This window comes from Shinella yambaruensis (assembly GCF_050859155.1).
In the GTDB taxonomy this organism is placed as follows: Bacteria; Pseudomonadota; Alphaproteobacteria; order Rhizobiales; family Rhizobiaceae; genus Shinella; species Shinella yambaruensis.
In genome coordinates, this window is sequence record NZ_CP150638.1 from 1,918,366 (window position 1) to 1,973,360 (window position 54,995).

Consider the following 54,995-nt stretch of genomic DNA (forward strand, 5'->3'; position numbering starts at 1 on the left):
CGAGCGCTTTTCGATCACGCGCACCGGCGCCATCCTCAGCGACATCTCCGCCGCGGCGAATCCGGCGCAGATGGCCGCCGGCATCCTGCGCGCGGCGATGGCGCGCGGCGTGGAGCTCGTCAGCCCGCTGGAGATCACCGACCTGCGCAGCGCCGCGGGCCGGGTGTTCCTGGCGACGGCGGAAGGACGGATCCTGTCGGCCGGCCACGCCGCCTTCTGCTCCGGCTACGAGTTCCTGGAGGCCGTCGCCGACAAGGAGCATGCCATCGTCTCCACCTGGGCCCTCGCCACCCCGCCCGGCACCACGCTGCCGGACTGGCTGAAGACGTGCATCGTCTGGGAGGGCGCCGACCCCTATCTCTATCTCCGCCGCACGCGCGACGGACGGCTGATCGTCGGCGGCGAGGACGAGGACAGCGCCGAGGCCTATGCGTCCGCAAGGAAGCTGCGGCAGAAGGCGGCGACCATCCGCCGCAAGGCCGAAACCCTGCTCGGCCTTGCCCTGCCGGAGCCCGACCACGTCTGGGCGGCCCCCTTCGGCATCACCCGCACCGGCCTGCCGCTGATCGGCCGCGTGCCAGGCCTCGAGAATGTCTTCGCCGTCATGGGCTTCGGCGGCAACGGCATCACCTTCAGCCAGATCGCCGCCGAGATCGTCGCGGCCGGGATCGCCGGCCATGCCGATGCGGATGCCGACCTCTTCGCCTTCCCCAGCCGCCAGACTTGACGAAGCGAAGGCCCGGCCGGCCGATATTCCCCTTCCGTTGAATGGCTGCAGGCGCAAAGCCGGGTTATGCTCGCCCGACGTCGACGAAGCCGGACTGCCATGCTGCTTGCCATTCTCTCCGATATCCACGCCAACCGCGAAGCCTTCGAGGCCGTGCTCGCCGCCGTCGAAGGCGCCGGGGCCGACCGCCTCGTGCTGCTCGGCGACATCGTCGGCTACGGGGCGGATCCGGAATGGTGCGCGGAACGGGCGATGGCGCTTGCCGCAGGCGGCGCCGTCGTGCTGCGCGGCAACCATGACGAGGCGGTCGGCAATCCCGCCGTCTCGATGAACCCGACCGCGACCTTCGCCCTCGAATGGACGCGCCGCCAGCTCGGCGGCGAAAGCCGCGCCTTCCTCGCCGCCCTGCCCTTCGAGGCGCGCGAGGGCGACTGCCTCTTCGTGCATGCCGATGCCAGCGCGCCGCCTGCCTGGAACTATGTGCTCGACGCCAGCGATGCCGGCCGGCACCTAGCGGCCTGCGCGGCGCGCGTCAGCTTCTGCGGCCATGTGCACAAGCCGGCGCTCTATTCGACGGCGCCGGGCGGCAGGGTCACGCATTTCCGCCCCGTCGCCGCCACCCCCGTGCCGCTCCTGCCGCAGCGCCGCTGGCTCGCCGTCATGGGCTCCGTCGGCCAGCCGCGCGACGGCGATCCCGCGGCCGCCTACGCGCTCTACGACACGCAGAGCGCCGAGCTCCGCTTCCAGCGCGCCGCCTATGACGTGGAGCGCGCGGCCGGGAAGATCCGCGCGGCCGGGCTGCCGGCCTCGCTCGCCGACCGGCTCTTGCGGGGGCGCTGATGGTCAAGGCTCGGCTGAAACCCGGCGATGTCGTCGACGGCTTCCTCATCGAGGCCATCGCGCACAATGGCGGCATGGCGCGCATCTGGGCCGTGTCGCGGCCCGACATCGATTTCCCGATCCTGATGAAGGTGCCGGTCATCGGCGAGGGCGACGATCCGGCCGCCATCGTCGGCTTCGAGATGGAGCAGATGATCCTGCCGCGCCTGTCCGGCCCGCATGTGCCGCGCTTCGTCGCCAACGGCGATTTCGCGACGCTGCCCTATATCGTCATGGAGCGCCTGCCCGGCACCTCGCTCTATCCGCTGCTGGAGCGCCTTCCGCTGCCGCCGGAGGAGGTCGCCGCGCTCGGCGCGAAGATCGCCGTCGCGCTCGATTCGCTGCACCGCCAGCATGTCGTGCATCTCGACCTGAAGCCCTCCAACGTCATGTTCCGCGAAAGCGGCGAGGCCGTGCTGATCGACTACGGCCTTGCCCGCCACATCCACCTGCCCGACCTGATGGACGAGCAGTTCCGCCTGCCCTACGGCACCGCGCCCTACATGGCGCCGGAACAGGTTCTCGGCACGCGCAGCGATTTCCGCAGCGATCTCTTCGCCCTCGGCGTCCTCCTGTACTTCTTCGCGACCGGCGAGCGTCCTTTCGGCGATCCGCAGCGCCTGAAGGGCCTGAAGCGGCGCCTGTGGCGCGATCCGCTGCCGCCGCGCACCCGCAACGCCGCCATTCCGCCCGCCCTGCAGGAGGTCATCCTGCGCTGCCTGGAGGTCAACCCCGCCTGGCGCTATCCGAGCGCCGCCCAGCTCGCGCTCGACCTGCAGGACCTTTCCGCCGTCAAGCTGACGGCACGGGCGGAGAAGATGAAGCGGGACCCGCTCGGCATGGTGCTGCGCCGCCGCTTCAACCCGGTGCCTATCGAGACCGTCAAGCCGCAGACCGCCGAGGCCCAGCTCGCCAATGCGCCGATCGTCGCCGTGGCGATCGACCTTGCCGCCAGCACGCCGGACCTTGCCGACGCCATGCACAGGACCGTCGCCCGCATCATCGAGAACACGCCGGACGCCCGCATCGCCTGCATCAACGTCTTGAAGATCAACCGCATCGCCATCGACACCTCGCTGGACGAGGAAGGCCGCAACAAGCATGTGCTGCGCCTGGTCGAGTTGCGCACCTGGTCGACGGGCCTTGCCGTCCCCGGCGGCGGCATCACCTTCCATGTGCTGGAGGCCGTCTCGCCGGCCGACGCCATCCTCGATTATGCGCGGGAAAACTATGTAGACCACATCGTGATGGGCGCGCGCGCCGAATCGGCGATGCGCTCCATGCTCGGCAGCGTCTCCGGCGAGGTCGCCGCCCATGCCCCCTGCACCGTCACCGTGGTGCGCAACCGCCCGCGGCCGGGAGGGGCGCCGGATACGGGGTGAGCCCCTAAGGAGCGGCAGTCGCGAGTGTGGGGTGGAGCGTGCCGCAATCCCCCCTCTGGCCTGCCGGCCATCTCCCCCTCAAGGGGGGGAGATCGGATGGAGCAGCGTTTCGCCTCTCTTCAACGGTGCTGGTCAAACTAGGTTTGCACGTCTTGCCAATCTCCCCCCCCTTGAGGGGGAGATGGCCGGCTGGCCAGAGGGGGGCACCTCGTCAGCCGCGCGCGCTCACGAACGGAACCGCTTGCGATACTCGCCCGGCGTCAGCCCGACGATGCGGGCGAAGACTTTCCGGAAGGCGCCGGGATCGTTGTAGCCGACATCGAGCGCCACGCGGTCGACGGAGCGCGTGGTGAACTGCAGGTGCTCCTGGGCCTTGGCCACCCTCAGGCGCTGGCAATAGTCGGTCGTCGTCAGCCCCGTCGCCTTGCGGAAGCGTCTGAGGAAGGTGCGTTCCTCCAGCCCGGCCTGCGCGGCGAGCAGGTCGAGGCCGATCTCGCGCGCCTCGCTCGCCTGCAGGAAATGCTGCACCTTCAGGATCGCCGCATCGCCATGCAGGAGGCGCGGCGAGAAGGTGCTGTAATAGCGCTGCTCGCGGCCCGGCGGATCGATGACGAACTGCCGGGCGATCTCCAGCATGATCGTCGGCCCGAGGAAGCGGTCGATGAGCTTCAGCCCGAGATCGACCCAGGCCATCACGCCGCCGGCCGTCACGATGTCGCCGTCGTCGGCGAGCAGCCGGTCGGTATCGACGGTGACGTCGGGAAACCGCCGCTCGAACGTCTCGGCGATCACCCAGTTGGTGGTGATGGTGCGGCCGGCGAGAAGCCCCGTCTCGCCCAGGAGGAAGGCGCCGGCGCAGATCGAGGCGAGCTGGATGCCGCCCGCATGGCATTCGCGCAGCCAGGCGGCAAAGGGCGCCGCCTCCTCGCGCCGGATCGGATCGCCGAGCGCCGGCGGCAGGACGAGCACGCAGGGACGCGACGCCGCGTCGCTCTCCGCGTCCACCCGCACCGGCACGCCGTCCTCCAGCCGCCAGTGGCTGACGGTGAGGAGAGGCCCTGCCCGCCCCTTCTTCCGGCCGAGTTCCATCGCCGACCGGAAGAGATCGGTCATGCCGAGCACGGCGGCCATCTGCACGCCGGGATAGAGAACCAGTCCGATCTCGGCTGCACGCGCCATGTCACTTTCACCCCGGATTATGTCGGTCCCGCCAATGGCGAGGGATGGCAGGCCGGGGGCAGAATGTCCACATCGTCCATCGCCTGCAAGAAGGAACCGCCATGAGCAAGCGCGCCATCATCATCGTCGACCTCCAGAAGGACTATCTTTCCTCCGGCAGCTTCGCGCTGGCGGGCATCGATGCCGCCGCCGCCAATGCCGCGCGTATCGTCGAGGCCGGGCGCGGCAGGGGCGACCGGATCATCCATGTCCACCACGTCGCGAAGGAAGCCGCCTCGCCGCTCTTCGCCCCGGGCACGGAGGGCATCGAGCCGATCCCGGCCGTCACGCCGCGCGAAGACGACACGGTCATCGTCAAGAACCATCCGAACTCCTTCCGCGGGACGGCGCTCGACGAGACGCTGCGGGACGGCGGCATCGAGGATGTGGTGGTCGTCGGCGCGATGAGCGACGTCTGCATCGACGCGACGGCGCGCGCCGCCGCCGACCTCGGCTACAACCTCACCGTCGTGCACGACGCCTGCGCCACGCGCGACAAGGCCTTCGGTGATTCGCTCGTCCCGGCCGCCCAAGTCCACGCCACCATCATGTCGGCGCTGGAATTCGGCTACGGCAAGGTCACCACGACCGCCGATTTCCTGTCGTAGTCCCCGCAACCGCCGTCCCTGCCCCGGGCGCAAGGGCTATCGCACAGGCAAGGAAACCGTCGCCACATCCCCTTCTCCCCCGCGGGGAGAAGGTGCCGGCAGGCGGATGAGGGGGATGGCGAAGGCAAGAAAAGCAAAGGATTCGTCCGTATCGCCCCCTCATCCGACCCTTCGGGCCACCTTCTCCCCAGGGGGAGAAGGGAAGAAGACGATGCCGCATATGGCCCGGCCCTGGCAGGCGCGGTCTGTGGAGGCGCGGACAGCCCCCACCAAAGACTGTCGCGCCGCCCGTCATTCCCCTGTCATGGGACGATGGTGTCTCTTCGCGCGTGAATGCACCCCGGCGGCCGCATCGTGATCCGGCGCCCAGCGGAGTACGCGTGAATGGATACGGCTCAGGCCCTGGCCCTTGCCTCGGGCGCCCTCGTCGCCACCAACCTCCTCAGCATCCTTGTCGCCGGTAAACGGCTGAAGCCGACGGGCGCGGCGCCGCCCGAGATCGAGGAAAGACCGCCCGTCTCCATCGTCATTCCCGTGCGCGGCATCGAGAATTTCTCCACGGAGACGCTGGAGCGCGCCTTCCGCCTCACCTGGCCGGACTACGAGCTGCTCTTCTGCGTCGCCCATGCGGGCGATCCCATCGTGCCGCTGATCGAGGCGGCGGCCGCCGCCCATCCGCATGTCGCCGCGCGCATCCTTGTCGGCGATGATCGCATCAGCGCCAATCCGAAGCTCAACAATTGCGTCAAGGGCTGGCAGGCGGCGCGGCACGACTGGGTGATCCTTGCCGATTCGAACGTCCTGATGCCGCCCGACTACATCCGGCACCTGATGGGCGGCTGGCGCAGCGATTCGGGCCTCGTCTGCTCGACGCCGCTCGGCTCGCGGCCGGACGGCTTCTGGGCGGAGGTGGAATGCATGTTCCTCAACACCCAGCAGGCCCGCTGGCAATATGCCGGCGAGGCGCTCGGCCTCGGTTTCGCGCAGGGCAAGAGCATGCTCTGGTACAAGCCGATGCTCGATGCCAATGGCGGCATCCAGGCGCTGAACGCCGAGATCGCCGAGGACGCCGCCTCCACCAAGCTCGTCAGCCGGCTCGGCCTCAAGGTGCACCTCGTCTCCTCGCCCTTCGAGCAGCCGCTGGGGCGGCGCACCGGGCAGGAGGTCTGGTCGCGCCAGTGCCGCTGGTCGCGCCTGCGCCGCGTCACCTTCCCCGCCTTCTTCAGCCCGGAAATCCTGCTCGGCGCCGTCCCGCCGCTGCTTCTCGCGCTCGCCGCGGTGCTCCTCGGCGATGCGCCGGTCCTGCCCGCCGTGCTGCTCGTGCTCGCCGGCCTCTACCTGCCGGAAGCCGCCCTTGCGCTTGCGAAGGGCTGGCGGCTTTCCCTGTGGTCCGTGCCGGCGATGATGGTGCGGGACGCGATGATGCCGGCCATCTGGCTGCGGGCCTGGATCGGCGGCGCCATCGACTGGCGCGGCAACACGATGACGATAGGCACGAATGCCTGCGAATTGAAGGAAGCGCCGGCGGGGCCGTAGGCGGCCCTCAGCCCTTGACGCGCAGCCCCTCCAGCAGTGTCCGGAACCCCTTGACCGCACGCCTGGAGGTTTCCTCCGGATCGTCCGACTTGGCGATCCACAGCGCCGCATGGCTGCTCGCCCCGTTGATCAGCCGGGCGGCTGCCTCCGTGTCGATGTCCCCCATCACGCCATCGGCCTTCAGCTGCTCGATGCTGCGGCTGAGGGCGGCGATGCAGCCATTGTTGGTCGGCCATTGCGAGACGTCGCCGAGCACGGCCGGCCCGTCGCGGAACATGATGCGCTGGATCTCCGGCTCCAGCGCCATCTCGATATAGGCGACGCATTCCGCGACAAAACCCTGCCAGCGGTCGGGCGCCGCGGCCGAGATCCGGTTGAGCCGCAGGGTCATTTCCGCGTCAATCTGCTGGATCACCGCCTGGAGCAGCCCCTTCTTGTCGCCGAAATGGTGGTAGAGCGCGCCGCGCGTCAGCCCGGCCCCGGCGGTGAAATCGTCCATCGAGGCGGCGGCATAGCCCACCGTGCCGAAGGCCTGCCGTCCGGCGGCGATCAGCTTGGCCCGTGTTTCGGCGATCATCTCCTCACGCGGCTTGCGCATGGCGTCTCCTTATTCACATACGCCGCGTATTTTATTTGACATACGCCACGTATGCAACTATCTCTTCAACATACGCCGCGTATGTAATTATCGAACCCGTCCCTTTCCAGGAGCAGGCCATGTCCAACCCCTACAAGGAAATTTTCAGCGTGCCGGGAACGAAGTCGTTCTCCGCCGCCGGCTTCCTCGCCCGCCTTCCCATCGCCATGGCGCCGATCGGCATCGTCGCCATGCTCTCGCAGACGCACGGCGAATACTGGCTCGCCGGCGCGGTCTCCGCCACCTTCGCGCTCACCAATGCGCTCATCGCCCCGCAGGTCTCCCGCCTCGTCGACCGCTTCGGCCAGGCCGCGGTGCTGACGCCCGCCACGATCGTCTCCGTCCTCGCCTTCCTGGCGCTGATAACCGCCACCCACCAGGGCTGGCCGGCCTGGACGCTCTTCGCCGCCGCCTTCCTCGCTGCCGCCATGCCCTCGATGCCCGCCATGCTGCGCGCCCGCTGGACGGAGATTTTTCGCGACAGGCCCGAGCTCAACACGGCCTTCGCCTTCGAATCGGCCGCCGACGAGCTGGTCTACATCGCCGGCGCCTCGCTCTCGGTCGGCCTTGCCGTCGCGCTCTTCCCGGAGGCCGGCATGCTGGTCAGCACCGCCTTCCTCGCCGTCGGCACGCTCGCCTTCGTGCTGCAGCGCGCGACGGAGCCGGCCGTGCAGCATGTCGCCGGCAGCGCGCCGCAGAAATCGGCGATCCGCCTGCGCCCCGTCCAGATCATCACGCTCGCCCTCGTCTTCGTCGGCGCCACCTTCGCGACCGCCGAGGTCTCGGCCGTGGCGATCACCAAGGACCTCGGCCAGCCGAACGCCGCCAGCCTCGTCATCGGCGTCTATGCCATCGGCTCCTTCGTCGTCGGCCTCGTCCTCGGCGCGCTGAACCCGAGGATGGCGCTGCAGAAGCAGCTGATGATCGCCGTCGCCGTGCTGGCGCTCACCGCCCTGCCGCTGCCCTTCGCCGGCACGGTGCCGCTGCTGGCCTTCGCCGTCTTCGTCAGCGGCATCGCCATCTCGCCCACCTTCATCACCGCCTTCGGCCTCGTCGAACGCCGCGTGCCGTCCGCCATGCTGACGGAAGGCGTCACCTGGGTGACGACCGGCATCGGCATCGGCATGGCGCTGGGCGCCTTCGTCGCCGGCTGGGCGGTGGACAATTTCGGCGCCCAGAACGGCTTCTGGGTCTCCGTCGCCGCCGGCCTCGGCGCGGCGCTCACCATCGGCATCGGCCAGCGGGTCCTTGCCGGCCAGGATCCCGACGAGGGGATCGGCGCCCTCGCCCAGGCGGCCGAATGACGAAAGCAGGAAGCCCGGCAGAAATGCCGGCCTCCTTCCATCGCCAAGGCAATCAACCTCTCCGAACCACGGGTGCGTGTGGATCCTCGGGTCGAGCCCGAGGATGGCGGAAAGGTGGTCCTTCCAAAAGCAAGAGCCCGGTGTCGCCACCGGGCTCGATTCTTTGACAAGCCTCTCCCAGCCCTCTGCCGTCATCCTCGGGCTTGACCCGAGGATCCACCGCCGCACCCGCGGCGAGGCCGGTCGGGTCTGGCCCGACAGACGCGAAGGAGGCTTTCCTCAGACGAGGCGGCTCTGTTCCAGCGCCGCTTCCACGAAGCTCGCGAAGAGCGGGTGCGGATCGAGCGGGCGGCTCTTCAGCTCCGGGTGGTACTGCACGCCGATGAACCACGGATGGTCGGGATATTCCACCGTCTCCGGCAGGATGCCATCCGGCGACATGCCGGAGAAGACGAGGCCGCAGCTTTCGAGCCGGTCCTTGTAGTCGACATTCACCTCGTAGCGGTGGCGGTGGCGTTCGGAAATATCCGTCGAGCCGTAGATGTCGGCGATCTTCGTGCCGCCCTTCAGCGCCGCGCGATAGGCGCCGAGGCGCATCGTGCCGCCGAGGTCGCCGGACGCCGAGCGCTTCTCCAGCTCGTTGCCCTTCACCCATTCCGTCATCAGGCCGACGACGGGTTCCGCCGTCTTGCCGAATTCGGTCGAGGAGGCCTTCTCGATGCCGGCGAGGTTGCGCGCCGCTTCCACCACCGCCATCTGCATGCCGAAGCAGATGCCGAAATAGGGCACCTTGCGCTCGCGGGCAAAACGCGCCGCGTTGATCTTGCCCTCCGACCCGCGCTCGCCAAAACCGCCGGGAACGAGGATGCCGTGCACCTTTTCGAGGTACGGCGCCGGATCCTCCTTCTCGAAGACCTCCGACTCGATCCATTCGAGCTTGACCTTGACGTGGTTGGCGATGCCGCCGTGGTAGAGCGCCTCGATCAGCGACTTGTAGGCGTCCTTGAGGCCGGTATACTTGCCGACGATGGCGATCGTCACCTCGCCCTCGGGCGTCTTGATGCGGTCGGAAACGGTCTGCCAGGCTTCGAGGCGCGGCTTGGGCGCCGGCTCGATGCCGAAGGCGGCCAGCACCTCGTCGTCGAGGCCTTCCTTGTGATAGGCGAGCGGCACGTCGTAGATCGACGCGACATCGAGCGCCTGGATGACCGCCGTCGGGCGCACGTTGCAGAACAAGGAGAGCTTCCTGCGCTCGGCTTCCGGGATTTCCCGGTCGGCACGCACGAGCAGGATGTCGGGATGGATACCCATCGCCTGCAGCTCCTTGACGGAGTGCTGCGTCGGCTTGGTCTTCAGTTCGCCCGCCGCCGGAATATAGGGCATCAGCGTCAGGTGCACATAAACCGCGGTGCCGCGCGGCAGGTCGTTGCCGAGCTGGCGGATCGCCTCCATGAAGGGCATGGCCTCGATGTCGCCCACCGTGCCGCCGATCTCGCAGATGACGAAATCGTAGTCCTCGTTGCCTTCGATGACGAAGTTCTTGATCTCGTTGGTGACGTGCGGAATGACCTGCACGGTCGCGCCGAGATAGTCGCCGCGGCGTTCCTTGTCGATGATGTTCTTGTAGATGCGACCGGTGGTGATGTTGTCGGTCTTGGTGGCCGAGCGGCCGGTGAAGCGCTCGTAGTGGCCGAGGTCGAGGTCGGTTTCCGCACCGTCGTCGGTAACGAACACCTCGCCGTGCTGGGTCGGGCTCATCGTGCCCGGGTCGACATTGAGATAGGGGTCCAGCTTCCTGAGGCGGACGCGGTAGCCGCGGGCCTGAAGGAGAGCTCCGAGTGCAGCGGCGGCAATGCCTTTTCCGAGGGAGGAGACCACGCCGCCTGTGATGAATACATATCGCGCCATGGGAGTCACCGGATACCTTTTCAAAATCGATTCCGCCACCGAAAAATCACCTTGGGCGTGATTTCGGAAGTCGCAATCGGCGTTTTACACAAGAAGAAGGCCGGTTGGATTTCGCCAACCGGCCGGTTCGTTTTCGGTCCTTGCGGCTTACTGGCCGCTCGGGACGCCGGAGTTCTGCTCCGTGCCCGTTGCAGCGCCCGTGCCGGTGCCCGTCGCGGGCGTGTCGCCGGTGCCGGTCGCCGTGCCGCCATCGGTCGGAACGGCGTCGGTGCCGGTCGTCGCGGGCGTCTGGTTGGTCGTGTTGTTGTTGTTCTGGGTGCCTTCGCCCTGCGATGCGCCGCCGAGCGCGTCGAGCACGCCGCCGGTGCCGGTCGTGCCGGGGATACGGTCGAGGATGTCGGTTGGCTGCGTCTCGTAGCGGGCGAGGATGCCCATGCCGAGCGCCAGCACGAAGAACAGCGTGGCGAGAATCGCCGTGGTGCGCGTCAGGGCATTGGCCGTGCCGCGCGCCGACATGAAGCCGGAGCCGCCACCGATGCCGAGGCCGCCGCCTTCAGACCGCTGGATCAGCACGACGCCGATCAGCGCGACGACGACCATGAGATAGATGACGAGCAAGATGGTCTGCATGTTTTCGGTATCCCGGCCAGATGGCCCAAATGTCAGGTTTGCGGCTCAATATACCAAGCCGCGCACCATTCCAAGCCCTAGCTGTCGATCCGCCCGCCCTTTTGGCCGAAGCGGGTCAGGGTCCCCCCCTCATCCGGCCCTTCGGGCCACCTTCTCCCCGCGGGGGAGAAGGAAACGGGGCGCTTGCGGCTCTCCCCTTCTCCCCCGCGGGGAGAAGGTGCCGGCAGGCGGATGAGGGGGCGACCCGAAACGGGCATTATGGAAGTCAGGCGGTCAGCGCTTCGTATGCGCGGTAGATGGCAAGGAAGTCGTCGGATTTCAAGCTCGCCCCGCCGATCAGCGCGCCGTCGACATTGGCGACGCCCATCAGCTCCTGCGCATTGCCCGGCTTCACCGAGCCGCCGTAGAGGATGCGCATCTTCGCGCCCTCGCCGGCAAAGCGGCCGGTCAGCTCCGCGCGCATGAAGGCGTGCGCCTCCGCGACGTCGGAAGCCGTCGGCGTCAGGCCGGTGCCGATCGCCCAGACGGGCTCGTAGGCGATGACGGTGTTTTCCGCCGTCGCGCCGTCCGGCACGGAGGCCGCGAGCTGCGCCTTCAGCACGTCGAGCGTCTTGCCCGCCTTGCGCTCGTCGCCGGTCTCACCGATGCAGATGATCGCGACGAGGTCGTTCGCATGGGCGATCTCCGCCTTGGCGCGCACCAGCGCGTCGCTTTCCTTGTGGTCCGTGCGGCGCTCGGAATGGCCGACGATGACATGGGTGCCGAAGCAGTCGGCGATCATCTCGGCCGAGACGTCGCCGGTATGGGCGCCGGAGGCCTTTTCGTGGCAGTCCTGCGCGCCGATCATCAGCGGGCTGTCGTCGCAGAGCGCGGTGGCGACATAGAGCAGCGTCGCCGGCGGGCAGATCAGCGTCTCGACCTTGTCGGAAAGCGGCCCCTTCACGCCTTCGGCCATCGCCTTGATCTGGTCGAGCGATGCGCGCGTGCCGTTCATCTTCCAGTTCCCGGCAACGAGCGGGGTTACATCCGGTGTCATGGGGCCTCCCTGTCCTTGAAATTCGCGTGGCTTGCGGCGTAGCAAATCGAAGGCCGCAAGGAAAGCCGGATAGTTCCGGGTGAAGGCGAATAGGCCGCCCCCGTCGGACGTAACATCCAAGGCGCAGCGGGCGCCGAGGGGAAGGCGAAGATGCGGCGCACAGGTTCCTCGACAGGCTTTTTCCTCGTGCTGCTGGCGGGGCTTTTCCTTGCCGGCGGCGCGGTCGCGCAGGCTCCGACCGCCGAGGAGAAGACGCGCGGCCTGATGGGCATCAAGACGAGGGTCGAGGCCGGCACGACCGCCGAGGCGGCGCAGGCCATCCCCGCCGCCGCGGCAAGACGCGTCGCGCTGGTCATCGGCATGTCGGCCTATACGGCCATATCGCCGCTGCGCAACACGGGGGCCGACGCGCAGGCCATTGCCGACATGCTGCAACGGCTCGATTTCTCCGTCGATCTCGTGGTCGATGCCCCCCTCGCCCGCATGCAGGACACCATTGTCGCCTTCGCGCGCAAGACCGAGACCGCGGAAGTCGCCCTCGTCTATTATGCCGGCCACGGCGTCGAGGCGGCGGGGGAGAACTATCTCGTGCCCGTCGACGTCAAGATCGACGACCCGGCGACGATCCCGCAGCAGGCCGTCAGCCTCGCCTCCGTCCTCGCCAGCGTGGAAAGCGCGCGCAAACTGCGCATCGTCATCCTCGATTCGTGCCGCAACAACCCGTTCCCGACGCTTGTCGGCGCGGCGGCGGCAAGCGGGGTGACGCTCGGCGGCGCCGGCCTATCGGCGCCCGATCCCGCCCAGGGCATGATGGTCGTCTACGCCGCGGAGGGCGGCAAGGTGGCGCTCGACGGCGACGGCGCGCACAGCCCCTTCGCCACCGCCATCCTCGAAAGCCTGCCGCGGCAGAATGTCGAGATCGGCCTCGTCTTCCGCCAGGTCCGCGACCGGGTGATGGCGCTCACCGCCAACCGCCAGCAGCCGCATTTCTACGGCTCGCTCTCGGGCGCGCCCTATTTCCTCGCCGGCGAGGACGCCGCCGTCGCCGGCCTTGCCGACAAGGCCGCGCAGTGGCAGGCGCTCAAGCCGGACCAGGAGGAGCAGCTCGCAGCGCTCGCCGGCGAAGGCGACACCCGCGCCATGATCGGCCTCGGCTACATGGCGCTGACGCCGGACACGCAGAAGTTCCAGCCGGAAAAGGCGTTCGGCTTCTTCAGCAGGGCGGCCGAGGCGGGCGATGCCGAGGCGATGTTCGAGCTGGCGAAACTCCACGAGAAGGGCATCGGCACCGCGCAGAACGTGCCCGAGGCGATCATGCTCTACCGGCGCGCCGCCGATCTCGGCTTCGCCGATGCCATCAACGATCTCGGCTTCCTCTACTATCAGGGCGCGGACGGGCTGGCGCGCGATCCGAAGAAGGCGGTGGAGCTCTTCATCCGCGCGGCGGACCTGCGCCACCCGCAGGCCATGTTCAACGTCGCGGCGCTGATCGACGACGGGCTGGTGCCGGGCAGGACGCCGGAGGATGCCGCCGCCTATCTCTACAGCGCGCTGCGCTCCGGCGTGAACGACGTGCTGGAGCAGCTCACCACCCGCCCGACCATGTTCAAGCCGGCGACGCGGCGCGCGCTCCAGGCGGAGCTGCAGCGCAACCGGTTCTATGCCGGCGCCATCGACGGGGCCATCGGCGCGGGCACGCAGCGCAGCATGCGCATCGCCTTCGGCCAGACGGAATAGCCGGACGAAACAGGAGGAGGGTTTCATGGTTTCGAGCGGACGACTGCATCCCCTTTACACCGCGGTGCTCACCGCCGCGCTCGCCGTGACCGGCGTTTCCGACGGCTATGGCCAGTCCACCGACCCTTCGCCCCGGGGGTCGAGCAATTCGCAGGCCGAGGGGGCGGCAACGCCCAGCGATTTCATCACCAACGCCATTCTCGCCAATCTCGCTGCCGCGCGGTCCGAATGCGGCAGCTACGACCGGATCTACCGCGTCGACTGTCTGCGCCATCGGCTGCTCGACATCTCCCGCCGCATTCCCGAAGGCCCGGCCTATGGGCAGGCGCGGCAGATCGTCGGCCGCGCGGCGAGCCGGCTGGGCAGCATCCAGTCCGCCAATGCCGACACCCGCGTGCCGAAGCAGCGTTCGCGGCGCAATCCGCGGCTGCGCGAGGCCAAGGTCTATACCGCCATCAAGCGGGAGAAGCTGAACCAGGCGATGCAGCAGGCGAGCCGCGTCATCGAGGAAGCCGCGACGCAACTGCTGCGCGCCGGCGAGAATTCGGAAAAGCGCTCCGCCCACTACCAGAAGATCGCCGCCGCCGTCGGCTCGACCAAGGTCCTGCTGCGCTCGGCCTGAATTTCCAGAGAAATTCCAGCAAAAGTGCACAGCGGTTTTGCGGCTCGGCAAGAGGATCGGGCATCTCGCGGTTCGGCGAAAGGCGGAAATGCCCTATTGCGCAAACAGCCAGTTGAGCGTCTCGCGCCAGTCGGTCATGCGCACGGGCGTGCCGTGGCCGCCGGTCTGGAACAGCACGAAGCGCGCCGGCACGCCGGCCTTGCGCAGGCGCCGGAAAACCGCGATCTGGTCGTTCGCGGCATAGACGCTGTCGCTGTCGCCATGGGTGAAGAAGACCGGCAGCTTCGCCTTGAAGGCCGGCGTCCTGCCGTAGTCGCCATCGGCCGCCCCGCCCATCAGCACCATGCCGGCAAGGCTCTTCACCGCCGCCGGATCGCGCGCCACGCGGGCGCAGATGAAGCTGCCCATCGAGGCGCAGGCGAGGATGACCGACGCCTCCGGCGACAGCGCCTTGGCCGTCAGGATGAGGCCGGAGACCCGCGCCGCGCCCTTGTCGTCGAAGGAGGGCACGCTCGGTGCGTAGTAGACCCCGCCGTTCTGCGCGGCGAGGTTCTTCAGCCGGTTGAAGTTGCCGCCGAAATTCCAGTCGTTGTTGCCGAGCCGCCGGTCGCCGCCGCGGCCGTGGATGAAGATGACGGTGAAGGCCGCGCCCTCCGCCTTGCCGGTCATCGCGACATCGATCGGCCCGGCGGGCGTGGCGATCGTCGCGTTCTTCTGCGCCTTCTTCACCGCCGTCGAGACATAGGCCGCCTTCACCCGGCGCTCCGGCACCTGGTCGCGGCCGTTGATGTCGCGCAGTTCCTGGTAGTCGACGACCCTCAGCGCGCCGTCGTCGCCCGTCTCCACCACCGTGCCGTAGCCGAACAGGTCGTCCTTCCAGGGTTTCAGGCTCAGCGCCGCCGCCTCGCCGGTAAGGGAACCGGCGAACAAGGCGGCCAAAACCAGCCGGGAAAGGCAATGAACTGTGGACTGACGCATGAACTGTGGCTCCCTGGAGGCAGCGATACTTGCCATCCGCCCGCCCGCAACGCAATCCTCCGCCGGCGGTTGGCGCGGCTTGGCGCATCCTGCAGGCCGGGTGACAGCACCCCGCGGCGCACGCGACGGACGGACGGCACGCCGCCCCGGCATCGCGAAAGCCCGCGGAATCTGGCAGAGTCGCAGGTGATTCGCGCAATGACCTCTTTTGCGCCAGACCCCGGTCCGCCATGGACCGGCGGGAAAGCTGGCAAACGGAACAAAATCTGAACGGCCCATGCAAGACGACAGCAACGACCTCTTCGCCAACATGCCCTCCCAGCCCGCAGCGCCGCCGGTCGAAAAGCCGGTCGCGGCGGCCGCCCCTGCCCGCGAGGCACGCCCCGCCCCGCCGAGCGAAGGCACCGGCGGCTATGACGCCTCGGCGATCCGCGTGCTGGAAGGCCTCGAACCGGTCCGCATGCGCCCCGGCATGTATATCGGCGGCACGGACGAGAAGGCGCTGCACCACCTCTTCGCCGAAGTCATCGACAACTCGATGGACGAGGCCGTCGCCGGCCACGCCAATTTCATCGAGGTCAATCTCGATGCCGAGGGCTTTCTGACCGTCACCGACAACGGCCGCGGCATTCCGGTGGAAAACCATCCGCAGATGCCGGGAAAATCCACGCTGGAGGTCATCCTCACCGTGCTGCACGCCGGCGGCAAGTTCGACGGCAAGGCCTACGAGACCTCGGGCGGCCTGCACGGCGTCGGCGTCTCCGTCGTCAACGCCCTCTCCGACCTTCTCGAAGTGGAGGTGGCGCGCAACAAGAAGCTCTACCGCCAGCGCTTTTCCCGCGGCAAGCCGCTCGGCCCGCTCGAAGAGCTCGGCGACGTGCACAACCGCCGCGGCACGAAGGTGCGCTTCCACCCGGACCCGGAGATTTTCGGCGCGCACGCGCATTTCGATCCGGGACGCGTCTTCCGCATGGCCCGCTCGAAGGCCTATCTCTTCGGCGGCGTCGAGATTCGCTGGAGCTGCGACCCCGCGCTGCTGCCGGAAGGCTCCGAAACGCCGGAAAAGGCCGTCTTCCACTTCCCCGGCGGCCTCAAGGACTACCTCCAGGCGACGCTCGGCAAGGAGCACACCGTCACCCGCGAGATCTTCGCCGGCAAGAGCGAGAAATCCGGCGGCCACGGCTCGCTGGAATGGGCCGTCACCTGGTACGGCGGCGATTCGCTGATCCACTCCTACTGCAACACCATCCCGACGGCCGACGGCGGCACGCACGAGGCTGGCCTGCGCATCGCGCTGACCAAGGGCCTGAAGAACTATGCCGAGCTGACGCAGAACAAGCGCGCCGCCGCCATCACCACCGACGACGTGATGATCTCGGCCGTCGGCATGCTCTCCGTCTTCATCCGCGAGCCGGAATTCGTCGGCCAGACGAAGGACAAGCTCGCCACCGTCGAGGCCCAGCGCATCGTCGAGAACGCGCTGCGCGACCCGTTCGACCATTATCTCGCCGACAATCCGGGGGAAGCCGCCAAGCTGCTCGACTGGGTGATCGAGCGCGCCGAGGAGCGCCTGCGCCGCCGCAAGGAAAAGGAAGTCAGCCGCAAGACCGCCGTGCGCAAGCTGCGCCTGCCCGGCAAGCTGGCCGACTGCGCGCAGAATTCCGCCGAGGGCGCCGAGCTCTTCATCGTCGAGGGCGATTCGGCCGGCGGCTCGGCCAAGCAGGCGCGCAACCGCGCCAACCAGGCCATCCTCCCCTTGCGCGGAAAGATCCTCAACGTCGCCAGCGCCGGCCGCGAAAAGCTCGGCGCCAACCAGCAGATCTCCGATCTCGTGCAGGCGCTCGGCTGCGGCACGCGCTCGAAATACCGCGAGGACGACCTGCGCTACGAGCGCGTCATCGTCATGACCGACGCCGATGTCGACGGTGCCCACATCGCCTCGCTCCTCATCACCTTCTTCTACCAGGAAATGCCCGACCTCATCCGCGGCGGCCACCTCTATCTCGCCGTGCCGCCGCTCTACCGCATCAGCCAGGGCGGCAAGACGCTCTACGCCCGCGACGACCCGCACCGCGAGGAGCTGATGCGCACCGAGTTCAACGGCCGCGGCAAGGTGGAGATCGGCCGCTTCAAGGGCCTCGGCGAGATGCTGCCGGCGCAGCTCAAGGAAACGACGATGGATCCGAAGAAGCGCACGCTCCTCAAGGTGGCGATCGACGACGTCGACTTCGAGGGCACGCGCACCGCCGTGGACGACCTGATGGGCACCAAGCCGGAAGCCCGCTTCCGCTTCATCCAGGAGCGCGCCGTCTTCGCCGACAACCTTGATATCTGAGGTCTTCCCGCCTTATTTTCGTGGCAATCCCGGCCTCTAACCGGCGCAAGGTATTCCCCCGTCATGCCGCCCTTCGGGTCCCCTTCTCCCCGGTGGGGAGAAGATGGCGGCAGGCGGATGAGGGGCATTTTCCAAACGGCGGAAAGGACGGCCATGAAAGCTGCGCTCATCGTCATGACGATCATGGGCTGCGACGACAGCGCAACCCAGTGCCACTATATCGATACGGTCGGCAGGAGCTGGCAGACCGTCGCGCTGTGCGATGCACAGGCCGAGACCTACATCAACCGCCACCAGGACAAGAACTACCCGGTCATCGTGGCGGTCTGCGAGAGCGCCGGCGACCGCATCACCGCCGACATCGCCAAGCCGACCCCCGAGGAGATGCCGGCCGGGACCAAGGCCGAAGTCCCGGTGCCGGCCGAGACCGCCGAGGCCCGGCAGGGCCTTGCGACCCGTGCGCTGAATTTCGTGAAGAAGGCCATCCCCGACAAGGACGCCCTGAAGGCCGCCGTCACCACGCCGGTGCGCTATGCCGAGGACGGTTATTCCTGGGTGGTCAAGCGCTTCGCCGATTAGAGCATTTCCAGCAAAAGTGCGAAGCGGTTTTACGTCCGGAAATGCGGGAAAAACAAAGGGTTAGAGCGTTTTCGCGGTTCGGAGAAAAGCGGAACTGCGCTAAGAGCGCCCGAAAAACCTTACGGGATCGATACGCCCGGGCTCACGCCGCATCGCGCGCGGCGATGAGGGCGTAGCTGCGCGCGGTCTGGCGCTGTTCGGCGATGGCCAGCCGCTCGACGAGTTCCAGCATGGACTGGCAGGAGGCATCGCCGGCCGCGCGGGCCCGGGAAAGCAGGCGCTCGGAGACCGAGAACCCGTCGTCCCCGGCCTTCGCCTCCTGCCGCCAGAGCATCGTCGCCTCGGCAAAGAGCGCGCTGATGTCCCGGCCGAGGCCGGCGGCCTCGTAGAGCGCGCGCACCGCCGCCTCGCGCCCGTCGGAAAGGATGGAGCGGACACGCCGCTCCGCCTGGCCGGAGAGATCGGTGATGGCGGCCGCAAAGAACTCGACCCGGCCGGTGCACAGCGCATGCATGAGGAAGACCGGCGTCAGCCGGCCGGTCAGCCGCAGGTGCTCGACGAGCGCGGGCATTTCGGCGGCGCAAACCTCCCCCACCATGCCGATCGTCGCGACATCGCAGGCTTCGCGCGTGATGCGTTCGACGCGGTTCGCGCCCACCGCCGCCTGGATCAGCCCGTAGCCGGCCAGCGCCGTGCCGACCTTCTCCACCAGCGCATGGCGCGCATCGCTCGGCAGGTCGTCGCGGTCGAGCAGCAATGCGCGGATTTCCGCATCGTCGCCGAGCCGGTCGGCAATGCGCGACAGGCTGCGCCGGGAAAGGACGGCGCCCTCGTTCCCCAGCAATGCCGACACGTCCGCCACGTCGCCGATCTCCGCCAGCGCCGCCGAAACCGGGCGCGAGACGAAGGCGCGATGGGCGATCAGCATGCGCGTCGTCGCGCTGCCTTTGGCGGCGAGATCGACGAGGTCGCCATCCGTCAGCAGCGACGAACGCAGGATGATGTGGGCGGCGATTTCCGGCTGGTCTTCCGCCAGCGGCAGGATGACGGCGCGCGGCGCGTCCTCGCAATCGGCGAGCGCTTCGGCGAGCGCCAGCCGCACCTTCGGCGCCGGATCGTCGAGCAGGAAGATCATCGCCATTTCCGCGGCGCGGCGGTCGACGGCCGAAATGCGCGCCCGTGCGTAAGCCCGCGCCAACACACTGGCCGCCTTCGCCCGGTCCGCTGCCCGCGCGGTCTCGACCCAACGAAGAAAAGCATGAACGATCAATGGACGCCCCAAACGCCTGCAAAACGCTACTGGAAACACGTTAGCGCCAAAGTGTTTAAGATTGGTTCACCATATCCGTTAACCGGATCGTCATTGCCATTCCCGCGGGCCTGCGCCTATGAAGGGGCCATGAGACCGCTACCCCGCGCCCTTTTCGAAGCGACCGACATCGCCCCCGCCCTTCCCCAGGGTTGCGGCGTGCTGGTACGCGCCGGCACCGCCGGCGACGCACAGGTGAAAGGCAGCTTCGTCATCGTCGACGGGGCGGTCGAGGCCGAAACCCTCCGCCGCGCCATCGGCGGCGGCGCCGCGGGAATTGCCCTGTCCGGCTGGCGCACCGGCGCGGACCTCCAGCGCCTCGCCACCCTCCTGTCCGTCGCCGAGGCCGAGGAAGGCCGGGAAGACGGCGGCACGGGGATCCTCGCGATCACGGACGGCATCCTGCCCGCCCCCCTCTCGCCGCAGGGCCTTGCCGGCAAGTCCGGACGACTTGCCGCCCTCATCTGGGATCAGGGGCTCTTGAAGCAGACCCTCGGCGCAAGCCGCACGCTCACGCAAACCGGCGAATGGACCGCCGCCTTCGCCGCAGCCCGCAGCGCGGCCCTCCTTGCCGCCGCAGCAGCCGGCATACCGGCCTATGATTCGTTGCCGGACGTGACGGGAGCGGCCTTGGTAACGGCGTGCGAACGCTCGCGGGATGACGGCTTCTTCGGCGGCCTTGCCGCGCATGCGGCGCAGATAAAGCCGATCCGAACCGCCTGGGAGGGCGATTGACCGGAAAGGATCGGTCCGGGCGATGACCGCCCGCGCCCTCACCCCGCCTTCGGCCGCATCATGGCGAAAACCTCCGCCCCGCCGTCGCAGTAGTCCATGTAGCCCATGCGCCCCAGCGGGCGTGCGACGCCCATGTCGATCATGCCGTCGCGCAGGATCTCCGGGCTGATATGGATGCCGACCACCTGGCCGAAGACCACCCAGTTGTCCGATTCCCGCCCGTTGATGTCGACCGGGCGGAAGGCCTGCGTCATCCGGCATTCCAGCACCGCATGGGCCTCGCCCACATAGGGCGCATCGACGAGACGGCCGGCGACCGGCGTGAGGCCGGCGAGCGCGAACTCGTCGACGCCGCGCGGCACGGCGGCGGAGCTGGCATTCATCGCCTCGGCGAGATGCCGGCCGGCCAGCGAGCAGGTGAAGACGCCGGTTTCCTCGATATTGGTCACGCTGTCCTTGTGGCCGCTCGAGGAGAACATCACCAGCTTCGGCCTGTCGCTCACCGCGTTGAAGAACGAATAGGGCGCAAGGTTGCGCCGCCCGTCCGCCGCCTTCGTGCCGATCCAGCCGATCGGCCGCGGCGCGACGATCGCCTTGAACGGGTCGTGCCTCAGGCCGTGGGCGTTCTCCGCCGTCTCGTAGAACAGCGCGTCAGGCCTCATCGCCGACCCATGTGACGATCTCGGCGAGCTCCGGCCGCGGCCGCTCGGTCGGCGGCACGGTGGGCGTGCCGATATGGATGAAGCCGGCGATCCGCTCGCCCGGCTTCACGCCGAGGATCGGATAGGCGCGTTCGTCGAAGGCGTACCATTCGGTCAGCCAGTTCGAGGCAAAACCGTGCGCATTGGCGGCCATCGCCAGGTTGAGGCACACGGCGCCCGCCGACATCACCTGCTCCCATTCCGGGATCTTGAAATGCGGCGCAGCGCGGCTGACGACGGCGATCACCACGGGCGCGCGGGTGAGCCGGGTGTTCTCCACCTTGACCATCTCGTCCGAAAGGTCCGGCTTGTCGCCCATGGCGATGGCGGCCAGCGCCTCGCTGATCCGCCGGCGCTCCTCGCCGCGATAGACGATGAAGCGCCAAGGCGCGAGCTTGCCGTGGTCGGGCACGCGCGAGGCGAGCGTCAGCATCTCCTCCACCTCGCTCTTCGAGGGGCCGGGTTCGCTCATCTGGAAGGCGGGGATCGACCGGCGGGTCGAAAGATAGTCGATCAGCTTGATTTCGGTTTTCATCGGGCGGGAGTTCCAATACCTTGGCGCGCGGACGCGGCCTTGAAAATGCCATTAGCCGGGTCTTCAAGTGGAGCCTTACAGTCAGGAAGTCAACCGCCCCCATGCGCATGCCCATCCCTCCCGCCGTTGCCATGGGCCTTGCCGTGGCGAGCCTCGTCGCGTCGCCCGTCCCGGCCCGCGCGCAGGAGGCGCTGGACAGTTTCTCCCAGATCACCACGCCGCTGAAGGGCAGCAAGCTCACCTCGTTCAACCCGGTCGTGACGGGCGAGGCAACGCCGGCGAACCTCAGGGACGTGACCTGCGAGGCGCTCCTGACGAAGGACGGCAGCCCCATGCAGCACGGGCTGACCTGGCGCGTCTTCTCGCCCATTCCGGGCGCCGACGGCAAGCTGCCGCTGCTGGCCTCCTCCGAGGGCGGCTCCGCCGCCTTCCAGCTTGTGCCCGGCGAATATTTCGTCAACGTCGCCTTCGGCCGCGCGGGCGCCACCAAGAAGCTGGTCGTTCCCGATACCGGCGATGTCGACAAGCAGGTCATGGTGCTCGATGCCGGCGGCATCATGCTGAACGCCGTCTCCGGCTCGGACGTGCGCATCCCCCCGAAGGAGCTCTCCTTCTCGATCTTCGCCGCCGACGTGCGCGAGGACGGCGAGCGCAACCTCGTCGTCGACGACGTCAAGCCGAACTCCGTCGTGCGCCTCAATGCCGGCACCTACCACGTCGTCTCCGACTACGGCACGGTCAACGCCGTCATCCGCGCCGACATCCAGGTCGAGGCCGGCAAGCTGACGCGCGCGACGATCCAGCACCGTGCCGCAAAGCTCACGCTGAAGCTCGTCTCCGAGCCCGGCGGCGAGGCGATCGCCGATACGGCCTGGTCGATCCTCACCTCCTCGGGCGACACGGTCAGCGAAAGCGTCGGCGCCTTCCCGACGCTGGTGCTGGCCGAGGGCAGCTACATCGCCGTCGCCCGCAACAAGAACAAGATCTACCAGCGCGACTTCACCGTGAAGGCCGGCGTCAACACCGATGTCGAGGTGCTGCTCGACGAGAACGCCAACGGAGAGAAGGCCGGCGCCGAGGACGTGGTGGACTGAAAGCCGCATCCAGGCGCGATCGCCTGAAGGCGGGAAAAAGCTCCGGATTCAAACAGATAGAGCATCCGTACCGCCCGGTCCTCAGCCGGCGCGCCGCAGGAACGGCCGCGGCCGGGGCGCCATCGCGAAGACGGCCTCGTGGAGCCGCGCCGTGATGTTCCGGCGGTCGCCCGCATCCAGCTCCGCCCAGGCAATGACGCCGCCGATGCGCGCGGCGATCGTCGCGCCCGAGAGCTTGCGGAACTCGCGGATCAGCAGCGACAGGCGCAGCGTCAGCGAGACCTTGCTGGCGAGATGGAAGAGCCGGCCGTTCTGCCCCTCGAAATAGACGGGGATGACATTCGCCTTGGCCGACTGGATGAGCTTTGCCGGGAACATCTTCCACGGCAGGTCCTCCGCCCGCCCGAACACCTTCCTCGCCGTCGCGACGCCCCCCGCCGGAAACACGATCACCGTCGTGCCCTCTTTCAGAAGCCGCACCGCCTCCGCCCGCGTCTTCATGTTGAGCGCCAGCGCCTCCTTCGTCTCCTCGAAGGAGACCGGCAGCGCATAGGGCTGCATTTCCGGCACTTTCAGCAGGTCGTTGTGGATCATCACCCTGAACGGCCGGCCGAGCTGCTCGGCGAGCGCCAGCACCGCGATGCCGTCGCCGATGCCGAAGGGATGGTTGGCGACGATGACGACCGGCCCCTCGGGCAGGTCCGGCGGCGGCCAGGCGCCCTCGACGCGCAGCCCGACATCGATGAGGTCGAGCATGTCGCCGAAGACCCGCGCGCTCCGCCCGACGACGGAGCTGCGCCAGACATGGTAGAGCCGGGCGTAGCGGTTACGGCCGGCAAGGCCTTCCATGGAGCGGATGAACCATCGTTTGAGGCGCGGATCGTTCTCGTTGGCGTAGGACAGTTCCTTGAACCGCACGGTGTTCCCCAAAAACCCCGCCCCCTCCTCCGTCATCCTCGGGCTTGACCCGAGGATCCATGCCTCTCGGCCGCGTATGGATCCTCGGGTCAAGCCCGAGGATGACGGAGGAGGGTGGGCAAAAAGATAATCCCGCACTGGCTAGCACGGGATTATTGCAGTTTTCCGACAGTTGCGGCGAAGGCTCACGCCTTGCCGAGCTTGCGCTTCAGGTCCGGCGGCATCGCCTCCAGCGACAGCGTCTCGATCGCCTCGTCAAGCGACATCGCCGTCTGGTTCTGCGAACCCAGCCGGCGGATGTTGACGGAGCGTTCCTCCGCCTCGCGCCGGCCGCAGACGATGATGACCGGCACCTTGGTCACCGAATGCTCGCGGACCTTGTAGTTGATCTTCTCGTTGCGAAGATCGGTCTCGACGGTCAGGCCGGCATCGCGCAGCTTCTCCGCCACCTCGCGGGCATAGTCGTCCGCCTCGGAGGTGATGGTCGCGACCACCACCTGCTGTGGTGCGATCCACAGCGGCATGTGCCCGGCGAAGTTCTCGATGAGGATGCCGAGGAAGCGCTCCATCGAGCCGCAGATGGCGCGGTGGATCATCACCGGCTGGCGCTTTTCCGACGCCTGGTCGATATAGAACGCGCCGAACCGTTCCGGCAGGTTGAAGTCGACCTGCGTGGTGCCGCACTGCCATTCGCGGCCGATGGCGTCCTTCAGCGTATATTCGAACTTCGGCCCGTAGAACGCGCCCTCGCCCGGCAGGATGCCGGTCTTGATGCGCCCGCCGGACTGCGCCTCGATCTGCTTGAGAACGTCCATCATGACGCTCTCCGCCCGGTCCCACAGCGCATCGGAGCCGACGCGCTTTTCCGGCCGGGTCGAAAGCTTCACGACGACCTCGTCGAAGCCGAAATCCTTGTAGACCGAGAGGATGAGGTCGTTGATGCGCAGGCATTCGGCCGCCATCTGCTCGTCGGTGCAGAAGACATGCGCATCGTCCTGCGTGAAGCCGCGCACGCGCATCAAGCCGTGCAGCGCGCCGGAAGGCTCGTAGCGATGCACATTGCCGAATTCCGCAAGCCGCACAGGCAGTTCGCGGTAGGACTTCAGGCCGTGCTTGAAGATCTGCACATGCCCCGGGCAGTTCATCGGCTTCAGCGCGAAGACGCGCTCGTCGTCGGTCTCGTCGCCGGCGACGGTCACCTTGAACATGTTGTCGCGATACCAGCCCCAGTGGCCGGAGGTTTCCCAGAGCGACTTGTCGAGCACCTGCGGCGCGTTCACCTCCTCATAGGTGCCCGCGAGGCGACGGCGCATATAGGCGACGAGCGTCTGGAACATGCGCCAGCCCTTGCCGTGCCAGAAGACGACGCCCGGCCCTTCCTCCTGGAAATGGAACAGGTCCATTTCGCGCCCGAGCCGGCGATGGTCGCGCTTTTCCGCTTCGGCGAGGATGTTGAGATAGGTGTCGAGCTCCTCCTGCGTGCGCCAGGCGGTGCCGTAGATGCGCGTCAGCATCGGATTGTTCGAATCGCCGCGCCAATAGGCGCCCGCGACCTTCATCAGCTTGAAGGCCGTGCCGATCTGCCCCGTCGCGGCCATGTGCGGCCCGCGACACAGGTCGAACCAGTCGCCCTGGTAATAGATCTTGAGGTCCTGCCCCTCGGGGATCGCGTCGACCAGCTCGACCTTGTACTTCTCGCCCTTGGACGCAAAGACCTCCTTCGCCTTGTCGCGCGACCACACCTCCCTGGTGAAAGGCTTGTTGCGCTGGATGATCTCCTTCATGCGCTTTTCGATCTTCGGCAGATCGTCCGGCGTGAAGGGCTCGTCCTTGGCGAAATCGTAATAGAAGCCGTTGTCGATGACCGGCCCGATGGTCACCTGCGTTCCCGGCCAGAGCTCCTGCACGGCCTCGGCCATCACATGGGCGGCATCGTGCCGGATCAGCTCCAGCGCCCGGTCGTCGTCGCGCGTGACGATCTCGATCCGCCCGTTCGAAACGGTATCGGAGAGATCGCGCAGCTCGCCATCGAGCGCAATCGCGACCGCCTTCTTGGCCAGCGACTTGGAAATCGCCTCGGCCACGTCACGCCCCGTCGAGCCCGCGGGATAATCGCGGACGGAGCCATCGGGAAAAGTCAGGGAAACAGGTGCAGACATCGAAAATCTCCTATCCAGTCCCGCCAACGAATGCGGGTGGTATGCGGGGAATGCGCCGGATGCGCCGGCGCGTTGCGGAGGGCGGTATAAGGGGAAAATCGAGGGATTGGAAGGGGTGGCAAGACAACAGCGGTTTTCGCTTTGCTCCGCTGGACATATCCCTCGTAAACCATCAGCTCCGCAAGCGAGTCTTGTGGCAAACCTTAGAGTTTTTGGAATGTCAAATCTGCCGCGGAAATTGGGAGGCACGAGTTTTAGCAGTGGCCTCCGCCACCTGTGTGGCTTGATGTCGACCGATCTGCAACATTGCGATACTGGCTAGAACAAGGATGATCGCAGCGATTTCCAGCACGCCGACTTTCTCGCCAGCAGCCCAACCGATCAACAGCGCAACATTAGGCGTGATGTAGGTCGCGCCCGATGCCGCGACTGCGCCGAGTTGTTGCAGGAGATAATAGTAGATCAGGAAGGCCATCCCGGTTCCGAGAACACCGAGGCCGATAACAACACCAGTGGCGGCATGCCAGTTTTGCAGAATGTCGCTCATTCCCGTTCGATCGGTGACAGCCAGCAGTACCAGTAGGGCTAGGCCCGTTTGCCATGTCGCGAGCGCGAGGGGTGGCAGATTATGGGGTGACAGGAAGCGACGGACATAAACGTACGACACCCCAAGGATGGTGGTCGCGGCCAGCATCCAGGCGACTCCGATCATGTCGATGGTCCTATCCGTGCTCTCCCAAGGCCGGGCAATCAGGACGATGCCAGCAAATCCGACCAGGACGCCGGCCAGCATCAAGGCGTTGGGCTTCTCCGTGCGCAGGAATAGAAGAGTGGCGATCGTCGTGAACAGCGAGATCGAGCCACCGAGTACGCCGGCGATGCCGGAAGGAAGCCGCGCCGTGCCTTCCGCGATCGCGAAGTAATAGAAGGCCGTCGCCAGCACCGCCATGACAAGAAAATGCGGAAGATGCCGCACTTGCTCCCGCTGGATCACGCCCTTTCGCCAAGCCACGAAAGCGAGCGGCAAGAAGCCGAAGAACACACGCAGGAGGGTGATTTGCGCAGGTGTGATCAGTTCGGCCGCCCATTTCATATAAATGAAGTTCGATCCCCAGAAGAGACCAAGGAAAGCAAACACCAGATAGGTCAACCGCATGATTGTTCCCCGTTTGCAGGAAGCTCACCATAGGCGAAAGCCCTGCGTCCCGATGCAGAGCTGGCCGGATTGCGGGCACACCTTACGCCGGCGATATGCTTTCGTTCTCGCTGGACGGCGACTTGATGACCGCAAGCATGATGTCGCCGGCGGTAATAATTACTAACCCTATTACGACACCCAATGTCGGCTGTTCGCCAAAGAATAGAAAACTGATCAGACCTGAGAAGATCAGCACCGTATGAGTGTCGTCGCCGAAATCCTGATGAAAATACGCACTTATTTCCTGATTTTTGAAACACCGCGGAAGATTTGAAGTAGCTGCAATGATCGGCGCAGCAAAGATTTCACCTAGAAAATTTGCTGGCATTTTCCCCACCCCCAAAACCCGCGCTATCCTGAACCTCCTTCCGCCGCCGGACGGATCGCGTAACGTGTCGATGCGGGCGGGAGGAGGCGCTTTCGTTTTCTGCCGCAACGTACGGCAGGGGCGGAAGAGGCGTAAAACGCTGCGGGAATGCGAATTTCCGTTGTGACAGGCTTCCCCCTTCCCCGGGTCTTGCGGGGTCGGTTTGGGTCCGCCATGCAAGCAGGATGGCGGCGCATGTCCCCGAAAAGCGCGGAGCGCGGTTTTCGGAAAAGGTATATGCGCCGACAGACTGCGCAGCGAAGCAGTTTTGCGCCTGAAGGAGACCGGACCGTCTCCGAAGAACGCCTTGGGCCGCGCGAAAGCGATGCCACCCATCCCATAATCCCAGAGGCAACGCTTTCGCGCGGTTCTCCGGACATGAGCAAACCCGATGGAGCGCCTGCGGGGCGTTTTCGCACGCCCGCAGGCAAGGCAGCAATGGCCGCGACATGGAAGGCAGGAACGATGGACGAGGTGAAGGACGCAGCGACCACGATGAGCGCGCTGGAGCGCCGCCACATCCGGCGCATGCAGCCGGAGCTTCGCAAGGCGGCGACGGAAGCCGGCCACCACCGGACGTGCCGCCTGCCGCAATGCCGCCGCGCGAAGCGCTGCAGCGGCTGCCATCCCGCCGACGAGATCGCCACGACGCACTTCAAGACCTTCCCGCCCTGCGTGCACGACGACGCCACGCAGGCGAGCCTGCTTGCCGGCTGGAAGGCGCTCTGCGACCGCGACGAACAGGCATGGCTTGCCGCCGGCTATACGCCGGAAACGCTGGACCGGCTGGACGAAGAGTGGTGCCGCGCGATGGAGGAGGACGACGACTGGCCGGAGGATCCCCTCTGTCCGCCGCCCCGCAATCCCGTCGCGTGAGGCCGGGTCAGGAAACGCCCAGCGCCTCCGCCGAGATGAAGAACACGGCGTCCTGCGACTGCTCCGTCTCCAGCCAGACGAAGTCCAGATGCGGGAATTCCTCCTCCAGGATCTCGCGGCCCGAGCCGATCTCGCAGATCATGCCGCCGCCCGGATTGAGGTGATCGGCCGCCTCTGCGAGGATTTTTCGAACGAGGTCGAGCCCGTCTTCCCCGCCGTCATGCGCCATTTCCGGCTCGGCGCGGAATTCCGGCGGGTAGCCGGCGAGCGCCGCATGGTCGACATAGGGCGGGTTGGTGATGATGAGGTCGTAGGTGCGGCCGGCAAGCGGGGCGAAGAGGTCGCCCTGAAGGAGCGTCACCTGGTCCTCCACGTCGTGTTCGGCAAGGTTGAGCCTGGCGACCTCCAGCGCATCGGCCGACAGGTCCACCGCGTCCACGCTCGCCTGCGGGAAGAACTTTGCCGCCAGCACCGCAAGGCAGCCCGAGCCCGTGCAGATGTCGACGGCGCTTTCCACCAGCATCGGATCGGGCAGGAAGGACGAGCCGTGCCCGCCGAGATATTCGGAGAACAGGATCTCGCCGATATGCGAGCGCGGCACGATCACCCGCTCGTCGACAAAAAAGCGCACGCCCTGGATATAGGACCGGCCGGTGAGGTAAGCCGAGGGTTTTCGCGTCGTGACGCGCGCCTCGATGCGTGCCGCAAGCAGCTGCCGCTCGGCCGGCAGCAGGCGGGCGTCGAGGAAGGGATCGAGCGTGTCGATCGGCAGGTCGAGCGTGTCGAGCAGGAGGAAGGCCGCGTCGTCGCCGGCCGTCGTCGTGCCGTGGCCGTAGCTGAGGTCGGCCGCGTTGAAGCGGGAGATCGCATAGCGCCAGTAGTCGCGCAGCGTGACGAGTTCGGTTGTGATGTCGTCCTGGGTCAACGGCGGCCTCGCTTCGGCTATAGTGGACGGGCGCAATTCCGGCAGAACTGTGCAGCGGTCTTGCGTCGGGAATTGCGCAAAAGACAAACAGGGCCTTTCCACCAGCCGCAGGCGAGCGGAAAGGCTCTGGACGGACCCGGCTTTAGAATGGCATGGGCTGGCCGGTCAACCGCGGCGATCAGGGGTTTTACGGGCAGCATGGCGAAAGACAGAGGCAAACGGCAAAAACCGGCGCCTGCCGGCAGGGCAGCGGCCGCCCCGAAGGCCCGCGCCGCCGCGCGGCCCGAAGCCGCCCCCGCCGGCAAGCGCGCCACCCTGCCCCGCGCCCTCTCCAAGCTCGGCTTCTGCTCCCGCACGGAGGCGGAAGCGCTGATTTCGGCCGGCCGCGTCGCCGTCGCCGGCCGTATCGTCACCGATCCCGAGACCTGGATCGACCTTGCCGACGCGCGCATCACGGTGGACGGCGCGGCGGTCGTCGCGGAAAAACCCGTCTACCTCATGCTCAACAAGCCCCGCGGCCTCGTCACCACCCGGCACGATCCGGAGGGCCGGCCGACGGTGTTCGAATGCCTGAAGCATCTCGATCCCGCGCATCTCTCCCCCGTCGGCCGGCTCGACAAGGCGAGCGAGGGCCTGCTCCTCTTCTCCAACGACACGGAATTCGCCAACGCCCTGCTCGATCCGAAGACCCATGTCGCCAAGACCTACCATGTCCAGATCGACCGCATCGCCGACCGGCCGGTGCTCGACGCGCTCGTGAACGGCGTCCACCACGACGGCGAGTTCCTGCGCGCAAGGTTCGCGCGCAGGCTGCGCGACGGCGAACGGAATTCCTGGCTCGAGATCGTGCTCGACGAAGGCCGCAACCGCCAGATCCGCCGCATGCTGGAAGCGCTCGATATCGCGTGCCTTCGCCTCGTGCGCGTCGCCATCGGCGGTCTCGTGCTTGGGGATCTCGAAAAGGGCGCCGTCCGCCCGCTGACGGAGGCGGAAGTCAAGAGGCTTCGCCGGCTCGTCCGCCGCTGAGCACCGCGACAGCATTTTCCCCGCGCCGCCGGCCGGCCGCATACTGGGTCGCACGGCGCGGGCCTTGACCCTCCAGTCACTGGAGGTTGCAGACTGGCCGCGACCCAGACCGGAGACCCGATGATGCCGTCCCTGTCCGTTCTTTCCGCGGCCCTCATGGGCGCCTATCTCGCCGCCTTCCTCACCCTGACGGCGCTTTCGGCGCGGGCGGCGGGACGGCCGGCCTGGCTGTTCGGCCTCGGCGGCCGGCAGGGCCCGCCCGCCCTGCTCTTCCGCCTGAGCTTTGCCGGCGGCCTGCTCTATCCCGTGCTTCTCGCCACCGGCGTCGAGCCGGCGCCGGCGTTTCTCGATCCGCCCCCGCCGGTCCGTATCGCCGGCCTGCTGCTGGCGCTTTCCGGCGGCCTCTTCGCCATCCATGCCCAGCGCTGCATGGGCCCGTCCTGGCGCATCGGCTCGGCGGCGGGACATTCCGGCGCCATCGTCGAAACGGGACCGTTTCGCCTGTCGCGTAATCCGGTCTTCGTCGGGCAGGTCGCGCTCTTCGCCGGCCTTCTCGTCGCGCGGCCGGATGCGGTCCAGCTCGCGCTCACGGCCGCGCTGGTGCTCGCCGTCCGGCTGCAGGTTCGGGTGGAGGAGGCGGTGCTGGTCCAGGATCTCGGCGCGGCCTATCGCGCCTACCGGCAGCGGGTGCCCCGGTGGCTGTAAGCTCAGCCGAGCATGGTCGCAAGGCCGTTGACGGTGTTGGCATTGCGCAGGGTGCCGATGCCGAGCTTCTTCGTCGTCAGGTGCGACAGGAGCTTCGTCTCGCTCGGCTTCCGCGAGAAATCCACCCAGAGATCGCCGTCGACGACGGCGAGGCGGATGCCGGACGTGGCGATCCTTTCGAGCCTCGGCAGAACCTCCGGCCCCAGCGGTGTCCGCATGACGCGGATGCCCACATCCGCGCCGTTGCCACCCGGAAAAGGATTGCCGGCCGCAAGCCGCCGCCAGGCCTCCGCCGTGCGCAGGATGATGTCGACATGCTTTTCGAAGCGCGCGCGAAACGCCGCTTCCAGCCGGTCCTCGATGGTGCAAAGCGGTTCGTCCTCTCCCTCGAAGATCAGGTTGCCGGTGGCGACCAGGGTCCGCGTGCCGCGAAAGCCGAGGCCTTCGGCCATGGCCCTGAGGTCGGCCATCACGAGCCGCCGTCCGGGGCCGAGCACGATGGAATGCAGAAGAGCGACATAGACCGTCATGGGCGCCAGAACGCCCGTGCGGCGGGCGGCAGCCGGTCGAGGACGCGCGCGAAGGCCGCCGGATCGACATGCCGGCCGAGGGCGGCGGCAACATCGGCGATGGCCGTCTGCGGCGAGACATTGTGGTCGCCGCGAAACGCCTGCACCTCGCGGGTCAGCACGTCCCGTTCCGCAAAGGGCCGGACCGGTTCGGCGATATCCCAGCCCGACACGAAGAGCGCGCGCAATACCGGCGGCAGGACCGCGGCGAAGGCAAGCGCGTCCGCCACAGAAAGCCGGCGGCGGAACACCGTCAGCACGGCCTCCGCCATGGTGAAGGCCTGGTTGGTGGTCTGCAGCATGGCCGTGTCGCGGGCATCGATGAGGAAGGCGTCGAAATCACGCGAGGCCTGGCGGTATTCCATCGGCACGGTCATGGCGTCACCGCCTCTTTTCCGCAACGCGCCACAGCCGCCAGGGCGCCCACCAGTGAAAGCGCGGCGCCAGCGCCTCCGGCACGGGATCGAAGCCATGGGTACCGCCGGGGCCGCAGCGGGCGACACGGAACAGCGCCAGGAAGCCGCCCCGCCACAGGCCGTGGCGGGCGACGGCCTCGTAGCCATATTCCGAGCAGGTCGGCAGGTGGCGGCAACCGTTGCCGACGAAGCCGGAAAGCGTCAGCTGGTAGAGCCGGATGAACCCCATGCCGAGGAGGCGGCCCGGCGTCCGGCGGAACGGCCCCTGCCAGTTGCGCCCCCTATGGACAGGCCGCGCGCCGGCATGCCGGCAGTCGGGCGCATCGCACATCGCCCCTCACCCGGCCTTTTCCAGCCGCTTCGCCTCGATCTGGCCGATGGCGTCCACCACGGCGTCGAAGGTCAGCATGGTGGAGGCGTGGCGGGCCTTGTAGTCCTTGACCGGCCGCAGGAACCGCATGTCCTCGAAACGGCCGTCCGGCCCCTCGCCGTCGGCCTTGAGCATGGCCAGCATCTTGTCGCGCGCGTCGCGGATTTCCGCCGTCGTCGCGCCGATGACGTGGCGCGCCATGATCGAGGACGAGGCCTGGCCGAGCGCGCAGGCCTTCACCTCATGGGCGAAATCCGTGACCCGGTCGCCGTCGAGCTTTAGGTAGACCTTGACGCGCGAGCCGCACAGCTTGGAATGGGCGCCGGCCTCGCCGTCCGCATCGGCAAGCGTGCCGATGCGCGGGATGTTGCCGGCAAATTCGAGGATACGGCTGTTGTAGATATCGTCCATCATGGTCCCGTTTTCCGCATTTTTTGCGGAATCTTCAATGATCCGAGGAGATTATTCCGGCCTCGTCGGTAAAAAAGCACGGCGTGTCGTCTCAAGCCTCTTTCGCAGGCCTCGCCCGATACTATATGATAACTCGTATTGGGGTGAGCGTTTTGCAAGACGCTGGAGCAATTCCCGGAAACGTGCGAAACGGTTTTCCGTCCGGAACTGCGAAGGCAAGGGGCAAGTCGGTCACCTGTTGTTTGGGAAACCGTGCCGGACGGTCATGCGCACTGAGAAGCGAAGACCCGAAAGCCCCGGAGCCCGCCAACGGAACCCAAGCCTGCAGGGTTAGGCGAATGGCCAGTGGCGAGTCCGATAAACACGTCAGGTAACCTGCAGAAAGGTCAATGGGTCCATGGACGCCATAGTCACCAATTTCCCGCGTGTCGACGATCCGTCCGGCCGTCCTTCGCAAAAAGAGGCGGAGGATGCCGTTCGCGTCCTGCTCCGCTGGGCGGGCGACGATCCGGAGCGCGAGGGGCTGCTCGACACCCCGGCGCGCGTTGCGAAAGCCTATCGCGAGCTCTTCTCGGGTTATGATCTCGCCGCCGAGGACGTGCTCGGCCGCACCTTCGAGGAAGTGGCCGGCTACGACGACATGGTGCTGGTGAAGGACATCCCGTTCTTCTCGCATTGCGAGCATCACATGGTGCCGATCATCGGCAAGGCGCATGTCGCCTATCTGCCGAACGGCCGCGTGCTGGGCCTCTCCAAGATCGCCCGCGTGGTGGAGATCTACGGCCGCCGCCTGCAGACGCAGGAAACGATGACGGCGCAGATCGCCAGATCGATCGACGAGACGCTGAACCCGCGCGGCGTCGCCGTGATGATCGAGGCCGAGCATATGTGCATGGCGATGCGCGGCATCCAGAAGCAGGGCTCGACGACGCTCACCACCACCTTTACCGGTGCCTTCAAGACCGAACCGGCCGAGCAGGTCCGGTTCATGACAATGATCCGGAGCTAGAGCATTTCCAGCCGAAGCGATCTCGCTTCGGCGTCGGATAATGCGGCAAAAGCAAGAGTCTGGAGCATTTCCAGCAAAAGTGCGCAGCGGTTTTGCGTCCGGGATTGCGTCAAACAGAAAGATGGAGCAATCGACCGCGATGCCGATCACCTTCAAGATCCCGCCCAAGGACAAGGCCGAGCTCGAAACGGGCCCGGCCTTCACGCCGCGCTTCGACGAGCACGGCCTGGTGACGGCCGTGGTGACGGATGCGAAGGACGGCGAGTTGCTGATGGTCGCCCACATGAACGCCGAGTCGCTGGCGCTGACCATCGAGACCGGCATCGCGCATTACTGGAGCCGCTCGCGCAAGGCGCTGTGGAAGAAGGGCGAGACCTCCGGCAACCTGCAGACCGTCGTGGAATTGCGGACGGATTGTGACCAGGACGCCGTGTGGCTGAAGGTCGCGGTCGCCGGCCATGACGCGACCTGCCACACCGGCCGCAGATCCTGCTTCTACCGCACGGTCTCGAACGGTCCCGATGGCGCCGTGCTGACCATCACGGGCGGCGCGCCGCAGTTCGACCCGGCGGCGATCTACGGCAAAAATTAAGCATCCCGGCGAATTCCGTCCGGTTTCGGCACGGATTCACCAATTGGCAACCGATCCCGACGCTTAATATCCTGCATGGCGGCTTCTATCCCCGTCATGCGGATCAGGACATGGAACCCCATCGCTCTCGTGCGTCACTACAGGTTTCCAAGGCCACCCCCACCGGGGCGACGATCCTGCGGGCACGCGCCCTCCTCCAGCCGAAACAGGACGCACACGGGACAGCCCGGCAGGTTTTCGTCCGCAAAGTTCCCCGCGTCACAGAATGCATCTATCCTGTCATCTATTGTGTTGCCGAGGATGCCGCGATGCCGGAACCGATTGCTTCGCTGCGAATTCCTCTTGGTAACGGAGGTCGGGAATGTTGAACTGGAGTTTCAATCGTAGTCTTGTAACAGCCGATGCATCCGACCCCGGCGGTCCTTCCATGAACGACATGTCCCATATTCCCGCGCCGGCCCCGCCGCGCAAATCGAAGATCGCTCTGGCGCTCGGCGGCGGTGCCGCCCGTGGCTGGGCCCATATCGGCGTGCTGAGGGCGCTGGACGAGGAGGGTATAGAGGTCTCGATGATCGCCGGCACCTCCATCGGCGCCCTGGTCGGCGGCTGTTACCTCGCCGGCAAGCTGGACGAGCTGGAAGCCTTCGCCCGCTCGCTCACCATGCGGCGCATCGCGAGCCTGCTCGACTTCACCATTCGCGGTTCCGGCCTTTTCGGCGGCATGCGGCTGACCAAGCGCATGCAGGAGCATCTGGAAAACCTCTCGATAGAGAGCCTCGACCGTCCCTTCGTCGCCGTCGCCACGGAGGTCAACAGCGGCCACGAGGTCTGGATCAACAGCGGCGCGCTGATCACCGCCATCCGCGCCTCCTACGCGCTGCCCGGCATCTTCGAGCCGATCAAGTGCAACAATCGCACGCTGGTCGACGGGGCGCTGGTCAATCCGGTGCCGGTCTCGGTCTGCCGCGCCCATGAGGAGCCGCTGGTCGTCGCCGTCAACCTCAACTACGACCTCTATGGCCGCTCGGCGGTGATCAAGCACAGCGCCAGCGAACAGAAGATCGACGAGCCGAGGCAGGAGGACAGCGCCGCGCGGCTCGGCCTGACGAGCGTGATGGTGCAATCCTTCAACATCATCCAGGACCGCATTTCCCGCGCACGCCTTGCCGGCGACCCGCCGGATCTCGCGCTGCATCCCAAGCTTTCGGATATCGGCCTGTCGGAGTTCCACCGCGCCGGCGAAGCGATCGATCGCGGTTATCTCGAAGCCAAGACCCGCATCACCGAGATCAAGCGCATGCAGGAAGTCGTGCTGATGCGCTGATGAAGAGACTGCATGCAGATGCCGGAGCGGGCGGAGCGAGGATTGTCGCTCCGCCCGAAACCGTTCGGGGGACCGGAGGTCAGCTGGCGATATAGGCCTTGATGGCATCCGCCTCGTGCTGGATCGCCCGGATATGGGATTTCACCACGTCGCCGATCGAGATGATGCCGACGAGCCGGCCGTCCTTCTCCACAGGGATATGGCGGGCGCGCAGCGTGCTCATCATTTCCATGAGCTCGTCGACGGTCTGGTTCTCGCCGCAACGATGGACATTGCCCCACATGATGGAGGAAATGGGCTTGTCCAGGCATTCGGCCCCGTTGCGGGCGACGGCGGCAACGATGTCGCGCTCGGTCGCAATGCCGGCGATGCGGTCGTTGCGGTCGAGGATGACGATGGCGCCGATGTGGTTTTCATGCAGATAGACGGCAGCCTGCCTGACGGTGAGCTGCGGGCCGCCGGTAACGACGTTGCGGCCCTTCTCGTCCAGTATCGACTTCACATACATGCGTACCTCCCGTGTGCATCATGACGCAGAGAGGCGGGACACCCGATTGGGATTGCCCTGCCAGTACCGGCGGCATCCGCTTCCTCCCGCGACATGCCGCTCCCGTTCCGGTGTGCATGTGCGAACCGGAACACATCCATGGTGCGCCACGAAAGAGGCGATTGCAAGACCGCTAATGGACTATCGTTAATCCCGGCGGCTTTCCGGCGACCCGACGTCGAAGAGCGGGAAGAAGAGGAAGCCGAACAGGAAGCCGCCGATATGGGCCTCCCAGGCGATCACCCCGCCGGCATCCGAGCCGAAGATCTGGCCGAAGCCGATCAGGAAGTTCGTCAGGAACCAGATGCCGGAAAAGACCAGCACGGAGCGGTTGGACAGCGCTTCCGGTATCGTCAGGCGGCGATTGAGATGGGCGAACTGCCGGCTGATGCGCCCGCTCGGCGAGAAGACGAAGCGGGCCGCGGCCCCCATCAGGCCCGAGACGACGCCGGAGGCGCCGACGACGAGGATCATCGCCCCCCAGTGCAGCGCGGTGTGAAAGGCGACCGCGGCAACGGCCGAAAGGCACCAGAACAGGAAGAAGCGCGCAAGGCCGATGCGGCGCACCACCGGCGCTCCGAAGGCGACCATCCAGAAGGCATTGAAGATCAGGTGCTCCCAGCTGCCGTGCAGCAGCGAATAGGTGACCGGCCCCCAGAGCCAGCCAAGATCCTGCTCGGCGAAGGGAATGGCATAGCGGCCGGGAATGAAGGCGAAATGCAGGAGCACGAACTCGTCCGCCGAAGCCGAGAGAAGATAGGTGCGGATCACGTGGATGGCGGTCAGGAGCGCCAGGACCGCGACGAGGCTGCCCGGCAGGTTGAAGGCCGGCTCCCGCTTGCGGATATCCGCACTGCCACCCTGCACGTCAACGCCGTCGTTACTCATGACCGATCCACCAAACTCATAAAATACGAATCGCGCTTATACAGAGAAAAGAAAGGCCGTGCAGCTTTCGCTGACGGCCGGCGCCCCCAATCCCCGGGGCTGAAATCGTTGTGCAGTAAACCAGTCCCTCATGGAGGGATGCCCGGATGTTCCCCCAAGCCGGCCGGCAGCGCAATCGAAACCAAATATTAACCTTAACGCCGCGCTGGCACGAAACTCGCTCCTTCCCCGGCAAGACCACCGGATGCCCGGCCTTTCGTGCCGAAACGGAACAGAATCGATTGGAATGAGCATGCAGACGAAGGCCATCACGGCCCTTTACGACTACTGGACGCGCCAGCGCGGCGAGCGCCGTGTTCCGTTGCGGAGCGCCATCGAGCCCGCCGACATCGCGCCGATCCTGCCCGACGTCTTCATCCTGGAGCACGGCCGGCTGCACGATCCGCGCTTCCGCCTGGCGGGCACGCGCCTCTGCGCGCAGTTCGGCCGGGAATTGAAGGGAACGGCATTCGACGCGCTCTTTGCCCCCGACCAGCGCACCCGCATCGCGCGGATCACGGAGAATGTGATGGCCCATGCGGCGCCCGCCATCCTGCAGGTCGCGCTCGTCGACGGCAGGCTGGAGACCACGGAGGCCGAGATCGTGCTGCTGCCGCTTGCCAGCAAGGGCAAGGCGGCGGATCGCATCATCGGCGCCTTCGCCCCCCTGCCCGGCCAGCAGCCGCCGCTGTGCGCCTTTCGCTATGCGACGCTCGGCGCGCTCTCGGTCATCGATCCGAGCCGCGCGCGCAGCCTCGAGGGCAACCGGCCGGCCATCCCCATGCCCACCTCCGTCATGGCCATGCGGCCGGCCGGCCTCGGCCAGACGGTGAGCCGCGTGCTGCACCTTCGCATCTTCGAAGGCGGCCGTCCGGCTGACGATGCGTGAGGTCGAAGGCGCAGCCGCAACCGAAAACGCCCCTGAGTTGTCAAAACACGCGACCGTGATCGCTTTTCAACGGGTTGGCAAACCTTCTGTTAACCTCGAAAGATTAAGAGTTGGAAAGAGATAGGATCATCAGGCCCGCGCGCACATGTACTCATTCCAGCAAGCATCGCCCGCCGCCCGCAAGCCGCAGCCCGAGCAGCGCAGCTTCCAGCGCGTCTCGGTGAACCTGCCGGGCCGGCTGATGCTGCCCAACCACGACGAATACGAGTGCACCGTGCTCGACATGTCGCCCGGCGACGCCAGCTTCGTCTGCGCCGCCCGCCCGCGCATGGGCGAGCGCATCATCGCCTATGTGGACCATCTCGGCCGCATCGAAGGCAGCGTCGCCGTCCTCAACGACAACGGCTTCGCCATCCTCCTGACCGCCACGGACCGCAAGCGCGAGAAGCTCGCCGCGCAGCTGACCTGGATCGCCAACAAGCATGAACTCGGCCTGCCGGAAGACCGCCGCCACAACCGCCTGGCGCCGCGCAACACCCGCACCGAGCTGACGCTCGACGACGGACGGCGCTATCCCTGCCGCATCATCGACCTGTCGCTCTCCGGCGCGGCCGTGGATATCGAGGTGCGGCCGGCCCTCGGCACGCCCATACAGCTCGGCAACATGAAGGGCCGCGTCGTGCGCCATTTCCAGGAGGGCGTCGCCATCGAGTTCTCCTCCGTGCAGTCGAAGGAAGCCCTGACCGCTTTCCTGTAACATTCCGGGACGGCAAGGCGCCGACCTGTTCTAAGAGGGCCCTGCGGGGCCCTTTGCTGTTTCAGGACGGCACAGGCTGCTCCTCGCAAAAATAAACGCAAAAAAATTTTCGGCCCGCCAAGGCGTTTTTCTGTCCCTTCTGGCGATTTCCTCGGCATTCCGGCCGCCCGTCCGGTGCTGCGGCTCGCGGCTTGCGTTCCCCGCCGGCGCGCCCAGCCCGCCAGCCGCCTCCCGAAGAGCGCGGCGCACAACGAAATATCCCTTTTATAATCAGCAAATTACGCCATCTGCGGCGGGCTTGGCGCAGGCAGGATTTCGTTCAAATTTTAATCAAATACGCTTCAAATACAGATCAAAACAACGTCAAATTCTATTCTTATTTTATTCTTATGCTGTCTTGATTTGAACTAAGTTATACTTCCGTTTTTCGCGCAAGATCAAAACATAGCTGCCATTGTGACCCCATCAAACGGGGACAGACACAATGACAAAAACGATCAAGACAGGGACGTTCACATTCCTCTTCTCTCTCGCCGCCGCAGGCGCCGCGATGGCCCTGCCCGCCAACATTCCGCTGGCCGGCGCGACAAACCAGCCCATCGGGCACTATGAATTCTGCAAGCAGTACAGCGACGAGTGCGGTCCGACCGGCAAGGACACCGGCCCGCTCAAGCTGACGCAGGAAAACTGGAAGACGATCCTCAAGGTCAACTACACCGCCAACACCGAGTTCATGCCGCTGACGGACATGGAGATCTACGGCGTCGAGGAACAGTGGACCTATCCCGACACCGCTGCGGACTGCGAGGACTACGTGCTCATCAAGCGCAAGCGCCTGATGGAGGCCGGCATCTCGCCCTCCAACCTGCTGATCACCGTCGTGCTGCAGCCGAACGGCGAAGGCCATGCCGTGCTGACCGTGCGCACCGACCGCGGCGACTTCGTGCTCGACAACATGCGCAACAAGGTCCTGCTCTGGTCGCAGACCGAATACCGCTACCTGAAGCGCCAATCCTCGGTGAATGCCGGCAAGTGGGTGAAGCTTCAGGACGGTCGTGCCGACGCCGTCGGTAGCGTCAAGTAACATCCGGCCGCCGCAAGGCGCCGCATGACGAGACTGCCCGGCGAAACCGCCGGGCGCGAGAAAGGGCCCGGTCAGTCCCCCAATCCCCGTCCCCGACCATGGCCCTGCGGCCGGTTCTGCTGTCCCGGAACCGGCCGCACTCTATTTGGCCCGCTGCTCGGCCCGAAGTTTGAGCGGGCTTGCGCCGAAGTGATTGCGAAAGGCGCGTGAAAAGGCGGAAAGGCTGTCGAAGCCGCTGCGCAACGCCACGTCCTGGATCGAAAGCGACGTATCGCGCACCAGCCGCTGGGCGGCCGTCAGCCGCAGGCGCAGGTAATATTTTCCCGGCCCGATGCCGAGGCCGGCGGCAAACAGCGTCTCCAGCTTGCGCGTGGAAAAGCCGAGCCGCCGGGCGAGCGCGGCAATGGTCAGCGGCCTGTCGATGGTGCGCTCCATGAGGCGGATCGCCGCGGCCAGGTCCGGCTGATGCTCACCCAGCCGGCCGAGCGAGACGAGCGGCTGCGCATCCGTCGCGGCATGGGTCTCGTCATAGACGAAGACGCTCGCCACATCGAGCGCCACCGCCGAGCCGAACCGCGCGCGCACCAGATGCAGCATCATGTCGAAGGTCGGCGAGGCACCGCCCGAGGTCCAGAGCGGCCCATCGGTGACGAAGCGGTCGGCCCGCACGTTCAGCGCCGGAAAGGCGGCCGCGAAATCCTCGAGCTCCTCCCAATGCGCCGTCGCATCGCGCCCATCGAGCAGGCCGGAGCGCGCCAACAGCCAGCAGCCCGATTCGATGCCGGCCACCACGTCGAACCGACGCGCCACCTTCTTCAGCCGCGACACGAAGGACCGATCGGCGTGGCGCTCCTGGTTGAAACCGGCGATGACGAGCAGCGCGTCGCCGCTCGTCACGTCGGCAAAGGCGCCGTCCACGCGGATCTCCACGCCGCAGGTCAGGAGCACCGGCTTGCCGAGCGGCGACAGGATCGTCCAGCGGAACACCGGCTCCGGCACGACGCGGTTTGCCGCGCGCATCGGGTCGAGTGCCGAGGCGAGCGACATGATCGACGACTCGGGCAGAAGGACGATCGTGATGTCGAGCGGCCCCTGCCGCGGCGCTTTTTTGCTCATGTGGAAATCGTCAAAAAATATGCGCATTATGTCAATCGAGAAAATCGCGTTCGGGCATGATCGGCCGCACAGGAGATCTGGAGATGCAGCCGGATTGTGGTGAGAGCCCCTGTACCCCGAACACCCTGATCCGCATTTTACCGGAACGGGTTGGCGAGCCGACAAGGCGGACCAACCCGTTTTTTTTTGACCTTTTCCCGCGGGATTGCGGCCGTCATCGAAGACAACGGGAACCACCCGGGGCCGTCCCGCGTTTCATTCTCGAAAAAAGCAGGAAAGGTTTTTGCCATGTTGAATCTCAAGACTGGTCTTGCCGCGGGCGCGCTCTCCCTTGCCCTGGCTCTGACCTCCGTCATCCCGGCCCAGGCCGTGACCTTTGCAAGGGTGCCCGTGCCGGAAGCCTCCGCCGTCGAGAAGGTGCAGTATCGCTACGATCGCCGCGACCGTCGCGATCGCTACGACCGGCGCGCCGAGCGCCGCTGGCACGGCCATCGCGGCTACCGCGACTATCGCCCGGGTTATCGCCGCCATTCGGATGGCTGGTGGTATCCGCTTGCCGCCTTCGGCCTCGGTGCCGCAATCGGCGGCGCTATCGCCAACCAGCCGCAGGCCGGCAGCGGATCGCACCAGAGCTGGTGTGCCAACCGTTATCGCTCGTACCGGGCGTATGACAACACGTTCCAGCCCTATAACGGCCCGCGCCAGCAGTGCGTATCGCCCTATTCGTGATGCGTATGGCGTAGAAGCAAGGAAGGGCAGCCATTCGGCTGCCCTTTTCGCTGCAGTAGACTAGCAAAAATCTTCGGTTTGAATGCGCTTGAAGGCTGCGCCACAGGCCGAAAACCCCTTCAAAACGATCCTTGAAACCGGCTGCCAAGCCGCGGCATCTCATCGTGATTTGATAAAGACTTCCAGCTTGCCCAGCGTCTGCAGGCCCAGTTCGACTGCGCCGAAACCCTTCGCCGCCTGGAACTCGGCTTCCGTGCTGAACACCATGCCCAGCGTTACCCTTGTTCCCTCGCCCTGATCCTCGAACGATGCCCAGGCGTCGGCATGCTTCGGGCCGTTCTCGCCCCATAGCAGCGTATAGTCGATCCTCTCCTCGGGTTGAACCGTGGTATAGAGGTGGTGGTTCGGGAAGATCTTGCCATCCGGCGCGATCATGTCGAAGACCCATTCTCCGCCCGCTCTGAGATCAATCCGCTTCGTGCGGCAGGAAAACCCGTCGGGCCCCCACCATTGCGGCAGCGTCTCGGCATTCATCCAGTTGTCCCAGACGATGCTTCGCGGCGCCTGGATCACCCGGTGCAGGACCATGGTTCGCCTGGCCGTCGCGGAGAGATTGTCCAGCCCGGCATTGAAGCCCTGCCGATAGCCGGCCTCCATGTTTTCGGCAAGCGAGGAAAGCTGCACCGTCACGATCACTCGGCTGCCTTCGTCCGTGCCGGAGAAATCCGCCGTCACCAGAGCCGCCGACTGCGTCACGCCCCCGCAGGAGACCGTCTCGTAGTTCACGCTGCGCAGCCCCGGCTGCAATTCGAGCCAACCACACTCGCAACGAATGTCCGGCTGGCCCTCGACCTTGCAAAGCGAGATTTCGCGCCCGCCCACCCGGGTGTCGGCCTCCAGGAACTCCACGGTGACGGAGGGCGTCGGGGCAGACCAGACCGCCCGCGCGGCCGGAGCCGTCCATGCCTGCCACAGCACCGGTAAGGGCACGGCCACGGTCCGCTCGAAGGTCAGCGTCGCAAAGCGGTCGTCCGCAGGATCGGGTGCCGCAGACAGGCGCTCGGGGTTGCGTTTCGATATCATTGCTTGCGCTCCTTGATCGCCCTCGTCGCGAAGGCTTCCAGCCTATCCAGCCGGGCTTCCCATATGGCCCGCTGTTCATCGAGCCATGTGCGAACCGGCTCCAGTGCCGCCGGCACGATGGCGCAGGTGCGTATCCGCCCGTCCTTGGACGTGACGATCAGCCCTGCCTCCTCCAGCACGGAAAGGTGCCGCATCACCGTGGGCAGACGCAGTCCCGTGGGTTCGGACAAATCCGTAACCCCCGCCGGCCCCTCCGCCAGACGTGTCAGGATCGATCGACGGGTCGGATCGGCCAGAGCGTGGAAAAGCAGCGAGAGGTCGGGATCATGCTTAGTCATAATGCTAACTATCATGCGATGCGCCCGGCACGCAAGAGAAACTTCGCCAACTTGCTAAGTATTATCGAGGCGCCAAAGCAGCCGGCACCTTCCCCGGCGAGCGGAAACGGTCTGTGGCGCTGGTCTGGCGCGGGGTTTCAAAAAAGGTTGAGCTGTTGTGACTGCCTGCTTTTTCGTCCGCTGGCACTCTCGCTGACGATCAGGTCCGCGGCGATCTGTCCGAGGAAAGGCGAAGCCGGTAGCGCGCGCACTGCACCGCGCCAGAACCGCTCCTTGGCGCGGATCAGGAACAGCCTATCCTTGGCGCGGGTCATGGAGACATAGAACAGCCGCCGCTCCTCGTCCTGCGTCGCCTCCTCATCCGGCGTCGCCGTCCCCCATGAAAACGGCACCAGTCCGGCTTCCATACCCACCACGAACACGACTGGAAATTCCAGACCCTTGGCCGCGTGCATGGTCATGAGCGTGACGCGCGCGGCACGCTCATCGCGGAAATCGGCCTCTGAGGAAAGCGCCACCGCTTCGCCAAGCAGGACGGGATCGCCGGCCACCTGAACCGAGCCGGAGAGCGCGGTGAGCCAGCCTCTCGCCTCCGCGAGCGCGGCGGCGTCGGCCCTCCGCGCCCTGCGGGCGTCTTCCGCCGCCTGCCCGATGCGCGCAGCAAGGTCCTGCCCCTCCACCCCGTCCAGCCCGTCGAGGATCGCGGCCACGCCGGGATGGCCGGCGATGGGAGCAGGCGAGCTTTTCATGAACGGAATGCCGGCGCGGTCGAAGGCGGTCCGCAGCGCCGCTGCCTGCGCATCGGTGCGGTAGAGCACGGCGCAATCGGCAAAGCCGAGCGGCCGGCCGGATGACGTCACGCCACCCGCGCGATTGGCCGCGAGCAGGTCATGGCCGCCCAGCAGGCTTTCGATGGTCGCCGCGACGAACTCCGCTTCCGCTGCCTCGTTCGCTGCCGCATGCGCAATGATCGGCTCGCCCATCGGGCGTGTCAGGCCTGACGAAGGCGCACCGATGAAGCCAGACGCCGCTTTCACGATGGTGCCGGTCGAGCGATAGTTGCGTTGAAGCCGAAGGGTCCTGGCTGCGGGAAAGTCCCGGCCGAAACGCGCGAAGCAGGCGGCGTCCGCCCCGCGAAAGCCGTAGATTGCCTGATCGGGATCGCCGATGACGCAGAGGTTGCCGTTGTCCCCGGTCAACAGCCGCAGCAGGCGATATTGCTGCTCGTCCACGTCCTGAAACTCGTCGGCGACGATGTGCGGGAAGCGCGTGCGCCACGCGGCGGCGATCTCCGCGTCCTTTTCGAGAAGATCGGCCGACAGGAGAACCAGATCGTCGAAATCGACCCAGCCCTGCGCGCGTCCGATCCGGTCGAGGACGACGCGGGCCTCCGCTTCCTCATCCGCACCCTTCCCGCCGCTGCGCTTGAGCACCGAGACCGCCTTGATAAGGCTGGCGGCGCGCGTATCGCTGACGCCGAGCGCTTCGGCCAGCGCCGCCTTGCGCTCCGCCTCGCGGGCGATGCGGAAGTCCGCCCCGAGACCGGCGCGGCCGGCATGCGCGTGCAGGATCGCCAGGCCCAGCGAATGGAAGCTGTGCACCGCCACGGCATCCGCCTTCCTGCCGAGAAGCCCCGTGAGGCGGGTGCGCAGCTCCTCCGTCGCCTTGCGCGTGAAGGTGACGGCGAGGCACGAGCCGGCCGGCACGCCGCATTCCAGCACCAGATGGGCGATGCGGTGGGTGAGCATGCGCGTCTTGCCGGAGCCGGGCCCGGCGATCACCATCAGCGGCCCGTCGATAACCTCGGCAGCGCGCGCCTGAGCGGGGTCGAGCCCGGCCAGGACGCCGCTGCGGCCCGACGGCTGCATCGCCGGCGCGGCCTCAGGAGATGCCGGGGCATCGCCCGATGCCTTGTCTTTCGCTGCCGGTTTTGCCCGGCGCGCGCGGCTGGACAACGGCGCGTCGAACAGCAGCTGGTTTCCGGCAAGACGGTCCAGTTCTCCGTCCTGAAACAGCCGGATGACGCCGTATTCCCCGTCATAGCCCGCCTGCCGGATGACCTCTCCGGAGCGCAGGCGCGTCACGGCCTCGCCGAGCAGCGGGTCGACCCTGGCGATATCCTCGGCCGGCATTTCCTCCAGCACGGCAAGCTCCGGCCCGAGCGCGGCAATGGCGCGGTCATAGGTGTGGGTCACGGCTTTCGAGGCAACGCCGCTGCCGACGATCTCCGAGAGGATTTCCGGCAGGGGCACGAGGCTTGTGACCTTTCCCGCCGTCGCAGGAACCGCCGCGCCCTCCTTGCGGTCGGCGAGCGCCTCGACGCGATGCGCCACACCGACGGTGACGGGCCGTCCGCAGACCGGGCATCGGCCGCCGAGCTCGATCGTCTCTCTCGGGTCGAGCCGCACGCCGCAGGCGCGGTGCCCGTCCATGTGATATTTGCCTTCCTCCGGGAAGAACTCGACCGTGCCGACATAGCCGTCGCCGGTTTCGAGCGCGCGACGGATGGCGAAATAGTCCGGCTCGCAGGAAAAGCGCGTCGCCTCGCGGCCGAGCTTGCCGGGCGAATGGGCGTCGGAATTGGAGGTGAGGCGGAAGCGGTCGAGTGAGGAGATGCGCCAGTTCATGGCCGGGTCGGACGATAGGCCCGTCTCCACCGCGAAGATATGCCCGGCAAGGTCGCCATAACATTCCTCGATGGAATCGAAGCCCGATTGCGAGCCGAGCGCGGCGAACCATGGCGTCCAGATATGGGCGGGAACGAGATAGGAATCCGGTCCGGACTCCAGCGCGATCTCCAGCAGATCGCGCGAATCGAGGCCGAGGATCGGGCGGCCGTCCGAAGCGATGTTGCCGATGCGCGCAAGGCTCGCCGCCAGCCGGTCGGTGGCGTCGAGATCGGCCGCATAGATCAGGTGGTGGATCTTCCGGGTCTTGTCGCCCTTCTTGTAGATGGTCGAAATCTCGGTGCAGATCATGAAGGAGACCGGCCGCCGGCAGGCCGGCGGAAGCGTCTCCCACAGCGCCGCCTCGATTTCGGGCTGCAGGCGAAAGAGCCCGTTGCCCTCGGGCACCAGCTTGTCCTTGATCTCGGCGAGCCACACCGGATGCACGCAGTCGCCGGTGCCGACCACCCGCACCCCCTTGCGCGCCGCCCACCAGAACAGGCGCTCAAGATCGAGATCCCGGCTCGTGGCCCGGGAATATTTCGAGTGGATGTGCAGATCGGCAAGGAACGTCATGACAGGCGCACTCATCTTGTGGGGCATACGTCCGGCACTGCTTGATAGCACGCGCAGACAAGGCGGATCACGGATAAACGGTACAAATCACAGCATTCGAGCCGATATGTTGTGTGATGCAGCCGACGCGGAAGAAAGTCGCCGATGGGCGCACCCGTATCCTTCGGTTTCCAGGTCCGGATCGTACCGATTCAATCCTTCCAGCCGCCACGCTGTTCCCGCGCAGGTCCTCGCCGATGATCCATATTACGCCCTCTCAAGCCCACCGGCTTTCGGTCAGAGGTTGCGGCCGCCTTGCAGCGCCGGCGGATCGGACAATCGGGGCAGCGGGCACGGCCGTGCCGGCAGATGGTCTGACCAAGACGTTTCATCAGAATGTGAAGCTCGGCCAGTTCGGCCGCGCTCCATCGAGGCGCCGCCGCCATCACCGCGTCATAAGCGGTCAGCGTGTCGGCCGTGTTCCGGACGAAGCCGTATCGGCCCAACACGCGCAGGACGTGCGTGTCCACGACGAATGCCGGCATGTCCAACGTGCTGAAGTTGAGCGTGGAGGCCGAGACCTTGCGGCCGACGCCGGGCAGGCGCTCCAGCCACGCAAGCGCCTCGACAACACTCAGGCGGCCGAGGAAGTCCAGGTCGAAATCCGGATGACAGGCTCCTATGACGCGAAGCGCATCGCCGAGATGCCGCGCCTTGACATCGGGAAAGGCGACGTCGCCGATCAGGGCTTCGACATCGCCGGTCGACGCCGCTGCGAGAGCGGGCCATTCCGGATAGGCCTCCACGAGCCGCTGATAGGCGGCCAGGGAGACTTCGTCCAGCGTGCGGTTGCTGATCGACGACTTCACAAGCTGGCCGATCGGCGTTCGCGCGCAGATCCGGTCGGGGCGACCGAAAAAGAACCTCAGCTGTTTCCGCACCCACGCCATGTCCGCGACGGCGCCAAAATCGAATATCATCTGCATTTCGTTATTATAGGAACAAAAAGGGAACAATACAAGGCTGGACGACCAGTCGAAGAAGATGCGCCCTCCCCTCAGGCTCGTGGTCATCTTGATCGGGTAGAGGCCAGACAGGTACCGTGCAATCAATCGTAGCCGCACTCGCTGAAGAACAAGATCCAGTTTTCCCAAGCTCTTCGGGTTCTGCCAGCACGAAAACGGTCGTCTTCATCGTGAAATCCCTTGCTGCAGTCGGGATGAAGAACCCGTGTGCACAACGTTTGTTGCCCTGGAGCCGCGCCGGCGCGGACGAATGGTTGCGGGAACCGCCGACAATCAATAAGGTCTGCCGGCGGCGCCTATGCCGCCCAGTAGTTCACGAGGTCGACATGGCAACCGGTACGGTCAAGTTTTTCAATCAGGACAAGGGCTTTGGTTTCATCACGCCCGACAATGGCGGGCAGGATGTGTTTGTCCATGTCTCCGCCGTGCTGTCGGGTGGACCTTTGAAGGACGGCACGAAGGTCAGTTACGAGATCGGCCAGGACCGCAAGACCGGAAAGTCGAAAGCGGAAGACGTTCGCGCCATCTGATAGGGCAGCGTCTAGAGCAAGCGGCGGATCTCTCCAATCATCCGGCACATGTCGGTCGGCTTGCCGAGATTGGTAACGCCCTGGAAAAAACCGGATTCCGTGAGCTGGCGTCCTTCGGCGGACGCCAGGAGGAAGGGTACGCCTCGCGATCTGAGCAGCGCAGCCACGGCAGTCACCCTGCCGTCCCTCAGGGTAACGTCGAGGACCGCGGCGTCCGGCTTCTCGCGATGGAGGAGCTGCAAGGCATCCTCGATGCTTCCGACCGGGCCCAGAACCTCGAAACCGCCGCTCGTCAGTGCTCGCTCGATCTCCATGGCGATGAAGATTTCATCCTCGACGACCAGGATGCGCGCTGCGGTCTGATTATGTCCGTCATCGGAAGACATGCGCATCCCTATATCGGCAGTTTGATGTTGGCGATCAAACCGCGGGCATCGAACCTTTGTTCCGCCGATCCCCCGAGATGTTTCGCGGTCGCGGTGATCAACTCCGTGCCGTATCCGCGATGGACAGGCGGTCGAACCGTCGGCCCATGCTCCTCCCGCCACTCGCAGACCAGCATGGTCAGGCCATCGCTCTCTTCGATCCGCCACGACAGCCGGACCCGCCCCTCCGGAACCGAGAGCGCGCCGTATTTCAGCGCGTTCGTCGTCAGCTCGTGGAACATCATGCTGACTGGCAGGACCTTCGACGATGGAAGGGTGGTGGAGGGTCCCGCTTCGATGTGGATACGGTTACCGCCCGTGGCGGTGACCGCAGCGTCGAGAAGCGCGGAAAGATCCGCACTCGTTTCTCCCGGCGCGATCTCCTGCGCGCGCAAGGCAAGGTCGATACGCCCCAGAAAGGCGTCGCGATACTCCTTCGCGGTGTAGCCCTCTGTCTGCGTCTGCATGGCGAGTGCCCGGATCACCGAAAACAGGTTCTTCATGCGATGGCGGGTTTCGGCAAGAATGATATCGCTCTCCGCCCGCTCCCGATTGCTCTCGGTGACGTCCTCGAAGACGACGAGAATGCTGGTGCTGTTGTTGTCGGGATGGACAAGACGCCGGGCATCGACAAGGAATGTGCGCTTTCCGATGGTTTGAAAATTGTGTGTGACCTCATAGCCGACGACCGCTGCTGTCTTCGGAATGATCTCCGCCATCAACGTTCGCAGATCCGCGATATCCCACTCGCCGTTGCCGAGCGAAAACAGGCTGCGACCGAGAATATCGTCCCGGTCCACCTTGAACGCGTCGATGAAGGCGTTGTTGGCGTTAGTGACACAAAAGACCTGGTCGAGCACGACGAGGGGCTGTGTCAGCGTATCGACGATCCCTTGCGCCTGAACGTGACCGGCGCGGAGCAGGCGGTATAAATCTTCAAGGATCATCGTTCGCCTTCCTGCGACCGTTTGAGGGGAACACCGCCGAACGGACGAACGGCCGGACGGAGATATCGACTGCTACACTTCCATATTCTCCCAGCCGAGCGCGGTCGCGAGGTAGCCGAAGGCAAAGGCAGAACCGATGCCATAGATCACGAGCAAAGCTTCCAGGGGACCGGGCGACGCACCGAATGCGGGCGGTTCGAGTTGCAGAACCGCCACGGCGCTTAGGGCACCGAGTGCAAAGCCGATGCAAAGGCGGCTCAGAATGTAGTGTACGAGCGCTGGCATTGGACGATCTCACGGTTCAAAATAATCAACGACCCCGACCCGGCAATGTTCCGTTCCGTTATGAGCGGTACGCGCTTACATGGAAGGCAGGATGGCTGCGCCAACGGCGTGGACGCTCAGCAGGCGCTGGTGAACCACCGTCGCGCTGAAAGGCTTCCGGACGAATACCGCGCCCTCTGGCAGCTGTGCTGGCTGCGGGTGCGGCCGGCCGGATGCGGCAAGTATCCTGACGGACGGCCGGCGCTCGGCGACCTCGTCGCCTCCAGACAAAACCTTTCCTTCTCGCATCCGCGCCAGTGGCAGCACAACCGATCGCGCATGCGCGGGTGCGGACGTCACGCGTCCGCACCGATCGTGTCGGCCATGTACGCTCCCCTGCGGCCCATCTCTTCCGGTGGTCCCGTCGTGCTGTCGCGCGCCGTCTGATGTTCGAGCTCGGCGTTCAGTTCCGCGCCGAGGATGACGATGATGACGGAGACCCAGACCCACACCATGAAGCCGATCGACGCGCCGAGCGCGCCGTAGGTCGCGTTGTAGTCCGCGATGTGACCGAGATAGAAGGTGATCGCCAGCGCCGCCGCAAGCCATGCACCGGTGGAGAAGACCGCGCCCCAACTGAGCCAGCGCAGCTTCGCCAGCTCCCGGCTTGGTCCGAGCCGGTAGAGCGACATGATCGCCACGGCGATCAGCGCCAGCAGCAGCGGCCAACGCGCCAGGCGGATGATCAGCTCCGTCCAGCGGCCGAGCCAGAGATAATCCAACATTGCCGGAACGATCCCCGCCAGGGTGATGATCAGCACGACCAGCGCCAGACTGGCGAAGGTGAACGAAAGAGAGGTCAGATTCAGCCGGATGAAACCGCGCTTTTCGGTCTCGCCATAGGCGACGTTCATCGCCTCGAACAGCGCCTTCATGCCGGCATTGGCCGACCAGAGCGCAATAGCCAGGCTGCCGAGCAGTGTGGCGGAAAGGCTCGCTTGCGGCGCGGATGTGAGGCTGCGTAGCTGGCCGAGGATCAGCTCGAATGCCTGTTCCGGCATCGCCGAACCGAAGAAGGCGAGACGGTCGACGACCGAGGATGGATCGGCGACGAGCCCGTAGAGCGACACGAACACGCTGATGGCGGGAAAGATCGACAGGAGAAGATAGAAGGTGACGCCCGCCGCGATGAGCAGGATGCGATCGGTGGTCAGGCTGTCATAGAGGCGCCACGCCACATCCCGCAGGCCGAGCGCCGGAATCTCGCCCGGCGAGTCCGCGCGCCGGCCCTTCGGATCCGAAGTCGCAGAAAATCCCTCCATGCCTCTCCCTCTTCTTGTCGCCACGCAGCAACAATGCATGGAAGCGAAAGGAGTTCAGCCGGTTTTGCGAAAGACGCCGCGCCAGCCGGTTCGCAACCGGCTGACCACTTGCGTGTTCATTGCAATTGGAGGATCACAGTTGCAAAGGCCTTGGGAAACACCATGTTATCGAATGTTCGTTACCATCGGAAACAAGGGCTGGAGCACGGATTGGCATCGATCTCCGTGAAAACCGCAAAGGGGTGTCAAATTGCGTGAGTCCGCGCATTTCCTCGATGGCGGGGGAAGGATGGCCGACGCCATCCGGGCATACGACTGGTCTTCCACCGTCCTTGGCGCCCTCGAACGCTGGCCTTCCTCTCTCAAGATCGCCGTCGGCATGATGGTGAATTCGAAGTTTCCCAAATGCATCGTCTGGGGGCCGGACCTCATCACCATCCATAACGACGCGTTCCTTCCCATCCTTGGCGAGAAACCGCCCGCGCTCGGCAGGCCGTTCAGCGAGGTGTGGCATGAGGCTTGGGACGAAATCGGACCGGTCGCGGAGCGGGCGTTCGCTGGCGAGGCGACGTTCATCGAGGATTTCCCGCTCGTGATCAACCGGCATGGCTATCCCGAGAAGACCCATTTTACCTTTTGCTACAGCCCGATCCGCGACGAGACCGGCGTGGTCCGGGGGATGATCGACACGGTGATCGAGACAACGGCCACGGTCGACGCCCGACGACAGGCGAACCTGCTCAACGCAGAACTCGAACACCGCATAAAAAACACGCTTGCTGTGGTCGCGGCGATCGTCAGCCAGACATTGCGAGGCGACGATAACGATGCGGAGGCGCGATCGAGCCTGCTGGAGCGCATTCAGGCGATGGCACAGGCACAGTCGCTGCTGACGCGCAACGGCGCCACGGAGGCCAGTGTGGTCGATGTCGTCTTTCAGGCGATGGCGCCATTCGAGATCACCAACGAACGATTTCACATCGGCGGTCCGCCGATCATGCTGTCGTCCAGGCAGGCGCTGAGCCTCAGCCTGGCACTGCACGAACTGGCGACGAATGCCGTGAAGTATGGCGCCCTTTCAAACGAAGCGGGAAAGGTTCGCGTCGAATGGACCGGCGGCCGGCCCGAGACTGATGAGATGTTTGTGTTCCGCTGGGTTGAAGAAGGTGGTCCGGCGGTGCGCTCGCCATCCCGCAGGGGGTTCGGCTCAAGGATTATCCAAATGGTATTGCCGCACGATTTCGGCGGCGAGGCAGTGCTTTCGCACGATCCCCTCGGCATTCGGTTCGAGTTGCAAACCGAGATGCGGCATATCGGCGGCGCCCCGTCCCAGAGCGATCCGTCGGTCGCAACCGGCGGCGCTGGAGACCGCTGACGACGTTCCTTCAAGAACGATGCCCCATTGGGAACCGAGACATGCCCGCGGGCAAGCCGGACGCCAGAACAACAGGCGCCATGCAGCGCCTGTTGCTCCTTGAGAAAGGTTGCAGAACCCCTTGGTTACCGGCCGGGCCTAAGCCCGCACGATCAGAGCCGCCTCTTCGTCGTCGCGTTGCCGTCCGCCAAGGGCGGCGGCAGCGGAAGCGACGAAGGCGCCGACCAGCAAGGACAGGGCACCGAGCAACGCCACCGTGGCGGCTGACTTTCGTGCCTCATCAGCGGCCTGAAGGGCTGCGTTCTTCGCGTCCTCAACCTGCTGCAGCACCTGGTCGACACGCACACGGGCCTCTTCCTGGGGAATCCCGGCGCGGGCAGCGACGATGGTCGCGACATAGGCGCGATCAGCTTCCGGAATCTCACCGTTTGCCGCACCCTGCATCAGGATGCGCGACACCTCGGCGGTTGCCGCCGCATCGTCCGACTGCGCTCTGGCCGCCGCATCCTGGGGACGAAGAAGCAGGTCCGTGAAATACCCTGTCGCAAGATCGGGCGCATCGTTGCTTCCAGCTGCCGTCGCCGTGGCGCCGACGGCCGCGGTCGTTGCAACCGACGATGCCGCCTGCACACCGCTTCCGACCAGCGAGGTGAAGGCCGACCCGGCAAGCCCGGCGACGACGACGGTCGCCAGCGCCCAACTCAGCAAACCATGCGCGGTATCCCGGAAGAACACTTCGTCGGTATGGATGCCCGCCCATTTCGTGCGAAGCCGTCCGGTGAGATAGCCGCCCAGCGCCGAGGACAGCCACTGTACGACGACGAACCAGATGGCGGCCGTCACGCTGACCGTCGTGAACGAGGCGCTCTCTCCCGACCAGGGCGAAACCATGGTGAGTCCGACGCCGGAACCGAGAAGAAGGAGAATGAGGCTCATCGCGCATGCCGCTGTCGCGCCGCCGATGACCGGGCCCCATGCCAAGGCGGGAACATTGGATTCGATGCCGATGTCCGAAACGCCCGTCGTGTAATTGGCCATCGCCGCCCCCTATCGCATGAACAGGACGAGCAGGATGACGATCGGCAAGGGAATGCCCAGGAGCCAGAGAAGAATACCGCGACCCATTTGAAATCTCCTTCATGTCGTGAACGCGTCGAGCGCGTGGAAACAACAACTTCCGCTACGATCGGATGTTCCATGCCGCTGCCCCGGAACAAGGCGGGATATTTCAGGTTAGGGGACTGCAACACTTCCCAGGAGATTTCCATGGCCAAGAAAGCGAGCCCCATCACGAAGATGGAAGAGGCTTCCGTGCATGATCAAAAGCTCCGGCGCGGCAACGGTGGCGAACTGCATCAGATTGCCGAAGACGGTCATCCCGTCCTGACGACGGCGCAGGGCGCGCCCGTCGCGGACGACCAGAACACGCTTCGGGTCGGCGCACGCGGGCCGGCCCTCATCGAAGACTTCCACTTTCGCGAAAAGATCTTCCATTTCGACCACGAGCGCATTCCCGAGCGGGTCGTGCATGCCCGCGGCTACGGCGCCCATGGCTATTTCGAGACCTATGAGTCCCTCGCGGCCTATACACGTGCCGACCTCTTCCAGCGCGCCGGCGAGAAGACGCCCGCCTTCGTGCGCTTCTCCACCGTCGCCGGCAGCAAGGGATCATTCGACCTTGCCCGTGACGTGCGCGGTTTTGCCGTGAAGATCTATACGAACGAAGGTAACTGGGACCTCGTCGGCAACAACATCCCGGTTTTCTTCATCCAGGATGCGATCAAGTTCCCCGATATCATCCATGCCGTGAAACCCGAGCCCGACCGCGGCTTTCCGCAGGCCCAGTCCGCCCATGACAATTTCTGGGACTTCATCAGCCTGACGCCCGAAAGCATGCACATGATCATGTGGGTCATGTCGGACCGGGCCATTCCCCGCTCCTTCCGTTTCATGGAAGGGTTCGGCGTGCACACGTTCCGCTTCGTCAACGCCAAGGACGAGTCGACCTTCGTGAAGTTCCACTGGAAGCCGAAGCTCGGCCTCCAGTCCGTCGCCTGGAACGAGGCGGTGAAGATCAACGGCGCTGACCCCGACTTCCATCGGCGCGATCTCTGGCAGGCCATCCAGTCCGGCAACTTCCCGGAATGGGAATTGCAGGTTCAGCTTTTCGATCAGGATTTCGCCGACAGCTTCGATTTCGACGTGCTCGACCCGACCAAGCTCATTCCGGAAGAGGTCCTTCCGCCGAAACCCGTCGGCCGTCTCGTTCTCGACCGCATGCCCGACAACTTCTTCGCCGAAACCGAGCAGGTCGCCTTCATGACGCAGAACGTGCCGCCCGGCATCGACTTCAGCAACGATCCGCTGCTCCAGGGCCGCAACTTCTCCTATCTCGACACGCAGCTGAAGCGGCTCGGCAGCACGAATTTCACCCATCTGCCGATCAATGCGCCGAAGTGTCCCTTCGCGCATTTCCAGCAGGACGGGCACATGGCGATGCGCAATCCCGTCGGCCGGGTGAATTATCAGCCGAACTCCTTTGGCGAAGGGCCGCGCGAATCTCCCCGCGCCGGATACCGGCATTTCAACGCGCAGGAGAGCGGTGAGAAAGTGCGCCTGCGGCCGGAGAGCTTTGCCGATCACTACAGTCAGGCGCGCCAGTTCTATATCAGCCAGACGCCGCCCGAACAGCGGCACATCGCCATGGCGCTGACCTTCGAGCTGAGCAAGGTCGAAACGCCTGTTATCCGCGAGCGCGTGGTCTCCCATCTCCTGAACATCGACGAGACGCTGGCGAACAAAGTCGCGATCGCCCTCGGCATCGACGCCCTGCCGAAGCCGGCCGCGGCGGCGGTCGAGACGCGCCAGGACCTGGAGCCCTCTCCCGCCCTCAGCATCATCCAGCGCGGACCTCAGCGCTTCGAGGGTCGCAAGCTCGGCGTGCTTGTCACCGATGGCGCGGACAGCACGCTTTTCAAGGCTCTCAAGGCGGGCATCGAGAAAGAGAAGGCGGTGATCGAAGTGATCGCCCCGAAGGTCGGCGGCGTTACTTTGTCCGATG

55 protein-coding genes (2 of these 55 only partly in view) are annotated in these 54,995 nt (G+C 65.9%); 25 read left to right on the top strand and 30 right to left on the bottom strand.

Annotated features, from left to right (window positions below; genetic code table 11):
• From WMC41_RS09505 to WMC41_RS09515, 3 genes are all read left to right on the top strand, one after another.
• A protein-coding gene (locus WMC41_RS09505; protein ID WP_432348316.1) for an NAD(P)/FAD-dependent oxidoreductase crosses the window boundary here: on the top strand, positions 1–727 show its 3' portion. It extends 515 nt beyond the left edge of the window; the window shows 727 of its 1,242 coding nt (coding positions 516–1,242); its start codon lies beyond the left edge, outside the window; the stop codon is at positions 725–727.
• A gap of 99 nt (positions 728–826) precedes the next feature.
• Entirely contained in the window at positions 827–1,567 is a 741-nt protein-coding gene (locus WMC41_RS09510) for a metallophosphoesterase family protein (protein ID WP_272805511.1), read from the top strand.
• Positions 1,567–2,988: a serine/threonine protein kinase gene (locus tag WMC41_RS09515; protein WP_432347842.1), complete on the top strand. Its 1,422-nt coding sequence runs from the start codon at positions 1,567–1,569 to the stop codon at positions 2,986–2,988. The genes WMC41_RS09510 and WMC41_RS09515 overlap by 1 nt, the downstream gene beginning before the upstream one ends.
• Positions 2,989–3,213: 225 nt before the next feature.
• Here WMC41_RS09515 and WMC41_RS09520 read toward each other — a convergent pair whose 3' ends face one another.
• The gene (locus tag WMC41_RS09520) at positions 3,214–4,167 is read right to left on the bottom strand and encodes a GlxA family transcriptional regulator (RefSeq protein WP_432347844.1); all 954 of its coding nucleotides are present in this window, start codon (positions 4,165–4,167) and stop codon (positions 3,214–3,216) included.
• Between the two features lie 101 nt (positions 4,168–4,268).
• On the opposite strand from WMC41_RS09520, the gene WMC41_RS09525 reads away from it, so the two are divergent.
• Together WMC41_RS09525 and WMC41_RS09530 are read left to right on the top strand one after the other, a co-directional pair.
• A complete protein-coding gene (locus tag WMC41_RS09525) occupies positions 4,269–4,814 on the top strand; it encodes a cysteine hydrolase family protein (protein ID WP_272805514.1) in 546 nt (181 codons plus the stop codon).
• Positions 4,815–5,198: 384 nt separating this feature from the next.
• On the top strand, positions 5,199–6,350 hold the full coding sequence (locus WMC41_RS09530) for a ceramide glucosyltransferase (protein ID WP_432347846.1): 1,152 nt from the start codon (positions 5,199–5,201) through the stop codon (positions 6,348–6,350).
• A gap of 7 nt (positions 6,351–6,357) precedes the next feature.
• Here the strand turns inward: WMC41_RS09530 and WMC41_RS09535 are convergent, their stop codons facing one another.
• Positions 6,358–6,948, bottom strand: coding sequence for a TetR/AcrR family transcriptional regulator (locus WMC41_RS09535; protein ID WP_244765410.1), 591 nt, complete (start codon positions 6,946–6,948; stop codon positions 6,358–6,360).
• Between the two features lie 119 nt (positions 6,949–7,067).
• Between WMC41_RS09535 and WMC41_RS09540 the strand changes: the two genes are divergently transcribed.
• On the top strand, positions 7,068–8,291 hold the full coding sequence (locus tag WMC41_RS09540; protein ID WP_244765409.1) for an MFS transporter: 1,224 nt from the start codon (positions 7,068–7,070) through the stop codon (positions 8,289–8,291).
• 279 nt (positions 8,292–8,570) lie between these two features.
• On the opposite strand, the gene WMC41_RS09545 is transcribed toward WMC41_RS09540, so the two are convergent.
• The 3 genes from WMC41_RS09545 to tpiA form a co-directional block, all read right to left on the bottom strand.
• Positions 8,571–10,199: a CTP synthase gene (locus WMC41_RS09545; protein ID WP_244765408.1), complete on the bottom strand. Its 1,629-nt coding sequence runs from the start codon at positions 10,197–10,199 to the stop codon at positions 8,571–8,573.
• Positions 10,200–10,346: 147 nt separating this feature from the next.
• Complete coding sequence (gene secG, locus WMC41_RS09550; protein ID WP_244765407.1) at positions 10,347–10,829, bottom strand: preprotein translocase subunit SecG; 483 nt, start codon at positions 10,827–10,829, stop codon at positions 10,347–10,349.
• A gap of 265 nt (positions 10,830–11,094) precedes the next feature.
• On the bottom strand, positions 11,095–11,865 hold the full coding sequence (gene tpiA / locus WMC41_RS09555) for a triose-phosphate isomerase (RefSeq protein ID WP_432347849.1): 771 nt from the start codon (positions 11,863–11,865) through the stop codon (positions 11,095–11,097).
• Between the two features lie 150 nt (positions 11,866–12,015).
• Here tpiA and WMC41_RS09560 point away from each other — a divergent pair, with 150 nt between their 5' ends.
• On the top strand, positions 12,016–13,602 hold the full coding sequence (locus WMC41_RS09560; protein ID WP_432347851.1) for a caspase family protein: 1,587 nt from the start codon (positions 12,016–12,018) through the stop codon (positions 13,600–13,602).
• 25 nt (positions 13,603–13,627) lie between these two features.
• A complete protein-coding gene (locus WMC41_RS09565; protein WP_432347853.1) occupies positions 13,628–14,224 on the top strand; it encodes a hypothetical protein in 597 nt (198 codons plus the stop codon).
• 93 nt (positions 14,225–14,317) lie between these two features.
• Here the strand turns inward: WMC41_RS09565 and WMC41_RS09570 are convergent, their stop codons facing one another.
• Positions 14,318–15,202 (bottom strand): alpha/beta hydrolase, encoded by an 885-nt coding sequence (locus WMC41_RS09570; protein ID WP_432347855.1) that lies wholly within the window; start codon positions 15,200–15,202, stop codon positions 14,318–14,320.
• 277 nt (positions 15,203–15,479) lie between these two features.
• Here WMC41_RS09570 and parE point away from each other — a divergent pair, with 277 nt between their 5' ends.
• Entirely contained in the window at positions 15,480–17,537 is a 2,058-nt protein-coding gene (gene parE, locus WMC41_RS09575) for a DNA topoisomerase IV subunit B (protein ID WP_398430680.1), read from the top strand.
• A 153-nt stretch (positions 17,538–17,690) separates the two neighbouring features.
• Positions 17,691–18,116 carry a hypothetical protein gene (locus WMC41_RS09580; RefSeq protein ID WP_432347856.1) on the top strand — a complete coding sequence of 142 codons (426 nt, stop codon included), beginning with the start codon at positions 17,691–17,693 and terminating at the stop codon, positions 18,114–18,116.
• A 142-nt stretch (positions 18,117–18,258) separates the two neighbouring features.
• On the opposite strand, the gene WMC41_RS09585 is transcribed toward WMC41_RS09580, so the two are convergent.
• Entirely contained in the window at positions 18,259–19,386 is a 1,128-nt protein-coding gene (locus WMC41_RS09585; RefSeq protein WP_432347857.1) for a DUF2336 domain-containing protein, read from the bottom strand.
• Positions 19,387–19,515: 129 nt separating this feature from the next.
• Here WMC41_RS09585 and WMC41_RS09590 point away from each other — a divergent pair, with 129 nt between their 5' ends.
• The gene (locus tag WMC41_RS09590; RefSeq protein ID WP_432347858.1) at positions 19,516–20,160 is read left to right on the top strand and encodes a hypothetical protein; all 645 of its coding nucleotides are present in this window, start codon (positions 19,516–19,518) and stop codon (positions 20,158–20,160) included.
• A 38-nt stretch (positions 20,161–20,198) separates the two neighbouring features.
• On the opposite strand, the gene WMC41_RS09595 is transcribed toward WMC41_RS09590, so the two are convergent.
• Both WMC41_RS09595 and WMC41_RS09600 read right to left on the bottom strand, forming a co-directional pair.
• A complete protein-coding gene (locus WMC41_RS09595) occupies positions 20,199–20,807 on the bottom strand; it encodes a flavin reductase family protein (protein ID WP_272807465.1) in 609 nt (202 codons plus the stop codon).
• 4 nt (positions 20,808–20,811) lie between these two features.
• Complete coding sequence (locus WMC41_RS09600) at positions 20,812–21,396, bottom strand: nitroreductase family protein (RefSeq protein WP_288077599.1); 585 nt, start codon at positions 21,394–21,396, stop codon at positions 20,812–20,814.
• A 131-nt stretch (positions 21,397–21,527) separates the two neighbouring features.
• On the opposite strand from WMC41_RS09600, the gene WMC41_RS09605 reads away from it, so the two are divergent.
• Entirely contained in the window at positions 21,528–22,490 is a 963-nt protein-coding gene (locus WMC41_RS09605; RefSeq protein ID WP_432348318.1) for a hypothetical protein, read from the top strand.
• An 81-nt stretch (positions 22,491–22,571) separates the two neighbouring features.
• Here WMC41_RS09605 and WMC41_RS09610 read toward each other — a convergent pair whose 3' ends face one another.
• The 4 genes from WMC41_RS09610 to WMC41_RS09625 all read right to left on the bottom strand — a co-directional run bounded on the left by WMC41_RS09610 (position 22,572) and on the right by WMC41_RS09625 (position 27,468).
• A complete protein-coding gene (locus WMC41_RS09610) occupies positions 22,572–23,408 on the bottom strand; it encodes a lysophospholipid acyltransferase family protein (RefSeq protein WP_272805526.1) in 837 nt (278 codons plus the stop codon).
• Between the two features lie 185 nt (positions 23,409–23,593).
• Complete coding sequence (thrS, locus tag WMC41_RS09615) at positions 23,594–25,567, bottom strand: threonine--tRNA ligase (protein ID WP_432347860.1); 1,974 nt, start codon at positions 25,565–25,567, stop codon at positions 23,594–23,596.
• 220 nt (positions 25,568–25,787) lie between these two features.
• Positions 25,788–26,723, bottom strand: a complete 936-nt coding sequence (locus WMC41_RS09620; protein WP_432347862.1) for a DMT family transporter — start codon at positions 26,721–26,723, stop codon at positions 25,788–25,790.
• Positions 26,724–26,805: 82 nt separating this feature from the next.
• On the bottom strand, positions 26,806–27,468 hold the full coding sequence (locus tag WMC41_RS09625) for a hypothetical protein (RefSeq protein WP_432347864.1): 663 nt from the start codon (positions 27,466–27,468) through the stop codon (positions 26,806–26,808).
• 102 nt (positions 27,469–27,570) lie between these two features.
• Here WMC41_RS09625 and WMC41_RS09630 point away from each other — a divergent pair, with 102 nt between their 5' ends.
• The gene (locus WMC41_RS09630) at positions 27,571–28,008 is read left to right on the top strand and encodes a hypothetical protein (protein WP_432347866.1); all 438 of its coding nucleotides are present in this window, start codon (positions 27,571–27,573) and stop codon (positions 28,006–28,008) included.
• A gap of 7 nt (positions 28,009–28,015) precedes the next feature.
• Here WMC41_RS09630 and prmB read toward each other — a convergent pair whose 3' ends face one another.
• Complete coding sequence (gene prmB / locus WMC41_RS09635) at positions 28,016–28,933, bottom strand: 50S ribosomal protein L3 N(5)-glutamine methyltransferase (protein WP_432347868.1); 918 nt, start codon at positions 28,931–28,933, stop codon at positions 28,016–28,018.
• Positions 28,934–29,131: 198 nt separating this feature from the next.
• Here prmB and WMC41_RS09640 point away from each other — a divergent pair, with 198 nt between their 5' ends.
• On the top strand, positions 29,132–29,959 hold the full coding sequence (locus tag WMC41_RS09640) for a pseudouridine synthase (RefSeq protein WP_432347870.1): 828 nt from the start codon (positions 29,132–29,134) through the stop codon (positions 29,957–29,959).
• Positions 29,960–30,079: 120 nt separating this feature from the next.
• Positions 30,080–30,664 (top strand): methyltransferase family protein, encoded by a 585-nt coding sequence (locus WMC41_RS09645; protein WP_432347871.1) that lies wholly within the window; start codon positions 30,080–30,082, stop codon positions 30,662–30,664.
• Between the two features lie 2 nt (positions 30,665–30,666).
• On the opposite strand, the gene WMC41_RS09650 is transcribed toward WMC41_RS09645, so the two are convergent.
• The 4 genes from WMC41_RS09650 to WMC41_RS09665 are packed head-to-tail and all read right to left on the bottom strand — an operon-like array spanning position 30,667 to position 32,433.
• The gene (locus tag WMC41_RS09650) at positions 30,667–31,194 is read right to left on the bottom strand and encodes a DUF1697 domain-containing protein (RefSeq protein ID WP_432347872.1); all 528 of its coding nucleotides are present in this window, start codon (positions 31,192–31,194) and stop codon (positions 30,667–30,669) included.
• Complete coding sequence (locus WMC41_RS09655; protein WP_432347873.1) at positions 31,191–31,610, bottom strand: DUF2267 domain-containing protein; 420 nt, start codon at positions 31,608–31,610, stop codon at positions 31,191–31,193. The genes WMC41_RS09650 and WMC41_RS09655 overlap by 4 nt, the downstream gene beginning before the upstream one ends.
• 4 nt (positions 31,611–31,614) lie before the next feature.
• On the bottom strand, positions 31,615–31,980 hold the full coding sequence (gene yidD / locus WMC41_RS09660; RefSeq protein WP_432347874.1) for a membrane protein insertion efficiency factor YidD: 366 nt from the start codon (positions 31,978–31,980) through the stop codon (positions 31,615–31,617).
• 6 nt (positions 31,981–31,986) lie between these two features.
• Positions 31,987–32,433 carry an iron-sulfur cluster assembly scaffold protein gene (locus WMC41_RS09665; RefSeq protein ID WP_133035393.1) on the bottom strand — a complete coding sequence of 149 codons (447 nt, stop codon included), beginning with the start codon at positions 32,431–32,433 and terminating at the stop codon, positions 31,987–31,989.
• Positions 32,434–32,827: 394 nt separating this feature from the next.
• Here WMC41_RS09665 and folE point away from each other — a divergent pair, with 394 nt between their 5' ends.
• The 3 genes from folE to WMC41_RS09680 all read left to right on the top strand — a co-directional run bounded on the left by folE (position 32,828) and on the right by WMC41_RS09680 (position 35,355).
• Positions 32,828–33,439 carry a GTP cyclohydrolase I FolE gene (folE, locus tag WMC41_RS09670; protein WP_244765389.1) on the top strand — a complete coding sequence of 204 codons (612 nt, stop codon included), beginning with the start codon at positions 32,828–32,830 and terminating at the stop codon, positions 33,437–33,439.
• A gap of 139 nt (positions 33,440–33,578) precedes the next feature.
• Positions 33,579–34,031 (top strand): phosphoribosyl-AMP cyclohydrolase, encoded by a 453-nt coding sequence (hisI, locus tag WMC41_RS09675; protein ID WP_432347875.1) that lies wholly within the window; start codon positions 33,579–33,581, stop codon positions 34,029–34,031.
• Positions 34,032–34,392: 361 nt separating this feature from the next.
• Positions 34,393–35,355 carry a patatin-like phospholipase family protein gene (locus WMC41_RS09680; RefSeq protein WP_244765388.1) on the top strand — a complete coding sequence of 321 codons (963 nt, stop codon included), beginning with the start codon at positions 34,393–34,395 and terminating at the stop codon, positions 35,353–35,355.
• Between the two features lie 79 nt (positions 35,356–35,434).
• Here the strand turns inward: WMC41_RS09680 and WMC41_RS09685 are convergent, their stop codons facing one another.
• Both WMC41_RS09685 and WMC41_RS09690 read right to left on the bottom strand, forming a co-directional pair.
• Entirely contained in the window at positions 35,435–35,863 is a 429-nt protein-coding gene (locus WMC41_RS09685; protein ID WP_244765387.1) for a CBS domain-containing protein, read from the bottom strand.
• A gap of 186 nt (positions 35,864–36,049) precedes the next feature.
• Complete coding sequence (locus tag WMC41_RS09690) at positions 36,050–36,790, bottom strand: rhomboid family intramembrane serine protease (protein ID WP_244765386.1); 741 nt, start codon at positions 36,788–36,790, stop codon at positions 36,050–36,052.
• A gap of 292 nt (positions 36,791–37,082) precedes the next feature.
• Between WMC41_RS09690 and WMC41_RS09695 the strand changes: the two genes are divergently transcribed.
• The 3 genes from WMC41_RS09695 (at position 37,083) to WMC41_RS09705 (ending at position 39,559) form a co-directional block, all read left to right on the top strand.
• Entirely contained in the window at positions 37,083–37,718 is a 636-nt protein-coding gene (locus tag WMC41_RS09695) for a PAS domain-containing protein (protein ID WP_272805538.1), read from the top strand.
• 145 nt (positions 37,719–37,863) lie between these two features.
• On the top strand, positions 37,864–38,475 hold the full coding sequence (locus WMC41_RS09700) for a PilZ domain-containing protein (RefSeq protein ID WP_244765384.1): 612 nt from the start codon (positions 37,864–37,866) through the stop codon (positions 38,473–38,475).
• 484 nt (positions 38,476–38,959) lie between these two features.
• Complete coding sequence (locus WMC41_RS09705; protein ID WP_432347876.1) at positions 38,960–39,559, top strand: transglutaminase-like cysteine peptidase; 600 nt, start codon at positions 38,960–38,962, stop codon at positions 39,557–39,559.
• 141 nt (positions 39,560–39,700) lie between these two features.
• Here the strand turns inward: WMC41_RS09705 and WMC41_RS09710 are convergent, their stop codons facing one another.
• Positions 39,701–40,675, bottom strand: a complete 975-nt coding sequence (locus tag WMC41_RS09710) for a GlxA family transcriptional regulator (RefSeq protein WP_244765382.1) — start codon at positions 40,673–40,675, stop codon at positions 39,701–39,703.
• Positions 40,676–40,963: 288 nt separating this feature from the next.
• On the opposite strand from WMC41_RS09710, the gene WMC41_RS09715 reads away from it, so the two are divergent.
• On the top strand, positions 40,964–41,404 hold the full coding sequence (locus tag WMC41_RS09715; protein WP_244765381.1) for a BA14K family protein: 441 nt from the start codon (positions 40,964–40,966) through the stop codon (positions 41,402–41,404).
• Positions 41,405–41,563: 159 nt separating this feature from the next.
• Here the strand turns inward: WMC41_RS09715 and WMC41_RS09720 are convergent, their stop codons facing one another.
• The 4 genes from WMC41_RS09720 to WMC41_RS09735 form a co-directional block, all read right to left on the bottom strand.
• On the bottom strand, positions 41,564–42,487 hold the full coding sequence (locus tag WMC41_RS09720) for an SRPBCC family protein (RefSeq protein WP_432347877.1): 924 nt from the start codon (positions 42,485–42,487) through the stop codon (positions 41,564–41,566).
• Entirely contained in the window at positions 42,484–42,825 is a 342-nt protein-coding gene (locus WMC41_RS09725; RefSeq protein WP_244765379.1) for an ArsR/SmtB family transcription factor, read from the bottom strand. Before WMC41_RS09725 ends, WMC41_RS09720 begins: the two co-directional genes overlap by 4 nt.
• Positions 42,826–42,962: 137 nt before the next feature.
• The gene (locus WMC41_RS09730) at positions 42,963–46,067 is read right to left on the bottom strand and encodes a UvrD-helicase domain-containing protein (protein ID WP_432347878.1); all 3,105 of its coding nucleotides are present in this window, start codon (positions 46,065–46,067) and stop codon (positions 42,963–42,965) included.
• A gap of 191 nt (positions 46,068–46,258) precedes the next feature.
• Positions 46,259–47,119, bottom strand: a complete 861-nt coding sequence (locus WMC41_RS09735) for an endonuclease III domain-containing protein (RefSeq protein ID WP_432347879.1) — start codon at positions 47,117–47,119, stop codon at positions 46,259–46,261.
• Positions 47,120–47,397: 278 nt separating this feature from the next.
• Here WMC41_RS09735 and WMC41_RS09740 point away from each other — a divergent pair, with 278 nt between their 5' ends.
• Positions 47,398–47,601 (top strand): cold-shock protein, encoded by a 204-nt coding sequence (locus WMC41_RS09740; RefSeq protein WP_244765376.1) that lies wholly within the window; start codon positions 47,398–47,400, stop codon positions 47,599–47,601.
• Positions 47,602–47,612: 11 nt separating this feature from the next.
• On the opposite strand, the gene WMC41_RS09745 is transcribed toward WMC41_RS09740, so the two are convergent.
• The 4 genes from WMC41_RS09745 to WMC41_RS09760 all read right to left on the bottom strand — a co-directional run bounded on the left by WMC41_RS09745 (position 47,613) and on the right by WMC41_RS09760 (position 50,559).
• A complete protein-coding gene (locus WMC41_RS09745; RefSeq protein ID WP_432347880.1) occupies positions 47,613–47,987 on the bottom strand; it encodes a response regulator in 375 nt (124 codons plus the stop codon).
• A gap of 8 nt (positions 47,988–47,995) precedes the next feature.
• Positions 47,996–48,973 (bottom strand): HWE histidine kinase domain-containing protein, encoded by a 978-nt coding sequence (locus tag WMC41_RS09750; protein ID WP_432347881.1) that lies wholly within the window; start codon positions 48,971–48,973, stop codon positions 47,996–47,998.
• Positions 48,974–49,045: 72 nt separating this feature from the next.
• Positions 49,046–49,258 (bottom strand): hypothetical protein, encoded by a 213-nt coding sequence (locus tag WMC41_RS09755; RefSeq protein WP_432347882.1) that lies wholly within the window; start codon positions 49,256–49,258, stop codon positions 49,046–49,048.
• Between the two features lie 335 nt (positions 49,259–49,593).
• A complete protein-coding gene (locus WMC41_RS09760) occupies positions 49,594–50,559 on the bottom strand; it encodes a YihY/virulence factor BrkB family protein (RefSeq protein WP_432347883.1) in 966 nt (321 codons plus the stop codon).
• Between the two features lie 289 nt (positions 50,560–50,848).
• On the opposite strand from WMC41_RS09760, the gene WMC41_RS09765 reads away from it, so the two are divergent.
• Complete coding sequence (locus tag WMC41_RS09765; protein WP_432347884.1) at positions 50,849–51,934, top strand: sensor histidine kinase; 1,086 nt, start codon at positions 50,849–50,851, stop codon at positions 51,932–51,934.
• Between the two features lie 138 nt (positions 51,935–52,072).
• On the opposite strand, the gene WMC41_RS09770 is transcribed toward WMC41_RS09765, so the two are convergent.
• Complete coding sequence (locus tag WMC41_RS09770) at positions 52,073–52,972, bottom strand: hypothetical protein (RefSeq protein WP_432347885.1); 900 nt, start codon at positions 52,970–52,972, stop codon at positions 52,073–52,075.
• A 228-nt stretch (positions 52,973–53,200) separates the two neighbouring features.
• On the opposite strand from WMC41_RS09770, the gene WMC41_RS09775 reads away from it, so the two are divergent.
• Positions 53,201–54,995, top strand: partial view of a catalase gene (locus tag WMC41_RS09775; protein WP_432348319.1) — the 5' portion only. It continues 323 nt past the right edge of the window; 1,795 of the gene's 2,118 nt are visible here — the first part of the coding sequence; the start codon lies at positions 53,201–53,203; its stop codon lies beyond the right edge, outside the window.

Excerpts from the sequence above, each read along its gene's own strand:
- parE (WP_398430680.1), top strand. The coding sequence starts at position 15,480 with ATGCAAGACGACAGCAACGACCTCTTCGCCAACATGCCCTCCCAGCCC.
- WMC41_RS09690 (WP_244765386.1), bottom strand. The coding sequence starts at position 36,790 with ATGAGTAACGACGGCGTTGACGTGCAGGGTGGCAGTGCGGATATCCGC.
- WMC41_RS09630 (WP_432347866.1), top strand. The coding sequence starts at position 27,571 with ATGGCCGCGACATGGAAGGCAGGAACGATGGACGAGGTGAAGGACGCA.
- WMC41_RS09655 (WP_432347873.1), bottom strand. The coding sequence starts at position 31,610 with ATGACCGTGCCGATGGAATACCGCCAGGCCTCGCGTGATTTCGACGCC.
- hisI (WP_432347875.1), top strand. The coding sequence starts at position 33,579 with ATGCCGATCACCTTCAAGATCCCGCCCAAGGACAAGGCCGAGCTCGAA.
- WMC41_RS09755 (WP_432347882.1), bottom strand. The coding sequence starts at position 49,258 with ATGCCAGCGCTCGTACACTACATTCTGAGCCGCCTTTGCATCGGCTTT.
- WMC41_RS09625 (WP_432347864.1), bottom strand. The coding sequence starts at position 27,468 with ATGGGTGGCATCGCTTTCGCGCGGCCCAAGGCGTTCTTCGGAGACGGT.
- WMC41_RS09730 (WP_432347878.1), bottom strand. The coding sequence starts at position 46,067 with ATGACGTTCCTTGCCGATCTGCACATCCACTCGAAATATTCCCGGGCC.
- WMC41_RS09605 (WP_432348318.1), top strand. The coding sequence starts at position 21,528 with ATGGGCCTTGCCGTGGCGAGCCTCGTCGCGTCGCCCGTCCCGGCCCGC.
- WMC41_RS09720 (WP_432347877.1), bottom strand. The coding sequence starts at position 42,487 with ATGATATCGAAACGCAACCCCGAGCGCCTGTCTGCGGCACCCGATCCT.
- WMC41_RS09665 (WP_133035393.1), bottom strand. The coding sequence starts at position 32,433 with ATGATGGACGATATCTACAACAGCCGTATCCTCGAATTTGCCGGCAAC.
- WMC41_RS09715 (WP_244765381.1), top strand. The coding sequence starts at position 40,964 with ATGTTGAATCTCAAGACTGGTCTTGCCGCGGGCGCGCTCTCCCTTGCC.
- yidD (WP_432347874.1), bottom strand. The coding sequence starts at position 31,980 with ATGTGCGATGCGCCCGACTGCCGGCATGCCGGCGCGCGGCCTGTCCAT.
- WMC41_RS09695 (WP_272805538.1), top strand. The coding sequence starts at position 37,083 with ATGCAGACGAAGGCCATCACGGCCCTTTACGACTACTGGACGCGCCAG.
- WMC41_RS09705 (WP_432347876.1), top strand. The coding sequence starts at position 38,960 with ATGACAAAAACGATCAAGACAGGGACGTTCACATTCCTCTTCTCTCTC.
- WMC41_RS09680 (WP_244765388.1), top strand. The coding sequence starts at position 34,393 with ATGTTGAACTGGAGTTTCAATCGTAGTCTTGTAACAGCCGATGCATCC.
- WMC41_RS09540 (WP_244765409.1), top strand. The coding sequence starts at position 7,068 with ATGTCCAACCCCTACAAGGAAATTTTCAGCGTGCCGGGAACGAAGTCG.
- WMC41_RS09545 (WP_244765408.1), bottom strand. The coding sequence starts at position 10,199 with ATGGCGCGATATGTATTCATCACAGGCGGCGTGGTCTCCTCCCTCGGA.
- WMC41_RS09600 (WP_288077599.1), bottom strand. The coding sequence starts at position 21,396 with ATGAAAACCGAAATCAAGCTGATCGACTATCTTTCGACCCGCCGGTCG.
- WMC41_RS09590 (WP_432347858.1), top strand. The coding sequence starts at position 19,516 with ATGAGACCGCTACCCCGCGCCCTTTTCGAAGCGACCGACATCGCCCCC.
- WMC41_RS09710 (WP_244765382.1), bottom strand. The coding sequence starts at position 40,675 with ATGAGCAAAAAAGCGCCGCGGCAGGGGCCGCTCGACATCACGATCGTC.
- WMC41_RS09770 (WP_432347885.1), bottom strand. The coding sequence starts at position 52,972 with ATGGCCAATTACACGACGGGCGTTTCGGACATCGGCATCGAATCCAAT.
- WMC41_RS09510 (WP_272805511.1), top strand. The coding sequence starts at position 827 with ATGCTGCTTGCCATTCTCTCCGATATCCACGCCAACCGCGAAGCCTTC.
- thrS (WP_432347860.1), bottom strand. The coding sequence starts at position 25,567 with ATGTCTGCACCTGTTTCCCTGACTTTTCCCGATGGCTCCGTCCGCGAT.
- WMC41_RS09570 (WP_432347855.1), bottom strand. The coding sequence starts at position 15,202 with ATGCGTCAGTCCACAGTTCATTGCCTTTCCCGGCTGGTTTTGGCCGCC.
- WMC41_RS09565 (WP_432347853.1), top strand. The coding sequence starts at position 13,628 with ATGGTTTCGAGCGGACGACTGCATCCCCTTTACACCGCGGTGCTCACC.
- tpiA (WP_432347849.1), bottom strand. The coding sequence starts at position 11,865 with ATGACACCGGATGTAACCCCGCTCGTTGCCGGGAACTGGAAGATGAAC.
- WMC41_RS09745 (WP_432347880.1), bottom strand. The coding sequence starts at position 47,987 with ATGTCTTCCGATGACGGACATAATCAGACCGCAGCGCGCATCCTGGTC.
- WMC41_RS09560 (WP_432347851.1), top strand. The coding sequence starts at position 12,016 with ATGCGGCGCACAGGTTCCTCGACAGGCTTTTTCCTCGTGCTGCTGGCG.
- WMC41_RS09700 (WP_244765384.1), top strand. The coding sequence starts at position 37,864 with ATGTACTCATTCCAGCAAGCATCGCCCGCCGCCCGCAAGCCGCAGCCC.
- WMC41_RS09530 (WP_432347846.1), top strand. The coding sequence starts at position 5,199 with ATGGATACGGCTCAGGCCCTGGCCCTTGCCTCGGGCGCCCTCGTCGCC.
- WMC41_RS09645 (WP_432347871.1), top strand. The coding sequence starts at position 30,080 with ATGATGCCGTCCCTGTCCGTTCTTTCCGCGGCCCTCATGGGCGCCTAT.
- secG (WP_244765407.1), bottom strand. The coding sequence starts at position 10,829 with ATGCAGACCATCTTGCTCGTCATCTATCTCATGGTCGTCGTCGCGCTG.
- WMC41_RS09750 (WP_432347881.1), bottom strand. The coding sequence starts at position 48,973 with ATGATCCTTGAAGATTTATACCGCCTGCTCCGCGCCGGTCACGTTCAG.
- WMC41_RS09515 (WP_432347842.1), top strand. The coding sequence starts at position 1,567 with ATGGTCAAGGCTCGGCTGAAACCCGGCGATGTCGTCGACGGCTTCCTC.
- WMC41_RS09765 (WP_432347884.1), top strand. The coding sequence starts at position 50,849 with ATGGCCGACGCCATCCGGGCATACGACTGGTCTTCCACCGTCCTTGGC.
- WMC41_RS09535 (WP_244765410.1), bottom strand. The coding sequence starts at position 6,948 with ATGCGCAAGCCGCGTGAGGAGATGATCGCCGAAACACGGGCCAAGCTG.
- WMC41_RS09525 (WP_272805514.1), top strand. The coding sequence starts at position 4,269 with ATGAGCAAGCGCGCCATCATCATCGTCGACCTCCAGAAGGACTATCTT.
- WMC41_RS09685 (WP_244765387.1), bottom strand. The coding sequence starts at position 35,863 with ATGTATGTGAAGTCGATACTGGACGAGAAGGGCCGCAACGTCGTTACC.
- folE (WP_244765389.1), top strand. The coding sequence starts at position 32,828 with ATGGACGCCATAGTCACCAATTTCCCGCGTGTCGACGATCCGTCCGGC.
- WMC41_RS09520 (WP_432347844.1), bottom strand. The coding sequence starts at position 4,167 with ATGGCGCGTGCAGCCGAGATCGGACTGGTTCTCTATCCCGGCGTGCAG.
- WMC41_RS09735 (WP_432347879.1), bottom strand. The coding sequence starts at position 47,119 with ATGACCACGAGCCTGAGGGGAGGGCGCATCTTCTTCGACTGGTCGTCC.
- WMC41_RS09725 (WP_244765379.1), bottom strand. The coding sequence starts at position 42,825 with ATGACTAAGCATGATCCCGACCTCTCGCTGCTTTTCCACGCTCTGGCC.
- WMC41_RS09760 (WP_432347883.1), bottom strand. The coding sequence starts at position 50,559 with ATGGAGGGATTTTCTGCGACTTCGGATCCGAAGGGCCGGCGCGCGGAC.
- WMC41_RS09650 (WP_432347872.1), bottom strand. The coding sequence starts at position 31,194 with ATGACGGTCTATGTCGCTCTTCTGCATTCCATCGTGCTCGGCCCCGGA.
- WMC41_RS09740 (WP_244765376.1), top strand. The coding sequence starts at position 47,398 with ATGGCAACCGGTACGGTCAAGTTTTTCAATCAGGACAAGGGCTTTGGT.
- WMC41_RS09620 (WP_432347862.1), bottom strand. The coding sequence starts at position 26,723 with ATGCGGTTGACCTATCTGGTGTTTGCTTTCCTTGGTCTCTTCTGGGGA.
- WMC41_RS09580 (WP_432347856.1), top strand. The coding sequence starts at position 17,691 with ATGAAAGCTGCGCTCATCGTCATGACGATCATGGGCTGCGACGACAGC.
- WMC41_RS09640 (WP_432347870.1), top strand. The coding sequence starts at position 29,132 with ATGGCGAAAGACAGAGGCAAACGGCAAAAACCGGCGCCTGCCGGCAGG.